This is a genomic window from bacterium (assembly GCA_026416715.1).
Classification (GTDB): domain Bacteria; phylum UBP4; class UBA4092; order JAOAEQ01; family JAOAEQ01; genus JAOAEQ01.
The window spans coordinates 1-57,671 of sequence record JAOAEQ010000020.1 but is presented as its reverse complement, the minus strand read 5'-3'; the positions used below and the strand labels follow the sequence as shown (position 1 = coordinate 57,671).

The following is a 57,671-nucleotide window of genomic DNA, read 5'->3' as shown; positions in this document are numbered from 1 at the left end:
AATGATTATGACTGAAGAAGCTATACCACGAATCTATGAAATGGAACATTGGGGTTGTCCATTTTCTCGAACTGTTGATGGGAAAATTGCGCAACGACCATTTGGTGGCGCGGGATTTCCTCGAACCTGTTATTGTGCGGATAAAACCGGACACGTTTTATTACACACATTATATGAACAAACTATTCGTCACGAAATTCCGGTTTATGAAGAATATATGGTAATCGCCTTAGTAGTAGAAGATAATACTTGTCAAGGAATTATAACCCTAGATTTACGCTCGGGCAAAATCGAACCAATGATGGCGGAAGCGATAATTTTTGGAACCGGAGGTGCTGGGAGAGTATACCGGAACACAACCAATGCGTATATTAGTACGGGGTTAGGTATGGCGATACCCTATTGGGCAGGAATCCCGCTAAAAGATATGGAATTTGTCCAATATCACCCAACAACATTATACGGGACAAATATTTTGATTACTGAAGGTGCACGCGGTGAAGGTGGTTATCTATTAAACAATCGCGGTGAACGATTCATGGAAAAATATGCGCGCGATGCAATGGAATTAGCGCCACGCGATATCGTTGCTCGAGCTATCCAAACAGAAATTGATGAAGGACGCGGGTTCGAAAAAGCTTATGTCCATCTCGATTTGCGGCATCTTGGTCAGGAAAAAATTATGGAACGGTTACCTGGGATATGGGATATCGCGGTTCATTTTGCCGGTGTTGACCCGATTAAAAAACCTATTCCGGTTCAACCTGGTCAACATTATACGATGGGCGGAATTGATTGTAATGCTGACGGTGAAACTCGAGTTGCTGGATTCTTTGCAGCAGGTGAGTGTGCATGTGTTAGCGTTCACGGCGCGAATCGGTTAGGTGGTAATTCTCTACTCGAAACTATTGTTTTCGGAGCGCGCGCCGGTAACGCTGCGGTTAACTATGTTACAAATAAAAAAGCGAATCGTAAAGGAAAAGATATCCTGCTCCTGAAAGCAAAAGAGCAAGAAAAAAAACTCAATGATTTCTTCCAGGTCAATGGAACTGAAAGAACCGCTGCAATTAAAGACGAACTTGCATTTACTATGGTTGAGAAAGTTGGAATTTTCCGAACGGAAGCTGAAATGAAAGATGCAGAGCAAAAAATAAAAGAACTGAAGGAACGATTTAAAAAAGCGCAAATTGCTGAGTTCGGGTTACGGTTCAATTTTGACTTAGTCTGGCATCTAGAGTTGGAGGGAAACCTAGCAGTCGCTGAAGCTATAGTAGCTGGCGCGCTTGCTAGAACCGAAAGTCGCGGGTCGCATTTTCGTCGCGATTTTCCGAAACGAGATGATACGAACTGGTTGAAACATACGATTGCTGAATATACCCTTGAAGGACCAAAACTAAGTTACCGACCGGTGACGTTAGGCATATTCGAGCTTGTAGAAAGGAAATATTAATATTACAGAAGACACAGATTTCTAAATCCGATTACATCGAGTCAAATAAAAATAAATTTGTGTAATTTGGATTTATATATCTGTGTATTCAATGTTCATTTTAGTTATGATTACTTTCAAAATATTTCGATATGACCCAACGAAAGATAAAACTCCGCATTTTGATTCCTTTGAAGTGAATACAAAACCCGGCATGACAGTTCTAGAAGGATTGTATTTTATTCGTGAGTATCGTGATGGTTCATTAGCATTTCGTTCCTCTTGTCGAGCAGCGGTATGTGGTTCTTGTGCCATGCATATCAATGGGCAATATCGGCTCGCCTGTGAAACGCAAATTGCCGCATTAAAAGCACAAACGGTTACGATTCGTCCCCTAGCCCATCTCCGTGTATTAAAAGATTTAATTGTTGATATGGAACCGTTCTGGCAAAAACTCCATCTCATTAAACCGTATCTAATGCCCGGGACACCTGCACCAGTCCAAGAACGACCGCAAACACCGCAAGACCAAGAGAAATTGATGGGAATAATCGATTGCATCCTTTGCGGGTCCTGTTATTCTTCTTGCACGGTAACGTTAACCGATCCAAACTATATCGGACCCGCCGCATTCTTGAAAGCAAATCGATTTTTGATTGACTCACGCGATAATGCGGTCTCTGAACGATTACGGTTAGTTGATGGTGAACATGGCGTATGGCGATGTCATACTATATTCAACTGTCAGAAAGTTTGTCCGAAAGATTGTGACCCTACCGGAAGTATTGCGAATCTAAAACGGCACTTGATCGCTAAAAAAACCGGAATAACCATGACTTAAACTGTTTAAACCAAACCGCAGATTAATATCATTGCGCTTCAAGAGATACACGCTGCAATCACTACCTACTCTAAAACTCGGTTCGCTCAAAACCACCATCATATTTGATCAACGGTTCAATTGAATCGGGTTCGATAAATCAAATCGTTACATTATAAATATTACGTATCAGGAAACAATTCTTTCTAAACTGACAAAAGCCTAATTAAGAGATAGTTCATTGCGGTTTAGATGCCTTCTACGATAAAATATAATTTTACAGTTCATATTAGGGAAAAATCAGTGACTTTGCTTATAATCTCAGGAGATAACATGTGTAATAAACATCGATTATTGTCACTTATAATAATATTAATAATATCCATTTCCCCAGTTTGTTTTGCAGAAAAAAGCAGTGAAATATTAAAAAATATTCAGGATAGATTTGATACACTTTCTACATTGAAAGTTTCAATTTCTCAAACGAATATTGAATTTACTTCAATGTCAACAACAACGTATATCGGAACGCTCTTTTACCAAACTCCGGATAAATTGCGAATCCATTATACTAAACCTACCGAGCAAATTATAGTTTACGATGGAAAATATTTATGGATATACACTGCAGAATTAAAACAGGTTACCAAGCAAAATTTGCAATCTGTTTCTCTACCGATTCATTTACTTCCTTTTATCGGAGCTAAGAATATTGACCGAAATGAATTCCGCAAAACCTATTCAATTCAATTGATGAAATCTGAACTTCTTTCTTCTATTACCACTTATCGAATTAAATTTAAACCGAAAAACAATGTAGATAAAAAACCGGAATTGATATTTTGGTTTAACCGAATAACCTATCTGCCGGTTAAAACAAAAATTATAGACCCGTCAAACGTTAATATAACTTTAACTTTTTCTGAATTTGAACCAAATATTGAGTTCACAACAAATTTATTTGCATTATCAATTCCGCCAGATTGCGAATTGACTGATTTAACTTCTCTGAATAGATGAAAAAAACAAAACATGAGCGTAGTAACAATCATCGCATTACGTTTAGCATAATCAGTCTCGGTTGCCCAAAGAATTTAGTTGATAGTGAAATTGTAATCGGAACGATGCAGTATGCTGGTTATCGGATGGTATCCGACATAGAAAAAGCCGATATTCTATTAGTTAACACTTGCGCGTTTATTCAACCGGCTATAGATGAATCATTTCAGACCATCCGCGATCTGGTTAAATTGAAGCAGACTCAAAGGAACAAAAAATTATTCATACTCGGTTGTCTTCCGCAACGAGAACAAGAAACGATTTTAACTAAATTTCCTGAAATTGACGGATTAGTTGGGGTTGGTGAATTTTATCAAATTGTTAACTTAATTAAACACGCAGAACGAACAAAACCCATCATTGCTATTGCACAACCAACCTTCATTTATACCCATACGACTCCACGCCAACTCGCTACTCAACCGCATACTGCTTACGTTAAAATTGCTGAAGGATGTAATCATTACTGTTCATTCTGCACCATTCCGCGGATTCGCGGTCGCTTTCGCAGTCGCCCGATCGAATCTATTGTTGCTGAAGTAACCCAGCTAACTCGGTCTGGAGTTAAAGAGATTAATCTTATCGCACAAGATATTACCGCATACGGGAGCGATCTGTATAACGGCTATGCTTTAGTATTACTCCTAAATAAACTCGTTAAAATACCTGAACTACGCTGGTTGCGACTCCTGTATACAAATCCAGCAAATTTTTCTGACGAATTAATTGAAGTCATTGCACGGGAAGATAAAATATGTAAATATATAGATATGCCTATTCAACATATTGATGATACAATTTTAAAACAAATGAATCGTAATACATCAAGTCAACAGATTAAAACGTTATTAGCGAAATTGCGTAACCGGATACCTAATATAACGATTCGCACCTCACTCCTAGTCGGATTTCCTGGAGAGTCCGACCGACAATTCCAACGGTTAGTCAAATTTATTCAAGAACAGAAATTCGACCGATTAGGGGTTTTTCCATATAGCCGAGAAAAACAAACTACAGCATATTATCTTAAACCTCAGCTTCCGAAAAATGTTAAACAGCGTCGGGCAGAAATTATTATGCAAATACAGTATCCGATAGTTCTTCAGAAAAACCAGATGCTACTTGGAAAAGAAATGACAATTCTGCTTGATACTGAATATGATGTAAAAGAGCGAATTTATATCGGAAGAAGTGAATTTCACGCACCGGATATCGACGGTGTAATCTATGTATGGAATAAAAGTAAACGAAAAATACTTCCAGGAGATATTATATCAGCTAAAATAGTCGATATGAACGATTATGATTTAATTGCTGAATGCTAATGAACGTTGCAGGATTTTGATTAAACAACTTAAAAATAATGCGATGCTTTAAATATCAATCTTCTATTCTTAAACTCTATTATGAATCTTGCAAATAAACTTACATTTAGTCGAATTATTGCTATTCCGTTTGTTATGGGTGCGATATTATTTGAAAATGCAACAAACGGATACACTATCCATAGTCAAATTCTTATCGTAACGAGCAAATATGTAGCATTATTGATTTTTATCGCCGCTACGCTCACTGATTTATATGATGGACGCATCGCCCGAAAACGGAAAATTATAACGCCATTCGGTAGTTTTTTTGACCCAATCGCTGATAAGCTTTTAATTAGCACTGTATTTATTTGCTTTGTCGAATTACGAATCATGCCCGCATGGATGGTTGTAATCATCATCGGGCGCGAGTTTATTATCACCGGACTACGCATCCTTGGCGCGAAAAAAGGCGAAGTTATCCCTGCAGGTCCATTAGGTAAATATAAAACGGTTTCGCAAATGGCAACTGCAATAGTTATTCTCTTATATTTGGCAATTAAAGATACAATGCGGATATACGGAACTTGGAATGACCAGGTGGATGTATGGATTTATGGTGCGATATATCTTCTAATGGTATGGACGGTTTTAGCAACGGTAATCTCCGGCGTAAGTTATATTAAGCGGCACCGACATTTAATTCGTGAGGTGGTCGAATAGGCGTGCAGAAGGTTATCCCGATATTTATTGCAACTGGTTTTTGTAGCGGATATAGTCCGGTTATTCCCGGCACAGTAGGAACGATAGTTGGAGTTATAATATATCTTCTATTTCGAAACTTTACTTGGTGGCAATACGGCATTACGCTCATTGCTTGTATTGCGCTAGCCATTTGGTCTGCGACAATCGCAGAACAGCAGTTTCACCAAAAAGATTGCCCAAAAATTGTAATTGATGAAATAATTGGGTATTTAATTGCTATGTTTCTTAACCCTTTTAGGGTAAAATATATAGTAATAAGTTTCGTTATATTTCGGATCATTGATATCATTAAACCATATCCGGGTCGACAAAGTCAAAAGTTATCCGGTGGACTTGGGATTGTTGCGGATGATGTTATTGCCGGAATCTATACAAACGTATTACTTCAAATAATGTGGAGATTTAACGTTATTTAAATCTTATAACAAAACCACCAATTTAACTGGAGTGAATGTTATGAAACGAATTATATTCAGTTTCGCAGTATCCATTGTAATTGGAGTCGTTGGTTGCATTCAATTGAGTTTTGCCGATATTATTATCTTGAAAAACGGACGGCGAATCACCGGGAATATCATCGGCGAAAGTCCAACCACGTTAACCGTGAAAACCGTGGTTGGCACCACTACCATTAATCGCAATTTAGTTGCTGAGATCCAACAAGAAGACCAAGAAGTAAATCATATTCGTAACGGGGATTATTATATGGATAAAGGTGATTATGCCGCTGCAACGACCGAATATACAGCTGCACTACGTCTCAATCCTAATCTGGTAGAAGTTCAAAATAAATTGAATGAAGCTTTAGCGAAATTAACGCAAACCAATATTCAACGGTTAGCCCCAATGTTTGCTGAAGGTGACCGATTGTTAACAAAAGGATTCTATGACGATGCAATAAAATCATTCCGTGAAGTTGCTCGAACTCATCCAGAACCTGAGTATATTACAGAAGCGAACCGTAAAATTGAAGAAACTTGTAAAGCGTTAATAGCTAAAGGCGATGAGTATGTTGTTTTAAAAAATTATAATAATGCATTAGAACTATATGCGAAAGTCACAATGTATAATACTGGCGAGTTAGCAAATCAAAGTATCGCAAAAATCAAGGAACTGGTAACGAGTTTATTTGCTGAAGGAGATGCTTATCTAGAAGCACAGGATTTTGCTAAAGCAGCGCAAAAATATCAGCAGGTTGATGCTAGTTATCCTGGGCCTAATATAGATAATCTGGTTAAAGAGAAAACGAAACAACTTGCGGTTCAGCTTCGGTATAAACCACAGGCTGGTGAACGATGGAAATACAAGATGACCCTGAAAACGGTTATGAAAATTCCGCAGGGAACTATGCCAACAGTTAATCAAGAATTCGACCTTTCTGGGACCCTACGGAATAGAATTGAAAAGGTCGAAGGTGATGAATTTGATATGATTTCATCTGTTGATGGCTTGCAGCTGACTATGAATGTTGCTGGGATGAAACAAAATGTACCAATTCCAGATATGCAAAGGAAATCGTTCAGTTCAAGAATATCAAATCTCGGCAAACCAGTCAGAATAGTTGATCTAAGCAGCATTTCTGGCGAAGGAATTATGGGCACGGAATCAATGTTCATTGGAGTTGGCTCCGGTTATCTATCCACCTTACCCTTAGATACGGTTCGGGTAGGAGAAAAATGGTTGGATCCAATTAATCAACAGATTAATCTCGGTTCCCTAGGAAAGATGAATGTGAACGGACGTATTCGCTATACACTAGTTGGATTTGAAGAGATAGGGAAATATGCTTGCGCTAAAATTGAAAGTAAATATGAAGATATACAATTGACCTTTAATGGTACGGTTAAACCAAGACCAGACCAACCAGCGCAACAGACTAAAATAACCGCAACAATGAATGGAACCGGTACCATATATTTTGCTTATAAAGAAGGGAAAATGGTTCGAACTTCAGACAGTATGAATTTAGAGTTTAATATTGCTACTTTTTCCGGTGGCGGAGTTACTCCCCAGCCAATGGGTCCGACCCTTGAAGCGGGACCTATGGGTCGCGGACCGGTTGGGCCCGAAGGTATGCCACCAGAATTAGGTGGGCAACCACCTATGCGGGGACCTGAGGCAGGCCCTGCACCGGGTCCAATGATCGAACCTCAAACTGGAGGTACACCTAGTCCGCTTCAGCAAACAGGTCAAATGAAATTTACGGGAACTATATATAGAGATTTAATGTTAACGGAATAACCACAAAAACCTAATTTTAAGTGGGAAATCTATGATTTGCAGAACAACTGTATCCAGTTATTGTGCATATTGATCAAACAATTTCCCCCATTCACTAGCGAGAATTTTTTTCACTCGACGTTTTCCGATAAATGGATACCAATAGACATCGTGATATAACCGGGAAGCGCAATATGACCACGGAACAAGTGGACTCCGTAATAATATATGCTCAAACGGTTTCAAACAACCGTAATAAATTGCTTTTTGGCCGCGACTGGCAAAGGTATCCCCAGTTTTAAATTGAAAATTAATTTCTGAAATATCTTCGCCGACTATTTCCATTTCTTTCACATCAGCGGTTCCCAATCCTTTTTCAGCTGCCAACCGCAGATATTTGATAGATAACGGATCAAATCCCATCATTTTCGCTGCTACCGCATCAATTGCTACCTGGTCCGCTGAAGCAAGTAGATAGTTTTTGATATGTGGAATCATGGCACGAGGACCTGGTCCTGACCCGGCAATTGTCCCATCCATCACCGCAAATAAACCCGGATGTATTTCTTGTTGGATTACCAACAAATCGACTAACGTTTCGTGGATAACACTATGCGTCCAATGTCGATTATCGTGAAGTAAACCGCCAAATGCATTTTTCATTGCTCCGGTTGTGGTAGTAAACACATGGGTTTTCATCGTCGGTAGATGAACGGCATTTTTCCCAATAAACATTTTTGGGATAGTTATTCCTTTTTTAAAAACCCTATCTAGCACTAACATCGGCGTTTTCGGTTCATAGGTAATCCATTCGATATGCGGTTCATAGAGATAAACAAATTCAAGTTGGTGTTTCTTTAAGACTGAAACTAGATGATTTTTTACCGCACCGATTTTGGGATCAACAACTACGGTTCGATTCTGCGCTGGGATTAAGCCACTATATCCAGCATTTCGCAAAGTTTGAATAACCCCGTCGAATTGCCACGGTGTGGTTGAACAGGCAGGATAATAATGATGCCAGGAAATATTGATTTTTAAGATCGTCTCATTTTCTTTTGGTAAAAATTTCTCAAATTCAGCTAACTGCATTACTCGCTGGATATCTGTGATAACCGTTTCTGGCGAAGTTTTAACCACTGCTACTTTTGCTTTCTTCATAACCTAAACTCTACAAAACGCTTTTTCTAAAAATACATTAAAGATTATTCTTGTTTTCTTAAATATAACTTGCTTTTTAGATAATTATACCCTAAAATTAGTTGGTTTCAAATAGAAATACTTTTGAAGAAAAATAAGCCTATGAACATCATATATTTTATTTGCGGATTTCTTGTTGGGGTTGGATTAGTTCTCCTAATTAATTGGATACGGAAAAAAGATGCACAGACTATTGCACAAGCATTGGTTGCCCAAACCGAAACTCAAAAGATGCAGGATGTTGAAGGATTATTGAATCGTATTAAAGATTCGTTTGGGGCAATTTCACTCGATATATTATCGAAAAATACCGAAGCATTTTTGAAGCTCGCAAATGAAACGTTATCAAAACAAACTCAAATTGGTGAAAAAGAACTCGAAGGGAAACAGAAACTCATTGACCAAACATTACAATCAATGAAATCGGATTTATTAAAACTGCAAGATTTGGTTACCCAGTTCGAAAAAGACCGAGAACAAAAGTTCGGTGCGTTAGCCACACAATTACAATTAACCGCAGAACAAACCCGCAGACTATACGAAGTAACCGGTCAACTCCAATCAGCATTAGCGAGTTCTAAAGTTCGTGGACAATGGGGAGAACGAATGGCGGAAGATGTTCTTCGTCTAGCAGGGTTTATTGAGGGAATAAATTATTTCAAACAACAAAAGCTTGAAACTGGAACCACTCGACCGGATTATACGTTTTTCTTGCCGCAGGGATTGAAATTAAATATGGATGTCAAGTTTCCGTTGGATAACTTTATCCAGTATATGAACGCTACAACTGATGCTGAGAAGGAAGCATATAAAAAACAGTTCTTAAAAGATGTTCGGTCTCGAATTAAAGCAGTAACTACTCGAGATTATATTAATCCTGAAGAACATACCGTAGATTATGTTCTAGTATTTATACCCAACGAACAAGTCTATGGATTTATTCATGCTGAAGACACAACTTTACTTGATGATGCGTTGAAAAATAAGGTTATTCTCTGTTCGCCAATAACGCTGTATGCGATTTTAGCGGTGATCCGACAAGCAGTAGATAATTTTAATTTAGAAGAAACTGCAACGCATATCCTATCACTTCTCGGAACCTTTTATAAAGAATGGCATGCATTTTTGAATACGTTAGAAAAAATGGGAAAACGCATTGAAGATGCTCAAAAAGAATATACTGCGTTAATCACTACTCGAAAAAATAAACTGGATAAAGCGCTCGCCAAAATAGAGGAACTACGAGTACAAAAACAATTACCGATACCCGAAATTATTGATACCCAACTCATTGAACAGGAGAAAGTATATGAAGAAAAATAGTCATGGTTTTACCTTAATTGAACTTTTGATTGTTGTAGCGATTATTGCGATTCTTGCTGCGATCGCGATTCCGAATTTTTTAGCAGCGCAAACTCGCGCAAAAGTATCTCGAGTGAAAGGAGAGTTACGAACAATTTCAACTGCTATTGAATCATACTATGTGGATAATAATAGCTATTTGCAGGACTGGCGGGCTAATCCTGGTGATTATCAAGTTAGTATCCATACCGAACTAACTACACCAGTATCCTACTTAAGTTCAGTTTCATTTCGAGACCCGTTTAGCGGATATGCAACTTGGAACGGTATGCCGATAAACTATAAGGTATTCAATTATAAGAAACTCGGCGGACCAGCAGTATCTCCCGGTGGATATTGGAACTGGGCGGATTTAGTGCCAAGTTGCATTGACCATAATGCATATTGCATCGAAAGTCTGGGTCCTGACCAGAAATATCAAGCGGTTGAATGGTATGATTACCGTCCTGATGATGACGCTAACCAAATCTGGCGGATTTACGACCCGACAAATGGAACAATTAGTGTCGGGGATATCTGCCGATTAGGTGGTAGTTCTTTCCACGCAACACCCTAGATTTTGCAGAAAGTAATGTCCAAACCCTAATTCAATTCTTGTAAAAGAATGTCACCCCAACAATAGCAAGAACATGGTCTATCTTCCATGTTTTTACCGATATAATCATTTGGATTTATTAAAGTTACATATATAATTTACAACTTCTACATTAAGCATAACAATTCCGCACTTATATCTGGAGTTGAACCCGAATTGAACCGATCAATTCGGGTTTTTCTCCGTATCGTCATACAATTCATGGTTAAGTCAACGACTAAATCTATTCTCGATATTTATGAGATTTCTTTTAAATATATTATCCCGCTGTCCGAGTTCAAAATCTATATAATATTCACACCCGAACGCAACGATTGTAACTAATAAAACAAAAGTACTACCTTTGCACAAAAGTGGTCTTTGCTAAATCTTTACTTATGGGACAACTATCTGCGGTCGGATTCCATTTAATATATCATCAGTTACCATAATTTTATACTACCTCTGAGGATTCGAGTACAGAACTATATTGTTCTTCAAATAACCGTGCATAATATCCATCCTGATTTATCAGTTCATAATGGGTTCCTTTTTCAATAATCTTACCATCATCAAGAACAATGATTATATCTGCATTCATAACCGACGACAACCGATGCGCAACAATAAAACAGGTTCGGTCAGCCATAAGTTTATCGAGAGTCTTCTGAATTTTCGATTCCGTTTCTGCATCTAATGAGCTGGTACAATCATCTAGCAGTAGAATATATGGATTGGTTAATAATGCGCGGGCTAATGCCAATCGTTGTTTCTGTCCTCCAGATAAAGTGATACCCCGTTCTCCGATTTCCGTCTCATATTTTTTTGGCAGCCCTTCGATAAACTCATGGAGTTCAGCAGCTTTTGCTGCAGCGATAATTTCTGTATCTGTCGCATCCATTCTCCCATATCTGATATTAGAACTAATCGTTCCGGAAAACAAAAAACTTTCCTGCGGAACGAAACCAATTAAACGCCGTAAATTGGATATTTTTATATCCCGAATATCATACCCATCTATGAGAATAGCACCTTTCGTTACATCATACAAACGGAGCAGTAAACTCAACAAAGTGCTTTTCCCGCTTCCGCTCGGACCAACGATGCCGACCACGGTACCAACTGGGATATCCAAATCGATATTTTTCAAAATTGGATTATCATCAAACCGATAGGTAAATGATACTTGTTTGAATTGAATGCGGTTTTTGACTGCGGATAATTCAATGGAGTTTGGTTTATCCAAAATCAATATCGGTTCATCAAAGACCTCAAATATCCGATTGATACTCACCATAACCCATTGGATAACTGTATTAATTTGTGTTAACCGAACAATTGGCCCGTAGAGATAGATAATCGATGATTGGAACGCAATAAAGCTCCCTAAGGTTAATTGTCCACTCCGAATTAGTAAGCCACCGTAACCGATGATTATTATTGTTCCGACCCCGCTAATAATTCCAGCTATCGAACTTAACGAAGTATTAAGCATGGTATTGCGAAGATTAAATTTTAAATAATCCTTAATTTTCTGGTCGAACCGACGAATTTCGAATTCTTCCTGCGCAAATGATTTAACTAATCGAACAGCACTAAGCCGTTCACCTAATAATCCATACATCTCAGATACTTTCTCGCGAATCTTACGACTTATTTCTCGAATATGTTTAACAAAAAAGTTATAGTTGAATACATAGAACGGTAATACCGTCATCGCCATCAAAGCTAACTGCCAGTTAAACCAAAACATAACCCCGATAACCGCAATCACCATTATAACATCGGTAAACATCGTGATAAATCCACCGGTTACTAAATGCTGTACCGTAGCAACATCATTCATAACCCGTGCCATAATTTTTCCCGTTAACCGCTGATCGAAATAACTCATCTGGAGTTGACCGAGTTTTTCGTGTAATCGACGTCGAAGATGGAATACCACCCGTTGCCCGAGAAATGAAATAATGTATTGCAACGCAAAAGAAATAAGTCCTCGAGATAAATGGATACTGATAAACCCGAGCAGAACAATTAAAAGCAATTTGTCATCCTGATGCGGGATAACCTGGTCAACCAGCATTTTAGTTAAAAACAGCATCGGTAACCAAAGAAACGTCACCAATGCCATCAACACCGATGCCTGCAGTATCATAACCCAGTATGGTTTGATGAACTCTTGTAATAACCTCACAAAATTTTTCATAAAATCTCACCTTATCTCTCCCATCCGACGACTGATTGACTTCTTCGCTTTATCTATTTACCTGCAGTAGCTATCTTAAACGGTATCGTAAACTGGCGTTTATATAACGTTGCATAAAACCCATTTGGTTTCTTAACTAATTCTTGATGGCTTCCTATTTCGACGATTTTCCCCTTATCCATAACAACGATAATATCGGATCTAATAATCGTTGATAATCGGTGCGCTATAATAAAGCAGGTTTTTCCGCGCATAACGTTAGACAACGCTTTTTGAATTAAAGCTTCTGATTCAGAATCCAGCGAGGATGTAGCTTCATCCAAAATGAGAATTGCTGGTTCTCCAACCACTGCCCGTGCAATCGATAGCCGTTGTTTCTCACCTACTGACAATTTTATTCCCTCTTCACCGAGTTTTGTTTCATATTTTTCCGGTAACTTAGAGATAAACTCATGGATTTCAGCAACTTGCGCTGCTTTTACAACCTGTTCATCCGATGCTTCCGGTTCACCATATCGAATATTTTCTTTGATTGTTTCATTATACAACGCTGGATCCTGTAACACCACACCAATCTGGTTCCTTAATGAAGCTAAGGTAATATCTCGGATATCATAACCATCAATAGTAATTCTTCCTGCGGTAACATCGTAAAAACGCAGCAAGAGACTAGTTAATGTAGTTTTTCCACAACCAGTATGACCAACTAAGGCAACTATTGTTCCAGGTGCGATGTCGAGATTGATATCATCTAATACCTTTTGGCCGGGGAGATATTCGAATGAAACATGCTCAAAGGTGACTCGTCCTCTGATTTTCGGTAATGTTATGGCATCTTTTTTTTCTTTAACCTCTGGAGCAGTATCAAAAATTTCGAAGATACGTTGGAGCGATATTCCTGCTTGCTGAATAGTATTAGCAATTTCAGTTAATCGCGCAGTTGGGCTATATAGGTAAGCTGCCCATGCGGAAAATGCCATCATTTCGCCAACGGTCATCTGCTGATGTAACACATTCCATGCACCAAAACATAAAGTTACCGCACTCCCTACCCCACTAATAATTCCTCCGATACTTGAGAACGTCATCCCGAGAAACGCTGCATGCATATTCATATCTAAAGCCTCACGACTATCAGCAACAAATTCTCGAGTTTCGAATTTCTCTTTGGAAAAAGTCTTAACAACCTGCATTCCAGAAATCCGCTCTTCTAAATCCGACATAATCTGATCCATTTTTTCACGAACAGCTCGATGCGCTGCACGACGGCGTCGTTTAAAGAATCGAAAGTTAGCCGCATAGAATGGAAGGAAAGCAAATACTGTTAATGTCATCATCCAATTCATTTTGAATAGGATTACCACCACAAATATCAGCGTAAATAAATCGGTAATAACGCTAATCGTTGCACCGGTCATCACATTCTGCACCATGGTAACATCATCCATCATACGGGAAATAATCGCACCGGTATTCATACGGTCATAGAAACTTAAGGAAAGCTGTTGTAACGTTTTATACAATTGTAGGCGAATATCATAAATCACCCGCTGACCGATATAGGTTATAGTATATGAATTATAATACGAGCAAAATCCTTGAATAATAAATATTCCGAACATAACTAAACAAAGAGGAATAAGCCAATCCCAATGCTGTTTTCCGATGATGTCGTCAATAAAGAACTGTAACAGTTTCGGCATTAAGAGATTTAATGCGGTTAACAAAAAGGTCAGAAAAATCGCTAAAATGATTTTTTTCCAATATGGCTTAAGAAAACGGATAAACCGTAGGGCAAGATAGTTTGTCATAAGTGAACTTTACACAATGCAGATCCAACTATTCGATTCATTCGCAATAAATAACTATATCATAAAACGCTTAATGGATTGTGATAGTTATAATCAAGGTTACTTTTATCTCTTTAGAATTTATTTCTAGTGTATAATAGGCTTTTGAAATAGGGTTGGTTTGACGTGTTGAATTTTACATTAATCAATCTTCACCAAGGTAAGCATATTTAACTTGCGGATTTTGTAAAAGGTTAGACCCGGTATCGTTAAGCACGACGTTCCCGGTTTCAAGGACATACCCGCGATGTGCGGTCTGTAGTGCCATTAACGCATTTTGTTCGACTAACAGGATAGTAGTTCCATGGCGATTAATCTCTTGAATTATCCGGAAGATAATTTCAACGAATTTCGGCGCTAATCCGAGCGATGGCTCATCTAAAAGTAATAATTTCGGCTGTGCCATTAATGCTCGAGCAATTGCTAACATCTGTTGTTCTCCACCCGATAAGGTTCCACCTAATTGATATCGTCGTTCTTTTAATATCGGGAACAACGTAAATATTTTTTCAAGGTTGTGCACAATTTCAGTTTTATTTACTCGGGTAAATGCGCCCATTAGCAAATTCTCTAATACCGTTAATCGCGAAAAAATGCGTCTCCCTTCAGGAACATGACAAATGCCAAGTTTAACTATTTCATCCGGTGATTTACGACTAATCTCTGTTCTTCCAAACCAGATAGAACCCGCACTCGGTCTTATCAACCCGGAAATAGTTTTTAATGTAGTCGATTTTCCAGCGCCATTCGCACCAATTAACGCAACAACCTCTGTTTCAGCGATCCTGATATCTATCCCTTTAAGTGCACTGATATTTCCGTATTTAACCTCCAAGCCTTTTAGCTCTAACATACCAATACAGATTATATAAAATATATTTAATATTAACCTGATTTCCCAAGATAAGCTTCAATAACCCTTGGGTCTTTTCTAACCTGCTCCGGGGTACCTTCAGATATCTTAATACCATAATCAAGCACTGCAACCCGATCGGAAATATTCATCACCACTTTCATATCATGTTCGATTAATAAAATAGTTATTCCCTGTTCTCTGATTTTTAACAATAATTGCATTAAAGACGCGGTTTCTTGGGGATTCATACCAGCAGCAGGTTCATCTAATAGTAGCAATTTCGGTTGAGTCGCTAACGCGCGTGCAATTTCAAGCCGGCGTTGGTCTCCGTAGGGCAAACTATTAGCTAATAGATTTGTTCGGTCAGCTAAGCCGACAAAACCTAATAATTGATAAGATTGGGCTATAGTTTCTTCTTCTTCCTTTTTCATACTTGGGAGCTGGAAAAGAATATGAAAAAATCCTGATTTCGTCCGACAATATCGAGCCACCATAACATTCTCTAATACGGTCATATTCGCAAACAATCGGATGTTCTGAAATGTTCTACCGATTCCATACCGTGTGATTTCATACGGTTGTTTTTTGAATAAATTATATTTCTTGCCATCAAAGTACATTTTTCCTGATGTCGGTTGATATAAACCAGTTAAACAGTTGAAAAAAGTTGTCTTCCCAGCACCATTCGGGCCGATGAGACTAACAATTTCACCGTGGTTGACAACTAAATCGACTTTCTCAACCGCAGCTAATCCACCAAAATATTTGGTCAACCCTTCGATTTCAAGTAATGCCATATATATAAAATAAGTCTGAATTTCGAATATCGAAATCCGAAATCATTAAATTCAATCTATATAATTTATTTCTTTTCTATCTCTGATAAGACTTCATCTTCAGCTAGTTTAATTTTCTCTTCAGTAGGATGAAGTTCGAGATACCGGCGTTTACTACCAAACAATCCTTGAGGCCGAAAAAGCATCAAAAGAATCATCGCTAGACCAAATAATAACATCCGATAACTTTCAAATCCGCGTAAACGGAGTAGTTCAGGTAATATCGCTAAAATAATTGCGCCAACAATCGCACCAGGAATACTTCCTAATCCACCAAGAACTACCATGCTGACTACAATTACGGATTCCATAAAAGTAAAACTTTCTGGGGAAATAAATCCTTGACGCGAGGCAAAAACACATCCAACTAATCCAGCAAATGTCGCTCCGAGTGAAAATGCTAGCCATTTCAACCTAGTCACCGGAATTCCCATAGTTGCTGCTGCCACCTCATCTTCTCGAATCGCTACCCAAGCTCGACCAATGCGGGATTGGTCAAGGCGTCTTACAATAAAAACGGTTAGTAAAATCAATGTTAAAATTAAATAATAAAAAAATACCTCAGAACTAAATATGATCGGGAAAAAATGAACAGTACGAATTAAAATTGGAGGAGCTAGATTATCCATCCCGCGTGGTCCATTCGTTACTGATTCCCAATTGTTCAGAATAATCCGAACGATTTCACCAAACCCTAGGGTTACTATCGCTAAATAATCGCCTCGAACCCGCAAACTAGGTATGCCGAGTAATAATCCAAAAACAGCGGTAATAATTCCGGCAATAGGTAATGCAACCCAGAAGGAAAGTGTAAAAAAAGTATTTAAAATCGCATAGGTATATGCGCCGATTCCAAAAAAAGCGATATATCCTAAATTCAATAACCCGGTAAACCCGAGAACAATATTTAAACCTAACGCAAGCATAACATAACATCCAACATCAAATAAAATATGGATAATATATAAATTCTGATACCACGCGTTACTTATCGCTAATGGGAAAATAAACACCACTAAATAAATTATCCAAATTTGGATTGCTCTACTCTTCATATATGGTATTTTTTTGTATTCTCCAAGTTTTTCCTGTTCTCTTTGCGAAAATCAATGTCCTTAGGTTTCCACTCTTCGGGGTTTACGACTTTTCCCCAAACAAACCTGAAGGTTTAAAGATTAATACAATTACTAATATTCCAAACGCAAAGGCATCTTTATATGCGCTCGAGATATATCCGGCACCAAAACTTTCTAATACCCCCAGTAATATGCCACCAAACATTGCGCCAGGTATATTTCCGATACCACCGAGAACGGCAGCGGTAAACGCTTTAACCCCTGCAATATATCCCATATCATATTTGACTACTCCATAATACATCCCAACCATAACGCCAGCAGCCGCACCTAATGCTGACCCGATAAAAAATGTTGTCGCAATAACTCGATTGATATTGATTCCCATCAGCGCTGCAGCATCACGGTCTTGTGCGGTTGCACGCATCGCTATTCCAAGCTTAGTTTTTTTGATAAATAACTCTAATCCTACCATCAAAAGAATACAGAAAATTATAATAAATATCTGAAGATAACTAATCCGAGCATTGTTCAACATAATTGCTCCTTCCGGAAAAATCGACGGAAATATTTTATTTTCTGACCCAAAAATCAGCATCGCTGCGTTCTGAAGCACGAGTGAAACCCCAACTGCAGTAATTAACGGCGCTAATCGCGGTGCATTTCGTAGTGGACGATATGCCAGACGTTCTATCGTTATACCTAACCCTGCACAAAATAACATTGAAACGATAAAAATTATTGGAAGGAGATATATCGCATTACCTGAAGCTATTAGTGTTGGACCAAATACTGAGACTACGAAAACACCAATATATCCTCCAATCATATAAATTTCACCGTGAGCGAAATTTATTAACTGAAGGATTCCATAGACCATAGTATAGCCCAAAGCAATGAGTGCATATATTGCTCCCAAAGTTAATCCATTTATAAGCTGTTGGATAAACATAATGTGAAAATAATCCTGATAGAATCCTATTGCTTAAATCATAATTTTACTCATAACAATACTTTGTATCGTTTACTTTTCTTTTAACATTAAGCTTGAGTGAATAAGTTCAACCAGTTCTTCTGGAGCTTTTGTGCTCGTGTCAATAACCAAATCCGCTTTCGCATAATATGGTATTCGTTCGTGCAACAACTCTTTAATGCGCTGTAACGGATCAGCAACTTGTAATAATGGTCGAGTCGTATCAGACTGTATTCGTTTATAAATTACCTCCGCAGGCGCAGTTAACCAGAGAATGATACCATTTGATTTCATTACCGTAACATTTTGTTCACGGAGAACAATCCCACCGCCTGTCGCAATAACTTGTTGGTTTTTTTGCATTATTTCTCTAATAACCGCCGATTCAACATCGCGAAAATAAGGTTCGCCAAATTTTGCAAATATTGTCGTGATAGACATTTGAAGTCTCTCTTCTATTACAGCATCCGTATCAATATAACTCCAGTTTAATTTTACGGCTAAAAGCTTCCCAATCGTGGTCTTCCCGGTTCCCATAAATCCGGTAAGGATAATATTATTTGGTTTTTCCATAATCTGATCGAATTAATTTTTTATATTTGTAACATACACCGTTTTGCAAAACCTGATTGAAATGATTTGAAATGATTGATTTTAACCTCTATTGTTAACTGCACCACCAATAGATCCTCATAACACCATATTTACTATATTATCTATACATAAGAGGTTATACCGTAAACTTTGCACAGCATTTCAATACTCAAAATTAATAAAGAATTATAGTGAAAAACGCTTGAACTCGTCTATATATTTTAGAAAATACTAGGGGTTTGATTAACGTCTTTATTCAGCAGAAAATGCGGAAAGTTCAACGGAAATTGGATAAGGTTCAATAGGAGTTGTACTATAAGCTGCATAACCATTTTGTGCCATGAGAACATAAACCGTTTGGGTATCAGGGTCATAAGCCAATCCACCAGAATCGTTTAGGTTGGTAATTGTTTCTTCTAACGGCGCAATAGCTGTTGTCATAGGTTTTCCATTAAATCCTAAAGTATAAATTAACGCACCAGTTGAATTAACGGTTGCACCATTATATGTTGTTACCGGTCCATAGGGATTGCAAGCGAATCCAATTAACCAATTCCGTTCCGAAACATAGCGTAAATCAGAAATCCCACTATTGTAAAATCCATTGTTATCGAATGCTGCATCATTATACCAATTCGTTCCGGATTTAAAATATCGGCGTAGACCCGAAGTGAGCCCTTTGGTATACACTCTATCACTAGTTTCTATTGCAAGTCCATATAATCCGTTAGAACCCACGTTAATTCCAGTTGGAGCAGCGGTTTCTAATAACTTGAACGTAGAACCATTCGATGTTGTGAATATATGAAACCAACCAGAAGAAATACCACTCGTAATATAAATTCTGGTTTGGGTTCCGGAACCGTAAACATTAATAACCCGTCCCGCTGGTGCTGATAATGAAGTTTGGCAAGCGAGATAACAACGAGCCGATTCATTTGCCCAGCGATATATTCGGAATGCAGATTGGTCGTAGTTACAAGCATAAATCACCCCGGTTGTATCAACATCAATTGCCATTAGATTTCGAATACCGGTCCCTATTCCATCATTATCTAATCTACCGATATCAGAACCGTCACGTGCACTAACAATATGGATCGTCGTATTTAAAAAATCAGTAATGAGTAAATGTTTAGTCATCGGATTTAATGCCATATCTCGATAATAATCTGAAGTGGGTATGAACCAACTCGGTGGATATCCGGTCCACCCTTCAACAGAATTGGTTAAATGCCTTTTCCACTTTACTGGTAATTTATGGATAGCCCGCGGTACTGGAATAAGTTGGACTGGCAAGCGATGAAATGGGTCAATTGCGCGGTCAATTACTACCGCAAGAATTTCGCGAGTCACCCCACTGTTTGGCAAATAGGTTGTTCCATCTGCCCAACCACGAGTATATCCACGTTCTTTAAAAACCTGAACAGCAGTAAATGCACTATGGGTACTGGAAACATCCGTAAAATACGGGATCCAGCTGGTTGGATTTCCGTATCCGGTTTGCTCCCATATAAACAATGCGAGTTCAGCTCGGGTTAAGGTATCGGTTGAAATAATATTTATATAATTTGAAGTAATACTATCGAATCCTAACGCTATTGAAACTGCTTGACCAGCATTAAATTTCGTTTGGATTTTTGTCGGATAGAAATAAGAATATTTTATCCAGCTTTCGGTACTATCTGTAGCCATAAAAACGCCCGATAATGAAGTCCGATTAATTGCTTGAAATGACCAACGAGAATCTTCAACATCGCTATATGGGAAAAGAGCAGCTCGTGCATCGAGTAAAACCTGTTGTAATTGACGAATATTTACCCGCCTCGGTTGAATGGCAGACAAGCAGGATATAGCAGCTGCAGCTCCTGCTGCTTGTCCAGTCAGGATAACTATTGGTTGGAGTCGAGTTGCACCGTTAACGATATGCGTTACTCCGATGTTCTTTTCTGCGGCCATAAATCCATCCATTTGTTTAGGAAGCAAACTCCCATAAGGAATTGTTAAGGTTTGATTCTTCGGATAATTTTCGCCCTGTATCCGAAACGGATTGTTTGTATCTGGATGGAATTTTTTATGATGATGGTCAATTGAATAATTACCTACTGCCACACTGGTCTTATATAGATCACCGGATGGTGTACCATATCGATCCGTCACATCCGGAAGTCGATACGTTACTGCACTAACCATTCTACGACACTCGCGAATATAAGGATAAAATGGTAAGTGGTCAGCTGTTGGATATTCCGTGGTATCCAAACCGATCGTTTTGGCACCATAAACATTTTGAATATAATACAGAAAACCTAACGTTTCATTCTTCGCGGAATCAAGTGCTATTAAACGTTGTGTCGGGGACATTTCTATTAAGTTTCCTTCCCAATCATTGCCGTGGATTGGCCAGTTAATCATAAATTTCCGATTCTGCAATTTTCCATAACTCATCATATAATTAAAATTATAAACCGTATGTAAATGGATCGTTATATCGCTTGTTGTTTCGAGAATACTTCCATCATATTTGCTAGCATCATATCCAGGCGGCTTAGGGATTAAAACTGTATCTGGTGCGTAATTTTTGAATATCGCACAATATGTTATATCCTGTACCAAGTCATCTGCAGTTGTCGGAGCCGCATATTCACCGGTATCAGATTGCGCTTCTCGGCCAATTTTATATTCCACACCGGCAAGTGGTAAAATATCGCCGTACTCAGTTGCATCAATGGTTACATGAGCATAAATAGTTATGGTATCATTGGTGTGCGTCTGAATCACTGCACCTAAAACAGTATTGGAACTTACCAACACTTGAACACAGGTGGAATTAAATAAAGTTGTTATTCGAGAAGTAGTCGAAACCAATTGCTGCCATGCGATATTTCCCACTTTCGGTTCAAAAGCAAAATCGGTAACCCAGCATCCAGTGTTTGTACTCGCAACACTTCCATAATAATTAGCGATGGTAGTACATACTTCTCTGAATAAACCTGTACGCAGTGTACCATTATTTCCATCAAAACAACTTACTCCAGCAGAACTCATCATTCCACCAAGCCAAGGAGTATTTTCGACTAATATAACACTTACTCCTAACCGAGCTGCTTGGATTGAAGCTGCAACTCCGCCGCAACCACCACCAATTACAAGTACATCAGTAGTGATGATACTACTTGCAGCAAATACTATAGACTGACTACATAGAACAAGAGTTAGGATCAATAAGAAAAATTTTCTAAACATTATTACCGCCTATTTTGGATAATTGAATTTTCCTGTTTTCGCAGCTATAACATCCTAATATTCAATCTTTTTAAGGAAATCGGCGCATTGTTCAGGATAAGTTATATTGATATAAATTCCGGTTCCGATTTCAAATCCTGCTGGTGTAGTAAGTTTTAGAATAATGACCATATACCAATGATAATACTTTGCATCTTCATCGCCGACTGGAGCAGAGCGAATGATAAAATTATAATCTGGATTATCTAATCCGAAATAAATTCTAGCTAAAATATCTTTAACGCATCGGGAAAAATCAGCTGTTTCAGATGCTGTAATATACGCAAATGACGCCCGATGTTGTTTCGGCATAATCCGGACTTCAAATGGTGTGCGGGATGCAAAGGGACAATATGCAACGAAATGTTCTGTCTCAAAAATAATCCTATCTTTCAATTGGATTTCTTCTGCGAGCATATCGCAATAGATACAGCGACTGTGTGTATCATGATACCGTACTGCTTGCTCAATCGGATTTCGCACATGTGGTGGAATTATTGGAGTCGCAATAAGTTGCGAATGCGGATGTTCTAATGAAGTCCCAGCTTTAATTCCATGATTCCGAAATAGATTGATAAATCCAATTCGGTCTTCTCGAGCAACGGATAAACTCCGCTCTTTATATGCCTGAATAACATCCTGAACCCCAGCGATATCCATCGTTGCTAACGTAACATTATGGTTGGGCGTTTCAATAATCACTTCTGCTATTCCATACCCGGACATTTTTAGAAACCGACCGACTCTTTCCGGCTTAAACTCTATTCCTTTTTGTACCGCCGCAAATTTATTCGGGACCACTCGAACTGACCAGTTTCCGTTTCGTTCTATGGTTAACGTTGCTGGCGGTGTTTTCGATTCATTTCCTGGGCAGAATGGGCAATCGGTTTTGTAAGGCGGTAATTGCGGTTTCCCCTCAATCTTCTTTTGAAAGTCTTCTGGACGTTTCGCTCGTTCTGTAGCGATAATCACCCATTCATTTGTTGCCATATTTTGTCTGAATTCCGGCATACGTATTTCATCTCCTCTCTAAGAATATTTCTCAATGTAAATCATAGCAAAGAAATCGGGGTTTTTCCATTTTATTTTATTACATTGGTGCAATAATGGATTATTGGATTATTCTATCTTGGTCTATTTGGTGTTGATTTGGAGTATATGGTTTCTTCTAAGCACAAGCAAAAATCATGAATGTTACTTTAAGGATCGTTCAATTAACATCTACCATCAATGAATTAATCCACATCAGCCGGACTTCTGGAAATATTTACCAATGATTATACGTTATGGAATTGCAATTGCCTTCTTGTTGCCCTAGCTATTCTTCGATTCCTATTTCTTTTTGAACCAAAAAGTGTTAAAATATAAGCTTACATAATTGGTTGCTAATCAATACTATCATTATCTAACTTCGGTATGCAAAAAGCGATTAAAATTATCATAATTATCTTCATATTTAGTTTAGCGTTTTTTATCAATTTCCTACTGTTAACCGATAAGGATAGTACCATCATCCAGAAAGTTATAGCCGCCCAGCTTTATCTCTTAGTTATTTTTGGTGCAGCATATTTTTGGGGAGTGACCGGAGCGTTAATTGTTCTCATTGGTGCGGTAGTTAGCCACGGTATCTTACTCTATAAAGAACCTGGCGTTTTAGTTATCCGGCAAGAACCCTGGAACCACCTTTTCCCTGTTGGGTTACTATTGTTTAACGCTATGCTTATCACCGCAATAACAAAATTAATTACTTTGCAAATCCAGGCTAAGTCTGATGTTGCTTTACAACGCCAACTTCAGGAAGACCGTGAACAACTCCGGAAATTAACGCAGACCTGTGAAAACCTAAAAAAAGATTTGTTGCATACTTCATCGTTAATCATTACTGTAGCTAATTTTGCGAAAAAAGTTAATTTAGCGGAATTAGCTGTACCGGAACATGATGAAACAACAAAAGGGAACAAACGGGTATCAGCTATTGTTAATGTCACGATAGAATCGCTAGCTAAATCGCCGAACACCAAGTATTGTGCGGTCTATCTATTTAATCCCCATCTAAATTTACTTGAACGAAAAGGAAGCGCCGGGACTCCGCTCCATGAAGAACCACCTGATAAAATCCCGTTAGGTGAAGGGTTGCTTGGCCGTGTAGCTGAAACTAGACAGACTATGCGATATGAATGGTCATCGAAAGATAGTTGGCAAACTGCCGGTGGTAAAACCTGGTTAACGGAAGTAACGTTTGCGATACCGATTCTATATCAGAATCAGCTGCATGGTGCAATTTATCTAGAAAAAAGCGGAGTCGAATTTCAAGATGAACGGCTTATCTCTGAAACCATAGCTGGGTTTGTCGGGTTAGCATTAGAGAATTCTGCCGTGTTTGGACGTAGTGAACAAATGGCAATTACTGACGGATTAACTAAATTATTTAACCATAATTATTTTATGCTCCGTTTAAATGAGTTTTTCCAAGCAGCGAGACGATATAACAATGCGTTATCAGTAATTATGATTGATATAGACCATTTTAAAGTTTATAATGATACCAATGGTCATCCATTAGGCGATATAGTATTAGAAGAAGTAGCGTATTTAATTAAAAGTAACACCCGCGAAACTGATTTAGCTGCTCGGTATGGCGGAGAAGAATTTGGATTAATTTTACAACAGACGGATTTATCCGGCGCTTGTGTTGTCGCAGAGAAAATCCGAGCGGCAGTAGAATCGCATCGGTTCCATAACGAAGAAAAACAGCCGAACGGAAATTTAACTATTAGTGTAGGTGTTGCAACTTTGACCGAACATACTTCATCTGCTGAACAACTTTTGAAAGATGCTGACGAACAACTCTATATGGCAAAACACTCCGGCCGAAATAAAGTTTGTGCGCAAAGTATCGGATAAGTCAACCGAGTATTAACAACTGACAAGTACCCAAGACTTCAGAGTTAACTTCGTTTTAGTATCAGGTACTTTTTATGAATTCTCACTCTGAAAAACCCATCATTATCCAAAGTGACCGGACGATTTTACTTGAAGTAGATAATCCGCAATATGAACTCGCTCGCGATGAACTAATTCGGTTTGCGGAGCTGGTTAAAAGTCCGGAACATATTCATACATATCGGTTAACACCTCTATCTCTATGGAATGCAGCGGCTGCCGGATATACTGCCAACCAGATTCTCGAACGACTTGCTCAATATAGTCGGTATGAAATCCCAGCAAACGTTGCTCGGGATATCATTGAATTTTCGGAACGTTACGGTAAACTTAAACTAATGAATGTTAATGGTCAACTTGCAATATGTTCAGCTGACCCATATTTAATTCAAGAAATCTGGCATCAAAAATCCGTTCAACCTTTTGTTACAAAATTACTCGATAAAAATACTATTCTCACCAAACCGCAGTTTCGTGGACATATCAAACAGGCGTTAATCAAACTCGGATTTCCGGTAGAGGATTTAGCTGGGTATATCACCGGAGATCCACTTAAAATAAGCTTAAAAAAAACAACGCAAACTGGAAAACCTTTTACCTTACGACACTATCAACAAGAAGCGGTTGATATTTTTTATGCGAATGGCTCGGTGGCTGGTGGTAGTGGTGTAATCGTGTTACCGTGTGGTGCTGGGAAAACTATTGTTGGACTCGGAATAATTGCCAAACTTCAATGCGCAACATTAATTTTAGCAACGAATGTTGTTGCAGTTCGCCAATGGTTAACAGAAATTTTAGATAAAACCGATATATCGCCAGATTTAATCGGTGAATATTCTGGTGAAATTAAAGAAATTAAACCGATAACCGTTGCTACTTATCAGATTTTGATCTACCGGCCGAATACCGCAAGTGATTTCCCGCATTTTAGTCTATTTAACAAAAAAAATTGGGGCTTAATTATTTATGATGAAGTGCATTTATTACCAGCACCGGTTTTTCGCATCACAGCAGAAATTCAAGCGCGACGTAGATTAGGATTAACCGCAACCTTGGTTCGGGAAGATGGCAAAGAAGACGACGTTTTCAGTTTAATCGGTCCGAAACGATATGACGTCCCCTGGAAAGAATTAGAGAAACAGGGTTGGATTGCTACCGCTGAATGTCATGAAATCCGATTAAATCTGCCAGAACATCTTCGGCTAGAGTATGCGATAGCGGATTCGCGAACGAAATTTCGCATTGCCTCAGAAAATCCGATGAAAGAACCACTGGTCAAGAAGTTGGTTGCGCGCCATAACAATGACCAGATTTTAATTATTGGTCAATATATTCAACAATTAGAACATTTTGCAAAAGAACTCAATGCGCCAATTATAACTGGTCAAACACCGAATGATGAACGAGAAAAACTTTATGCTGAGTTCAGAGCGGGAACGATTAAGTTATTAGTTGTATCGAAAGTAGCGAATTTTGCAATTGATTTACCGGATGCAAATGTCGCTATACAAATTTCCGGTACCTTCGGTTCTCGTCAGGAAGAAGCACAACGGCTCGGTCGTATTCTTCGACCGAAATTAGATGGTACTATCGCACATTTTTATTCAATTATCACTCGCGATACCAAAGAACAGGATTATGCAGCTAATCGTCAATTATTTTTAACTGAGCAAGGATATAAGTATACAATTTTAGACGCAAATGAAATAGAATAACCTATTTAATCACCGAATATTGAAAAAACAATACTTTAATTATTTTGGGAATATATCGAAACGACTTTGTTAATTAGTTATGAATCTCATTGATTGCCTGACGGTAGCGCCGATAGAATTTTTACAGTCAATTGCATCGTATCTCGGTGCAACGGTAAAATTCAACTCGAAATCAGATTTAATTCGGCAAATATCCATTCGATTACGGAATCCGAAGATTCTCGCTGAACTCATCGCTGGATTTAATGCAGAAACAAAACTAGCGCTCCGGTTAATGGTTTATCTCGGAGGCATCGCTGGATTACCAGTTCAACAATTACATCAGAGACTACTCGAACGAGTTCAAACGAATCTATTAACCCCAGAACAAATCATTCAACCTTTAATAGCTCATGGACTCGTTTATACCGGTTCAACAAAATCGCAGCATATCCCACGATATTTGATTCCTCAAGATATCCGGATAATATTAATCCCGATTTTAACCGCCGATATACAATCGCATTTAATCGCGGTTCCACAAAATGAAATTTACGGAGTGCAATTAGTTCAAACGTGGTCGATACTGCGCGATACGTTCAGTTTTCTTTCGTATGTAAGACGAACCCCGCCGGTATTGTCCAAGGAAACGCGCTTGTTTAAAAAGACTATTCAGGAAATCGAACGGCTGTTTGAAGTTAACGATAAACTTCCTTATCCTAAAGACGATTACCCAACTCGATTGAAATTAATTCTAAATTTCTGTCGGAGCGCGCAGTTCATCATCTCGGATAATCTAACCTGGCAAGTTAATGAACAATCGATATCTCATTGGTTTAGCTTAACAAAACTCGAGCAGTTAAAATCACTATATTTTTCTTGGATTAAGAATCACTTTTCAACCTTACCAGAATCAAGTGTCATTTTATCTATTCTCGCCGGATTGCCGGTATCAACTTGGATATCGATATCTTCTCTATTTGAGGTCGCGCGATTAATAATGCCAGATCAGCAATGGGAAAAATCTTATCGTGCAGAAATCAACTCGTATCTATTTCCTGGATTATTTCATCTTGGGTTCATTGCCTTGGGAAAACATAAAATATCCAACGAATCGCTCCTTGCGCTCACTGAGCTCGGTAAACATCTCCTTCTACCTGAAGGGAAACTGCCGATATGCGAACATAAACCCACGCTAATTTTACAGCCGAACTTTGAAATACTCCTTGATTCGAATTGTCCTTTGCAGATTCGGTGGGAAATAGAATTATTTGCTGACCCGATTAAAGTTGACCGGTATATAACTTTGCGATTAAATAAACGGAGTGTACACCGAGCACTCGAAGCGGAATATACCATAAAAAAGATTTTACGAATTCTACAATCACTTTCAGAAAAACCGCTACCCCAAAATGTAGTGTATACTCTTGAAGAATGGGAAAAACAATATGGAAAAATTTATTTCGCTGAGGTATTCCTGCTTCGTTGCGATAATGAACTTTTAGCGAAAGAAATCCAATCCTCAGTGAAATTTAAACCATATATACTTGGTGTAGTTTCACCAAAAGATTTAATTATTAATAGAAAACAATATCAGAAATTGGTTCAGCTGCTAAAAGAGGAAGGATATCTACCGAAAGCAAAAATTCAAAAATTTTAACTACCGATATGAATGGAAAAACGGAAAAAAATTAATAACTAAAAACTGTTGATGTTTCCTCCGGCATTCTTTCGTCCATTCATACTTCCGTTATCCTGCGGCGAGTATTGCCTGGTGTAAATCCAACTGCCCGTCATAAATCGCTTTACCAACGATGGCTCCGATAAGATTTGGACAGCCGAGTTGTTTGAGATTTTGAATATCATTAATAGTAGCAATCCCGCCGGATGCAATAACTGATATTCCAACATTACACGCAATATGTTTTATTGCAGCTAAATTTGGACCTTCCAGCATACCATCTTTACTAATATCCGTATAAATTATGGTTTTAACCCCGCTGTTTTCCATTCGTTTCGCTAAATCCAGTGCCGGTATATCGGTTTTCTCAAGCCATCCTTTAATCATCACACGACCGTGCCGCGCATCAATTCCAACCGCAATTTTCTCACCAAATCGATTACATGCTTCTTCCACCATTGCCGCATAAGAATACGCTATTGTCCCTAACACGACGCGCTGAATTCCTAACGATAATACTTGTTTAATACTAGCTAAATCGCGGATCCCGCCTCCGAGTTCAACCGGAATAGTTACAGCGTTAACAATGCGAACAACGGTATCTAAATTTTTCAAAGAACCGGTTTTGGCGCCATCTAAATCGACAATATGCAACCATTTCGCCCCAGCGGATTCCCATCGTTTCGCAACCGATACCGGGTCATCGGAATACACGGTTTTCCGGGAATATTCCCCTTGTTGCAATCGGACGCATTGTCCCTCGAGGATATCTATCGCAGGAATAATTTGCATTGGTTACAATGATTTAAGCGGTTTGAAGTTGATGGCAATTAGCTACCTACAACATATCTATTTGAACCCGCATAAATCCGCAGGTATCATCGTTTATTTAAGTGTAGCGAAATTCGCGAGAATTTGCAACCCGATTTTCTGGCTTTTTTCCGGATGAAATTGGGTCGCAAAAATGTTATCTTTCCAAATCATGGACGTAAATGCTATCCCATACTCTGTGGTGGTTGCGATAACTGTATTGTCCTCCGGAATAACATAATAGGAATGCACAAAATAGACATATGCATTATCCGGGACACCCTGCAATAAGGGATTATTGGGTTTCGTTTGTTTAATTTGATTCCAACCGATTTGCGGTACTTTGACCGAATCTGGGAATCGATCAACCCGACCAGGAATAAGATTTAATCCTTGATATCGTCCGCCTTCACTACTCTCGGTAAATAGAAGTTGTAGACCTAAACAAATTCCAAGCAACGGTTTCCCAGTTTGGATTGATTGCATGAGCGGCTCGATAAACCCCGTTTGGTTCAATCCATACATCGCATCTTTAAATGCACCAACTCCAGGAAGCACGATATGCGAAACATTGTTCAACTTATTCGCATCAGAAATAATCTCTGCAGAAAACCCGAGTTTTAGAAACGCTTTCTGCACACTCTGCAAATTACCCATACCATAGTCTATAATTGCTATCATACATACCAAACCCCTACGTTTTACAGTTTATGACTCCGAACTTCGGACTTTGGATTGAGAATTGATTTCATCGTTTCGATTTTATTTTCCTTGTTTAAATAATCTAAAGTAAAGATAATTACGCCGGAAGATGGCTCCGCTAACCCTGCTGTTAATACCTTACTAAATTCCATATTATCTATTGTTTCAGGAATACTACACGCTTGTACTATCGGAACTACCGGTCGATTCGTTAAATCAGCTAAATATTTAGTGATATCGGTTATCCAACCGATTTCGTGCCCGCACATTTTATGATATACCATAGGCGAAAAGATATCGATCTCTTTTGCTAACGCGCGGTAATCCTGTGCGATATATTCAATAATTGCATAGTTGAAATCAACCTCCTGTTCTCGCCAGGGAACACCGAACATTCCCACTACGATTTGCGGGTTTTCCTGCTTAATTACCTTTCGTGCTTGCTGAACGAAACTGGTTATCTGTTGACATCGCCATTTATTCCATTCATCTTTTTTAACGGTCACCAACCATTTTGCCGTATCAACTACGGAAGTTAAATGATTCGGAATTCGAATCCCTGTTTCTTTCTGAAATTTGTTTAAACATACCCGACAAAAACAAGTTCGGTCGAACCGCGGCTGTTTCACTTCCCAATGACACGGATATCGAATAAAATCCAACCAGATACCATCAACCTGATAATTCCTACACAACGTTCTTATCTGGTTCAACTTTTCTTCTCGCAACCAATCTTGATTCGGACATACTCCGGCATACCATTGGTCTTTTTCTAGCGGAATCCCTTTATCAGTAATCGGTCTTGACTCTGGATGTGATTTCCAATATTTTTCTCCGGCGAAAATCGCTATTTCTGCATAAACCGAAATTCTTTGTTTATGCAATGCGGCAACTAACTCCTGATTTTCATATCCGCCAAAAACTGCGGTTATCCCCCAAGATTTTAATTGGTCGGCGACTTGTTCCGGTGTTAACCCTAGAAATTGACTTAAATCAGATTTTAATCCATAAATGGCTTTCATTGGCAACAGCATTTCCCCAAAACCCCTACCCGACATAAAAATTAGCCCAAAAAAGATTAACCATATTATTATAAAATACATCGGGTTACTTTTATTAATTTTTGTTGATTTTGCATGGTTACTATGCATTTAATGAGAACGAATTTGTACTGGCGTAACTACGAACGAGATAATATCTCGTTCGTAGACACTCCACTATTAAATCACAAATACAGGGTTTTTAATTTTCAACCCAAGCAACTTGAATCGCAACATAACTATATATTCATTTATATATTGATTAATAGCTAATTACGGTAACTAATGGAATATGGTCAGATGTAGTTGATGGGATAGTAAACGATTTAATAACCTTAACTTCTTTAGGCACAAAAATATAATCTATTCGTTCAAAAAGATTTCGCGCCGAAAACGTTAACGCTGGATTCCCGACTGATGCCGCAGAATCAATATATCCTGCTGCGAGTATAGGTTTAATAACATCAAATTCTTCTTGATAGGTTCCATCGCGTTTCGCTTTATCCGGGTCGTAATTCATATCTCCCAGCAGAATTTTGATACTGTTCGTTCTATCCTGTTGCATAATTTTCATAATCATTTGAATCTGGTTTACTCGGTCAAGAGCGCTATTATGCTGTAGATGCGTAACATAAATCGAAAATAGCTGTTTTCCGATTTTAATCCGTGCATTTAAACACGCTCGATTCTCATATCCTAGTTGGTTTGGCAAATCGAAATTCCGCACCTGTTTGATCGGATATCGGCTTAGCATCGCATTTCCATATTCTCCATGCGGATTCCCGTTTGTTGTTGTTCGTTTCGCGTTCCCCCATTCGATATATCCGGCGCTACTTCCGATAGCGAGCGGATCAGCATCTATCGTTGAACCGAACGCATAATAGTATCCGGTAAATCCAGCCAATTCTTTGGCTAGATTCAAATAATTAGTTCTTGAATTTGTCGGGGAGCCGAACTGATTATCTACCTCCTGTAGAGCAACGATATCCGGAGTTGCAGATAGAATCGTTTCCGCTACTTTCTTAACATCTTCTCGCGTCGGAATATATTCACCGAACCGATAACCATCTGGAACGCAGATATGAATGTTATAACTCATCAAAGTTAACTGCTTCATGTTCTTCTCCTCGTTCGCAAATGATGAATTTGGTAGGAAATTCAACCCTGATACTACTGATATCATAAACATCGTCGTGGATTTCATATGCTTTTGAAACCCTGCATCTATACGGGGTATATTTTGGAAAGTAGAGTTTTATTTAAGATTAGCTACACTATACTCATAATAGCTTGGGGCATCGAATCCACCAAGTCTAGAATACGCCGAAAATTGTCGCAGCCATTGATAATCCCGTTTCGTTTCCTTCCGGGAACCCATATCCGCATGCGTTTGAATTATAATCGGATATTTCGCTCGGTTCCGAATTCGGGAAACGTACGCGTTTGCATACGCTAAAATAAAATCCGGTTTTAAATCCGGTTGCGTCCAGTCCTGCCAAGCATCTTGTATGGTTATCGCATCCGGTTGAACAACATCAATAATCTTTTCCAAATCCTGCGCTTGATATTCTCGAACCGCATCAAGTTTAATTCGACAATCGGATAAATACATCCCGAACGTTTTAATCCCCGGTCGAGCTTGTTTTGCCGTATCAAACAACTTTTTTGAAAATGCAGTGATGGTATCTATCCGAAACTCAATCCATTGTTCATAAAGGTTCCTATTGTCTGGTTTTGTAAAATAATATTTATTCTTTTCATCGAACATATCGCGCGGATTTACTCCGGTAAATCTCCTGAATTCTTTCACACAACTATCGCATAAACAAGCATAACCGCCTTTCGCTGGATTATCTTCATACGGTCCGCCCCAGACTTCAAACCACGGTTCCGCTAATTGAATCCCGTCATATGGAACCCGACGAAGTGTTCGTTCAATTCGAGCGCACATAAACTTAACAAATTCCGAATGATTCGGACACAAATATACCCGCCAATCATATTTACTCCCACCACTTAATAGCCGTTGTCGCCATTCTGGATGTTGTTCATATGCAGCGAAATCAGTGGTTGGGAATATCTGAAGAACACATCCCAGTCCTTCCTGATGGAATGCAGTAACAATTTCCAGCTGAGTAGCAATCGGGATATCGGTAACGATAACTAGCCGAACCGCAGTAAATCCAAATGATTTGATGTCTTTCGCCCATTCATGCCAAGACTTAGGTTTATAAAATTCGAATAACGGGTCGATACTAATCGTTGGTCCGAATATTCCTAATGAATCAGTAAACCCGAGCTTTTTTATGATTACAGGACTATATACTTGATCTGGCTTAATAATTCGGATTGATTTCAAGTCAGAAGTATCTAGATGTTTATTCTTTACATTCCCTATCAGCTTAAATGCAGTAAATGGTATTATGACTGATTTCTGCGGTTCTAAATCTGTTTTTTGATATTCCCAGATTTCGTTATCGAAATCAACAAGCTGTATTGTTTCAGGTTGATCCATCTCTAGATATATGGCTCTATATCCGCTCGCATCAAGGTTTATCGGATATTCTCGCGTAACTACATTAACCGCTTTCCAATGATATATATTTTGATTTGTTGCAACAACTAAAATATTATTCGATTGACCCATAGTAGTAACTTCTGATATAAAAAGTAATAAAATTACTATAATACTAAATGTTTTTTGCATTAGAGAATTATTTTCTTTAATCCATCGAAACCAAAATAGAATCCAAATCCGATAAGTATTATCCCGCAAATACCTATCATTACACGGTATGCTATGTCATTCATAATTTTCTTTCCCGCCGCAACCGCTGTTGATACTGCGGTATACCAGGCAAAATCGGATGCTATATGACCGAAAAAGAAAAATATCAAACCAAGCATCCCAATGTCCCATGCTTTCAGGATTAATGCTAATCCGATACTCGCCCACCAAATGAACCAATATGGATTTGCGAGACTTGTGATAATTCCGTCAATAATTGACCGGGAAGTATTCTTCGGTTGACTGATCGAAAAAGACAACGTAAGCGATTTCACGTTTCGAATCATTCCAAATCCCATCCAGAGTAGAATTGCGCCGCCGAAAATTCCGATAACTGCAGTAACACTTTTAATAAGCAATAATTTTCCTAATCCAAAGCCAACTGCTAAAACTAACGCGGATTCTAAAATCGCATGACCGAGAACGACTAACGGTCCAGCAATAACTCCCTGTTTCGCAGCGTGACTTATCGTTACGGTAAACATCGGACCTGGCATCATCGCTCCGGACAACCCAATGATAAAAGAACCAAAAAATATCAAGAGTAAATCAGACATACTCTCAAAAACTCCAAAACCTAAATCTAAATTCTATATTTCTCGCAAAAACAACCACTTTTATACAAAAATCATAGTTATATTTTATGGTTGGTTGGAGTTAATTATTGTTAGCTAACTTGCCAGAACGTCTTTAATTTATAATAGTTTTTCTAGTAAGGAAGGGTGTGCGGATGGGATTACCACTGAACTGACTAATAACCCTTGATCTTTCGCATACTGGGAACCAGCTTCAACCGCTGCTCGAACTTCAGCAACCGTCCCGGCTAAGCAGACAAACGATTTCCCGCCAAGTCCGCGCGCGAGTCGGACTTCAATCAATTTTACATTTGCGGCTTTCGCCGCTAAATCTGCTGCAGCAACGGAAGCGGCTATTGAAAATGTTTCAATAATCCCAACCGACTGGATCTCATTTAGGTTAATATCAGTACTTGCGGTTAATGCCGGAAATATATCCGGATGAACATTGGCAATAACTAATTCATCAACTAACTCTTCCCGACCAAGCGCAGCTCCAGCACGAACCGCTGATTCTACCGCCGCCACTTCTCCGCTCACGACAGCAATATATTTCCCAGGACATAATGTTCCTGCAATAATCAAATCTACCGGAGCGGTTTTAACCATCGCATCAGCAGATTCGATTCCTTTCGCAATACTTCTAAACTCTAATAACCCGATAGATTTATGCATAAAATCTAAATAAAAGACGTTAGGTTTAACTATGAATTGTACCATAGATATCAACTAAAGATAAATATATTTTTGCCTAATTCAAAATCAATCAAACATTAGCCTGAAAAGAATTTTTAACTCTAAATGGTTACCAACCGTGTGCTCAGCACCGTTGGAAATTAGTATTGCACAATTCCTTCTTGTTAATATCCGTTGATTCAGATGATTGATACTAACCTAGATATTTATGACTGGATTGTGATAGATAACCGTAGACCGTTAGTCCCGAATGGCATGATATTTCTTCTCCGCCCTAACGCCGCTGTGGTCTATCTTTAGGTTAATCTCCTTCGTCCCCACGAAATCTATCGTGAATTTCATTAAATCTAATCAATCTATCACTAAACACTTGACGAATGACTGACTTTTGAGTAAGATAAAGTGTTATATTTTATCGACAAATTCATTTTTTAGGAGAAATTTTTTATGCGATTTCATTTAATGCTAAACATTTCCGCTCGTAACTTATCAAGACTACGGCTGTTACGTACGATTTCAATAACATTGTTCGGCTGCGTTATCTTTGCTATTTTGGGTTTTCCAGCATTCCAATTCGAATCGAATTTCGGTAGAAATATGAACGGTGCTCAGTTTGTTACGGTCGCACCTGATGGAAAAGTTTGGGTTGCCGCATATTCCGACCATGAAATACGAATATATATGCCCGATGGACAAGAAGCGAGCTTTTCACCAATCAATTCTGGACTCGACCATTTAGGTAATGCGGTTAAACTCGAAAATCCATCCGGAATTGCCATTGATAAACAAGGAATAATTTATATTTCTGACGATGCAATGATCAGCCCGAAACGAATTTATAAATATAATGCCTTCGGAACAGCATTACCAGGGATAACCTTAAAATATTCACTCGGCGATATAGCTATATCCGATTCCGGACATATTTTTATCGCTGAAAAAACCGGTAACGCATTTCATGTTCTAGATGCTGATGGAAACGAACTAGAAGGGAGTCCAGTTACTATCGTTGGTAGTCGGTCAATGTTTCGCGGTATCACGGTTACTCCAGACGGCGCAACGGTCTATATTACCGCTGAAAACCCCGGGGAAGTATTAAAATTCGCTGGCAAAATTTCGGGTAATCGCGTTCAATATCAACTTGTTGGAACAGTGGCTTCAAATTTATCTCGACCGGGAGCTGTTGAGCTGGATAAAGAAGGGAGAATTTATATCGCAGAAACCGGCGCTGATCGAATTAAAGTTTTCTCATCAACTGGTATTTTTGAAACGGATATTGTCGGCGGTACTCCCGGATTTCGTTCTCCGCGTGGGATAGCTATTACTCCTGACGGAACAACATTATACATCGCGCAGTTCACTAATGCTCCTCTCCAGAAATGGTCTACGGGCATTACTGCAACTTCATCTGCGGCACCGGTAACATATCGGGTGCAAATTGCCGCATTTTCTTCCGAAAGTAAAGCGAATGGAATAAAATCGCAATTAGCTTCGCTAGGTTATAGTGGAATTAATATTGTGTTTGATGGACAGTATTATCGCGTTCAGGTCGGTAATTTCAATACGATTGACGATGCGGTTAATCTAGCGAATGATATTAATGCTCGGCTCGTTTCACCGGATTTTAGTGGATGCTGGATTATGGATAGTAACCTAAAAGCAATTAAATCAGTCCCGATAACTGGGGTTACCGCAGCTCAACCGCCAGGAACACCTATTGGTGTTGGGAATTACTGGATTCAGATAGGTGCGTATCGAGTTGAATCAAATGCGCAAGCGGTTAAGAAAGCAATCGAGAAACTCGGATTTACTAATGTCGTTATTAATCAGGAACAGAATTATCAGAAAGTACGTCTTGGTCCTTTTCCGAGTATAACGACAGCGCAACGGATTGTTGCCGCGTTGAAAGATCCGCAACGTGGATTGGTGTTCCCGGGATTAACCGGTGATTTCTGGATTTTCGCTGGTGGTGCTGGTGGCGCACCACCGCCAGCGGTAACCAAAATCGTATACCGAGTATTCATTGCATCGTTTCCTGACCAGAAAGAAGCGTTATTACAAAAAGCAAAACTTGAAGCGAAAGGATTTTGGCCTGTTTTTGTTGAAGCTGAAGAACCACTATATAACCTGCTCATAGGTGCATTTAATTCAGAAACAGAAGCTGCTGGATTAATCCCAAAATTGAAAGCTGAAGGATATACTGATTTACGGATAGTTCGTGCCGGTGAAGTTCGACCGCAGATAGCATTAACTCCTGAGCAAGAAGAACAAAAGAAACGGGAACTTACCGCAATTGCAGACCGTGCAGAAGAGTTATTTGCAAAAAAACAATATGACCAAGCGATTCTCCAATTAGAACGATTGTTGCAACTTCAGGCGGATAATACGAAAGCAATTCAGCGATTGCAAGAAGCGCACGAAAAATTAAGCGAAGAATCACGGTTGGTGCTCGAAGAACAGAAACGACGAATTGCTGAAGAAGAAGCGAAACGAAAAGAGGTAGATGCATTAAATGCAAAAGCGATGAATTTATGGGAGCAAGCCAATTATTTAGCAGCAGTCGAAACTTGGAATCAGGTTTTAAGAATTGATCCCCGTGATCCACGCGCGACACTCTACATCGCTTTAGCGAAAGAACGTCTAGCACCATTACCGGATACTAAAAAAGAAGAATTGAAAGCTAAAGCGGATAAAACTGCAGAATTGGATAAAAAATATAAAGAAGCGCGTAACCTTTACGCATCCGGTGCTGCGCAGAGTGATATTGATATCATTAATCAAGCGATTGAACAATGGCAACAAATTTTACGCGAAGATCCAAACCATATCGAAGCAAAAGAAGCTATTGCAAACGCGGAATTAAAAATAAAAGAAATCGAACAGGCAAAAAAGAGCAAACTCTGGAATTGGATTATATATATAGGTGCGGGTATTTTAATAATAGCTGGCTTAATTTTTATTGTTCCAACAATAATGAAAAGTATACTATCCCGGGAACGGAAACCGAAACCAGTTAAAGTTAAAGCGGCAGTAGTCTCGGAATCTGCTCCTGAACCAGCCAAAGTGACACCAGCGCCGACAAAACCCACTGTTGCGGAAAAGAAGAAAGGATTTTCGTTATTTGGCGGAAAGAAGAAACGAGAACTGGAAGCGAAATTAGCTGCAGAACGAGAAGCTAAAGAACGTGAAGAACGAGAAAAAGCAGCTGCTAAACAGCAGGAATATGAAAAGTGGTACCAGAAAGGACTGGATGAACTGGAGCAAGGAAAATTTGAAGATGCAATCGCCTCATTTTTACAAGCAAGCCAGATTGATCCGAACAACCCTGACCCGAAACGGAAAGCAGAGTTCGCTCGCAAATCGCTGAAAACTCAACAGGAAGCGGAAAAAGAACGGCAAAAGAAAACACCTCCAGCACCCGAACCTACTTCGACAGCTCCACCACCACCTACTCCACCACCGACACCTACTCCTGTACCACCGACAGAACCGGTTGTAGCACCATCGGAAGTCACCGCTCCGATTACTTCGGTTAGTGCACCAACGGCTCCTGGCGTAATTTTCGAACAAGATTTTGATAGCGAATCATCTGGTATGCGACCCGCTGGGTGGAACGGCGAGTTTGCTTATGCAACGATTCAGGTACAAAACTCAGTTCGTGCAAATGATACTGGAAACGCATTAAAATTTGAAAAGAAGGAAGGAAGCGGGTCAACGCATTATCGCTGTCGGTTCCCGAATGCGACCGGGAAATTTACCATTGAATTCGATTTATGTTGTGAAAAGAAAAATAAATATTTTTTAGGTGTATATCTTGAAGCGGACGAAGACTTCCGGAAAGCAGTACATACGGTTATCCATACTCCGGAAGATGGAACCCAAGCTAGTTTGCGGCTCCAAGGCGAATCAGTGCCGTATCAGTTAGGGAAATGGGTTCATATTAAGTATGAGGTTGATTTAACCAATGCGGTAGTTAATGGATATGTAGATGGAAATAAGGTAGTTACTGCAGCTCGGGTTCCAGGAACTCCAGAGGCATTAAACACGATTTCGATTCGTGATAATCCTGCTACAGTAGCGGTATTATATTTGGATAACATAAAAATTTCTAGTTAACCATAATATTCTCTAATTCGGTGCATAGTAGAAAGCATGAAATATATAGTATTAGTATTACGCACTTTATACTTTGTACCGGCAAAAGTCTATGGCTGTTATCCCGCAAGAAGTTATTGATAAAGTAAATAACAAATTAACGGCTGAATTGGTTATCGAGAAGATCGGGGTTAATCTTGCCACATGCAATATTGAAGGACAGACGATAAAATGTTTTTGTCCGATTCATAAAGAAAGTATATTTCGTTCTCTCAGTATTTATAAAGACCAGTTGCGATTTAAATGTGCGTATACACTCTGTCCAGGAAATAAAGGTGGAACGCTGCTCGATTTATACTGCTTTTCAACAAAACAACCGTTAGCGACCGCTATACTTTTCTGGGCAAAAGAGTTGAAAATAGAAGGACAACTTCCCGCAACGGATGAACTTATTGCTGATGCGATCGCGAGAGCAGAGTCATTAGTCAGTGCAGGTAAACGGGAAACAGCGATTCAAGAATTTCAAGCATTACTTGATTTTGCGCCGACAAACTGGTCGTTATGGCAGCGGATTCTTGATCTATATAAAGAAACCGGGCTGATTGACATTGCGGTTGAACGAGCGTTTTATGCGGCAAAATTAGCCGATGAGAAAAAGAACCGAAAACAAGCGATGGTTTTCCTTACGCAGTTAATCGAATGGAACCCAACCCACCTGCTCGGGAACGAATTACTCGCTGAACTTTATCTCGATGAAAAACAAACGGAAAAAGCAACCGAGTTGTGGAAAAAAATTCTTCCGGTATACATTGAGCAGAAAGAATATCAATCGGCACTCCAAATCATTGAGAAATTAATTGATTTATATCCGGATCTAACGGAATATAAGCTCCAGGGAGCAGAATTATATGCCCAGGTTGGGCAGACTGACCAAGCAATTCACGTGTTAGAAAAACTGCTTACCCAATATCAATATCAAGCGAATTTTGAGGAAACCATTAAGGTTCTAACTCGGTTAACGGAATTAGCGCCGACCGAGATTAAGTGGCAGAAACAGTTGGCTGAAGCTTATATAGCGACTGACCAAACCCAAAAAGCGGTTGGCATATTACAGCAATTAGCTGACCGGTTTGCAAAACAGAATAAAATTGCTGAAGCATTGCAGGTATTAAACCAAGCGTTTCTTGCTGACCCAGAAAATTTATCGCTCGTCGAACAGCGTATCGAATTGCTACTTGCAACCAACCAAATTCACGATGCTGCTCCGCTAATGGAATATCTTGCAGAACAATATCTGCAGAAAAATGAACTGGATAAAGTTGCAGGAATATATCAGCGACAAATTGCATTGGTCCCGCAAGATACTGACCTGCGATATAAACTGATTGATGTCTATATCAAACTTGGGAAAAAAGAGTTGGCATTTGAACAGTATCAGCAATTAGTTAATCTCTATCTTGCTGAGAATGAACCAACTTCTGCTGTAGAGATTTATCAAGCGATGTTAAAATTATCGCCTGATGATATTGCTATCCATACCGCACTAGCGGAATTATATCAGAAGTTGGAAAAGTATAAAGAAGCAATTCAGGAATATCTAGAAATGGGAACACTGCTAGAAGCAAAACGCGAGTTTAATCAAGCGATTGAAAAATACAATCAGATTATTGCGATTGATTCGGATCATATTGGCGTCCGTGAAAAACTGATTACCATATATACGCAACTCAAACAACCGGATAAAATTCGCGAGATGAAACTCGCACTCGCACAAATATATCAGAAGAAAAATGAAATAGCAAAAGCGATTGCATTAGCGCAGGAGATTTTAGCGGACGAACCCAAACATATTCCAACCTTAAGTTTACTATTAGAATGTTATCAGAGCCAGAATAAACTGACGGAAGTAGCCGCCATCTACGATAAGTTAGCCCAAGCGTATGTTGATATTAAAGATATCAATAAAGCAGCGAATATGTATCGTCGGGAGTTAGAAATCACCCCGAATAAACCGGAGGTTCTTTTGAGTTTAGCAGAGTTGCTCACGGAATTACGCGCAATATCTGAAGCGAAAAAAATCTATACGCAATTAGGCGGCATTTTCGAACAAAAACGGGATTTCAAACGCGCAATTGAAACCTACGAATACATCCTTAAACTTGACCCGAACGACTTAACGACTGCAGAGACCTTAGTTAAACTGGAAGCTACCCATGCTGGTAACTATCCAACCTTGATGCCAGTGAAACAACGCGTAAGTCATATGCTCCAATTAGCCAAAATATATCTGCAGAAGAACCTTTTCTCAGAAGCAGAAGCCCTTGCTGAACAGATAGTAAGCCTAGCCCCAGATGAAGAATCGGTTTATCGTCTGCTTGCAGATACCTACCAGAAAACCGGCAGGAAAGATACCGCCCTGCAAATCCTACTAAAATTAGTTGATGTTTTACTTGCTCAGAAGAAGTTGGATTCTGCGATAGATGAATTACAGCATATTCTCCAGATTGAGCCGAATCATTTAGAAACGCGGAAAAAATTGGTTGCTGCATATCTGAATACGAAAAATTACCAGGAAGCGGGGAACCACTTGCACATTATCGCAGAACAATATCGTTCAGCACAAGACTTACCCAATGCTATTGCAGCTTATGAACAACAATTGAAACTATTTCCCGAAAATACCGAAATCATTACTAATCTCGCTCAATTATATACAGAAACCCAGCAGATTAATTCTGCAATCAATTTATATACGCAACTCGCGAATATTTACACTAAACAAGGGGAAACTGAAAAAATTGGTGAGATTTTGCGAACCATTGTTTCCCTTGATCCAGAAAACCCAGAACGGCGTGAGAAACTCGGTCAGTTTTATCTGAAATCGGGAATGATTCATGAAGCGTTACTTGAATACGATGCACTTGCGACGTTATTTGCGCAACAGAATAAGTTTGATGATGCAATTCGGATTTTTTTAACGATGCTGAATATTGACCCGAATAATCTGCAAATTCGAGTAGTAATTGCGGAAATGTATGAACGGCGGGGAGCGTATTCAGAAGCAATCGCACAATATATGGCAATCGCGCAGGCATATCTGCAATCAGGAGATACCGATAAATCGATTGCGATATATCAGCGCGCGATTGCGCTAGACCCGGAAAACACCATGCTGTTGGAAACAGTAGCGAATCTGCATAAAACCACGAAAAAGAAATCGAGTGCTATAGAAATTTATCAGAAACTCGCAAAAACCTATTTTGAAAAAGATAAAATTAATAAGGCGAAAGAAATTTATGAAACCATTCTCGAGCTTGAACCAGAAAATGTAGAAAGTCATTCAAATTTAATAAAAATCGCTTTAATGCAAGGACGGAAATCGGATGCGGTTAAATATTCACAAGCGCTAGGTACGATTTTCTATAAACGGAAAGCGATTCCGGAAGCGATTACCGCATATCAGGAAGCGATAAAGTTCGACCCGGAAAATGTTGCACTCCGGAAAGAGTTTATTGATTTATTGTTAAATACGAAAAAAAATACTGAAGCGGTAGCACAATATCAGGAACTGGCGAAACTCTATGCACAACAAGGCAAGCCAACTGATGCGGTCAACGCGTATCGAGCAGCGATAAAACTCGATCCAGAAAATGTTGCACTCTACCTAGGACTAATCGATACACATCTGCAAGAAGGTTTAGAATTAGAGCTAGTCGATGATTATCTTGCGATCGCAGACCTGTACGTTAAAAAAGGTGAAACACAAACCGCAAAAGAATATTACGAAAAAGTCCTGCAACTTGAACCGAATAACCGCACTGCAACCAAACAACTGCGCAAATTAGGGTAATCAAAACAATTCATTGCTATCATGTCACTAAACGTACAAAAGAGATCAAGCTCACGAATTCGGATTTGTTGAATTTCCTCCTAACTATTTCAATTTCAGCAGGATAAACACTGAACTTAAACTAATCAGCCCACCAAAGAAAAATGGATAGCTATACGAAATGGAGAATAACCATCCTGCTAAAAGGGGTCCAACCACCCAGCCGAGCTGATTAATTGCCATAACTTTGCTTGTATCTAATGCACGAGTTTCCGTTCGGGAGTTTTGTTGGATGAGCGCATAATAAGCCGGAGCCCAGATACCCCCGCCAACTAAATCGTGGATGAACCAGACCCCGACTGCAGTCCATAAATAAGGTGCTGGAATTAAAGCAGTCGCAGAAATCGAGATACTTTGAATTGCGAGAAACCAGATATAAATCCATTTAAGATTTTTGGTAAGAAATTTACTTACAAAAATCATCGGCAGAGCAAGAACCACCCGGTGTAACGCAAGTATAACCGCAACAATTTGCGGGCTCGCATCGAATTTCTTCGCGAAAAATAGTGGCATAACGAAACAATGACTAGCGCTGGTTCCAATTCCACAGATGAACCCGGCAACCGCAATGATTTTCAATTCGCGCGGGAGATTGAAAAAATCATACATACGCGGATGCGGTGGAATGAATGATTCCATAAATTCGACTTTTTCTGGCTCGTGGAACCGCAATACGAATATCAGAAATGCGATAACCAGCAATCCACCAGCTATAACCAAAGACCCGCGATATCCTGTAAATAAAAGAAACCCAGCAACCAGAATTGTTCCAAGCCCTTCAGTGAAATATTCCATCCCGCGGGTTTTCCCTATCCAGTCAGTGAACCGTTTTTTATCGTGTTCATAGACTAGAACGGATTGCAGCGATTCTTTGATCATCACTGAAGTTTCCCGCACAGTTTTTAAGAAAGATTGGATAGCGACATTTGCGGTTAGCGGAGTAATCAGGTTTGCAAACGCGTTTCCGCATAATGCAAGGGCATAATATATTTTCCGACCGGAAATATCAGATAAATGTCCTATGTATATGCGCACGAAAAATATCCCTAACGCGGCAATAGCGAAAATTATACCCATATTTTGAAATGAGATATTTTGCTCGTGAAGATAATAGGGTAACGCTAGGTCATAGATACCCGTCGCTAACCCAAAAAGAATTGAAACAATCAATATAATTTGAAGATTCGGATTCATAGATTTGAGTATATATTATATCATTTATAGTTCTACCTTGCGGGCGAGGGAACTTCAGCTAGGTTAACGAAGAGTTCCTTTAGTTATACGTCCGGAAGGGTATCCCAGCAAAATCTCTTTGACACTCTGAGATTAAGCGCAATTGTTTCATCTTGTATTGAGTCATTAAAAGGTAAATTTATATTTTTAGTTGATATTATCGGAATGAATAAAAACCAAATCGGACTAGCGAATGTGTGAAAGAACGTGAGCAAAACCAGTGAAACGATTAAATTTCTAGACCTAACCTACTTGAGTAAAATAAGTCGGGGTTTGATTTTATCAAACCCCGATTCTCATTTTATCTATCAGGTAAGGTTACCTCGTTCACAATTTGACCTACAAAATTAATTACTCTTTTTCGTTAACGCCTAGACTGGCGGTATTATCCTGCATATCGAAAATAATGAACAAAGTATGGGTATCCGTTTCTGCCATAATTGACCCACTTTGACCGGAATTTATCGTTTGTTGTACATCCCATCCTTTATCAGTCAAATCCTGTTTGTATTTTCCAAAGCGTCTGCGGAGACATTCTCGAGAAGGACATTCCAACCTTTTTTATTTTTCATTTCGCTTTTAGTAACAACTTTCACTTTCCCGTAAGTGAATTCCGGCACATCAGACGGGATATCCGCAGGCCATTGTGCGGCTTTTCCGACTTCAATTTGACCGTCTTTCAATTCGATTTTTCCGCCGCTACCTTGTTTATCAACTAGTGTATGCATATCAGTTATTCCAGCTTCTTTGTTAACTTTATACGCTAGAAAGAATCTTATACCAAAAATCGCTACTGCGATAAAAAAGAATGCCGCCACTACGGCAACAACGATGATAATAATGGTTTTCTTTTGCATTCGGAGTCATCACCTCTTTTTTTAGATTTTCATTTGGTAATTTGTATATATAATACTATACACCACGAATACCTGAAAAATCGTATCGATTCGGAGTATGATAAACTTATCAGCGGATAGCAACGAAATATTGTTTGGAGTTTGACCTTGTAAAAGCAATTACCAACGTCGCATCTGGATTCGAAGCAACTGCTTCGTTAGATAGAGGGTCGATAAATCGAGTTCCTATTTCTTAGCTAATCGTGGGGTTAACAATGATTGAGTTGGTTCTTCATGTTGGTATAGGAAAACATAAATATTATCGCTATCGGTTTTCCCCGTGAAGATTACCGGCGGACCAAAATGTTGTTCAATCCAATCGAAATATTGCGGTGTCCGATATTCATAATAGCGATAATATGCGGTGATAAACCAGACTCGAGAATGTTTGGCACAGAGCCGTTGCAGTTCTTTAACCGTATTACATTTTTCAACTAACTGGATTTGTTTTGATTCTGCTTCCGGTGGAACATAATACAACACACACCATTTCGCATTATACGGTCCGACCACAATAATATCGTTATTTTCTGCGTGTGAAGCTAGATATTCAACTGCGCCACGCCAGTTCTGTTTCTCGGTTCGATAATAATCTGCAATTGGTTTTACAACCACTAGTGCAAACAATAACATGATGAACCCGGTTACGGGAAGGTAACTCTTTGATTTTCCACGAAACAACTTTCTGGTAATTCTCTCACTTGTTATACCAATTCCATAAGCAATTCCCAGAAGATATAATGGCATAATAAAACTGATATACCGAGGAAAAAATAATACTTTTGCTGGCGGAGAAAAAAGGATAATGAGTGGAATGATAAACCATAATATTAGTACCATTGCATATTTCGGATTCCGGTCAAATGCTGCAAATATTCCGATGAGATAAAAAAGGAGATAGAGATACGCTCCATAGGAGACCACCCCATATTTTTCTAGCAAATCTTCAAAAAAGCTCTGGCCAAACCAAACCCGAAATGGATATAAGGTGTTGGCGATTTCCTTTTCCGTCGGTGATACTTTAAAAGTATATTTATACGGTAACGGGGCATGGATATTTTTAGCGATAAAATCGATGAGAACCGGTAACCAAGGGAGATACAATACCATAATGACAATTAAACAAAACATTAGCGCCCCTATTTTTTTCCACAAAAACGGTTTCTGTTGTTTGTTACTTATTTTTTGTACGATAATAAATATTACCGCAATAACAAGTTCGGCGATTAATGCCCAGAATGCAAAATATGTAGTATAAATATTGAGCGCTGTAACTACAATAAACCCCAGCCAATATAGCCACGTTTTCTTTTCTTTTTCTATTGCAAGTAATAGTAGAAATAAACTGCTGATCGAAAAGAAGATGAACATCGGATACATTCTGCCATCCTGTGAATGATGTAAGAAAAACGGAGAAATGGTTAATAGTATTGCTGCGATTATTCCGGTTGACTTATTGAACCATTTGTACCCGATGAAATAAAGTAACGGAATACTAGCGGTACCGAAAACCGCGGATGGTAACCGTAACGCAAATTCACCGCGTCCGAAAACAAGAAATAAAAAATGAGCTAAATAATCGCGTAACGGTGGCGTAACATCATCTACCCGAATTGCAAATATGCGGTCAATCGGTCGGCTTGATACCAACGTAGCGATAATTTCATCTACCCAAAAACTTTTCTCGGATAACGCATAAAATCGCATACCCGCAGCAATAACCGTTATCAAACAAATGAGCCAATGTTCGAATAAAAACTTCTTTATTTCAAATTTAATATGTATCATTTGCGTTCGCTTACTGTAAACATTTAATTTTCTACGGGCTAGAACCTACTACGGTTTATTGCCCTTGCGGATATCTAGCTAAATCTAGCTGGTTAACCTCTGCCTAAAGTCAGATAAATTATAGACCAAGCATCCAATTTTTTAGGTCTATTATCTGGTCGCGAAGTTGCGCTGCTTTTTCGAAATCAAGCTCTTTCGCTGCTTGTTTCATTTTTCGTTCTAATTCCGAGATAAACCGAAATATCTCTTGGTCAGACTTAAATTCGCTCGGTAGAACGGTCTCTTTCAATCGTTGCGTTTTTTCAATTGATTTTTCAACGAGCGAATCCTGGACTCGCCGCAGTATCGTCTTGGGTACAATATTATGTTTTTGATTATATGCCAGCTGAATCTGCCGACGCCGGTTAGTTTCTTCTATCGCTTTTCGCATTGATTCGGTTAATCGATCTGCATAAAATATCGCTTGCGCTCGTTCATTTCGCGCTGCACGACCTATGGTTTGAATTAGCGATCGGTGCGAACGAAGATAACCTTCTTTATCCGCATCAAGTATCGCTACTAACGATACTTCCGGTAAATCAAGTCCTTCCCTTAATAGATTCACTCCTACCAGAACATCAAATTCACCTAATCGAAGCCCGCGTAGAATTTCAACTCGTTCTAATGTTTCGATGACCGAATGTAAGTATCGTACCCGAATTCCAAGTTCCGCTAAGTATTCGGTTAAATCTTCTGCCATCCGTTTGGTTAATGTAGTCACTAAAACCCGTTCTTTCCGTTCAATGCGGAGTCGGATTTCTTCCAGCAAATCGTCTATTTGTCCCTGCACAGGTTTCAATTTTACTTCCGGATCAAGCAACCCCGTCGGGCGAACGATTTGTTCTGCAATGTGTCCTTCCGAAACCTTCAATTCCCAATCGCCCGGCGTCGCGGAAACAAAAATAAACTGGTTTACCCGCGCGTGGAACTCATCAAAAGTTAACGGCCGGTTATCATACGCCGATGGCAATCGGAACCCATATTCAACTAAATTAGTTTTGCGCGACCGGTCACCCGCATACATCCCATGAATTTGCGGTATCGTAACATGCGATTCATCGATAACCACCAAACCATCTTCCGGTAAATAATCAACTAACGTTTCTGGCGGTGACCCTGCTGGTCGACCTGACAAATGCCGGGAATAATTCTCGATACCGTTACAATATCCTAATTCGAGTATTAACTCAATATCATAGTTAGTTCGCTGTTCTAAGCGTTGCGCTTCAACTAATTTATTTAGACGTTGAAAATAGGCTATGCGTTCCTTTAATTCTGCTTGAATATCTTTAATTGCACGTTGCAGTTGGGTATATGGAGTTACCCAATGTTTCGCGGGGAAAACGGCTACTTGCGTTAATTCATTAAGCATAATTCCCCGTAATGGGTCGATTTCTACAATCCTATCTATTTCATCACCGAAAAATTCTATCCGAAATGCAGTATCCATATCTGCAGGAAAGATTTCGATGATATCTCCCCGAACTCGAAACTTCCCGCGCGTTAACTCGGTTTCATTTCGCTCATAGAGTATATCTACCAACTTTTTAAGCACAGCATCACGGTCAATGCGCATTCCTCGTTTCAGATATACTACCATTCCTTGATATACCTCTGGTGAACCTAATCCATAGATACAAGAGACGCTAGCAACAATAATACAATCGCGCCGGGTCAATAGCGAAACGGTCGCTCGATGTCGTAGTTTATCTATTTCATCGTTAATTGAAGCGTCTTTTTCAATATAGGTATCCGTATGCGGAAGATATGCTTCCGGCTGATAATAATCATAATAGCTGACGAAATATTCTACGGCGTTCTCGGGAAAGAATTCTTTAAACTCGGCATATAGTTGAGCGGCAAGCGTCTTATTGTGAGCAATAACCAAGGTAGGCTTATTTACCTGAGCAATAACATTAGCAATCGTAAAAGTCTTTCCAGAACCGGTTACGCCCAGTAAGGTCTGGTATCGGTTATTTTGGTTAATCCATCGGGTTAGTTGTTCAATGGCACGAGGTTGGTCACCAGTCGGTTGGAAATCAGTCTTCAGCTTAAACAAAGACATAGTATTATTATACCAAAATTTCTGATTAAGCTGACGTAGGGTTTCCAATTGATAATTTTATGCTGGTGTTGGTTGATGCGACGGTTTCATTTCTTGGGTTTGCGGAACAAACGAATTAATCCATCGAACAAGAACACCTTTCTGTCCGTTTTGAGAAATGATTAACTTCCCATGAAACGTTTTATGGAATTGTTTTCCGATTTGGATAGCTAGACTAGGATGGCTGGTTTTAATCAGAATCGGATTTTGTTTCGGATTAACCAATAATATTCGCGAATAAAAATTTGTAGACCGAATCCGTTTTTCAACTTCGTGCAGTAATTGCATAGAAGCTTTTTCGTTCTGTTTGAAAAATTTCGCATCTAATAAAACGACACTGTTTCCGACTTCTTTCGTTTCCTTAGCGCAGGTCGGACAGAGGGTATAAGTAACCCGTTTCCGTAAATTCTTTGTCGGAATCCATTTATTATTGATTAAGGTCGCTTTACATTTCTTACAGACTTTCATTATCTCCTCCTAACCTAAAACCAACCTTACTCTTATATATAGGTTATCACGATATGCAAATACTGTCTACAAAAAAGTAATATTACCTAATCAAAAATGGAAAATTATCATACCATAAACGCTATTTTCGAAACAATATCCACATGAGGAAAGTTAAAATAACACTGATTACAATACAACTAGTTATCGGAAAGTAGAAAGTAAAATTCTTTTTCTGGATATAAATATCACCGGGAAGTTTGCCGATATGGAACCATTTTCCAATCGGAATTTTCTCTGAAAAATATACTAGAATCCCAATAATGACTAAACCAATACCGGTCAGAATCAGCAGTTTTGCTACAAGATGCGCTGACATAATTCCCTTACGAAAATAATTCTAACGGTTGGTTGGGTTTAACTTTCAGATGCTGTTTTGCTAACTGGGTAACAACTCTTCCTTTTGGTGTCCGATTCAAAAATCCAATTTGGATTAAAAAAGGTTCATAGATATCTTCAATCGTTTCAGTGTCTTCACCTAGGGCTACACCCAACGTATTTATCCCAACCGGTCCTCCGTTAAATTTCTCGATTATCGTCATGAGAAATTGCCGATCCATAACATCAAGACCGAGCTCGTCGATATCAAAAAAGTGCAATGCTTGACTAGCGGTTTCTTTGGTTATTTTTCCATCTGCTTTGACTTCGGCATAATCCCGAACCCGACGTAGTAACCGATTCGCTATCCGTGGTGTATTGCGTGAACGTTTAGCGATTTCTTCTGCTCCAGCGGTATCAATTGGAATATTCAGGATTCGCGCTGACCGCTGGACTATCTGAAACATATCAGCCACGGTATAAAAATCAAGTCGGCTGATTATGCCGAACCGACCACGTAATGGCGCAGTTAACATCCCAGCTCGAGTCGTTGCGCCAACCAATGTAAACCGCGGGATATCAAGTTTAATTGCTTTCGCATGCGGCCCTTCTCCGATAACAATATCAATTTTATATTCTTCTAATGCGGGATAGAGACATTCTTCAATCGTTCGATTCAACCGATGGATTTCGTCAATAAACAGCACATCTCCTTCCTGTAAATCAGTTAAAATCGCCGCTAAATCATCTTTCCGTTCGATAATCGGTCCGGACGTTGCTCGAATATTGACCCCTAACTCATGCGCAATAATATGCGCTAATGTAGTTTTTCCTAATCCGGGCGGACCATGCAGTAAAACGTGGTCTAACGCTTCTCTTCTTCCTTTAGCAGCAGAAATGAACACCTCAAGATTATCTTTTATCTTCTGTTGTCCGATAAATTCCGACAACCGCTGCGGACGTAACGTCTGGTCAAGTTTCCGCTCTTCCTCATCAAGTATTCTCGAATTGATTAATGGATTAACGGTCATAATATTTCAAATGGTAGATTACAGATAGCGGTTAACCGCTATTTCTATCCATTTCGATGTTTTAGCCCTTCTTTAATCAACGCCTCGACCGTAGCCGTAGTCCCGATGATTTTATATGCTTTTTCAATAGCATTTTTCGCTACCGCAGGTTTGCACCCAAGCGCGATTAGCGCTTCAATTGCATCTTCGATAATCGCAGATAATCCCGCTTTTTGCGTTTCCGCTGGCGGTTGTAGTTTGTTTAATACGGTTCCGATTTTCTCTTTCAACTCAAGAATCAACCGTTGTGCAGTTTTAGGTCCTACTCCCTGAATATCAGTTAAGGTAGCCAAATCCTCATGAACTATTGCATAGCAAAAATCATACACCGGTAAACTGGATAGTATCCCTAACGCTGATTTTGGACCGATATTATTGATTCCGATTAATACTTCGAATAACTGTTTTTCCGGTTCGGTAGCGAATCCATATAATGTAATCGCATCTTCCCGAACGGTCATTACGGTATAGAGTTTAACCGTTTCGCCTATTGCTGGGAGTGCGTCGTAAGTAAACAACGGGATATGAACTAGGTATCCGATTCCGTTAACTTCGATGATAACTTGCGTCGGTGATTTTGCGCTAATTTTTCCGGTTAATGAACCAATCATTGGTTTAGAATAAATACGAACTATTGTATGTTTCGAATTAATCGGTCAAATGTATATGCATGCGCATGACAAATAGCTACCGCTAACGCATCTGCGGCATCGTCTGGTTTCGGAATCTGGGGTAAGCGAAGCAGGACTTTAACCATCTTTTGAATCTGGTCTTTACTTGCTCGGCCATAGCCAACCACCGCAAGTTTGACCTGGAGCGGAGTGTATTCTCGCACTTCCAAATTATGTTGCACCGCAGTCAAAAGAACCACTCCGCGCACTTCTCCAATTTGAACTGCAGTTTTAACATTTTTACTAAAAAATAATTCTTCTACCACTACAACTTCAGGGCTATATTTACCTAATATATCCGTCAGCTCTCGATATATCTGTTCAATCCGTTGTGGTAATGAAAGTTGCGTCGTGGTTCGGATACAGCCGAACTCAACCAACTGGAGTTGATTATTCTTTTGCAGGTCAATAACACCAAACCCTAACGTAGCTAAACCCGGGTCTATCCCTAAAATACGCATGGGGTATTATGCATATTCCTCTCTACAAGGTGATACAGTGACTAATAGTATTTTTACGCTGCGATTCGCTGCATTACTTCTTCAGAAATATCGAAATTCGCATACACATTCTGGACATCATCGTGGTCTTCTAATGCTTCCATTAATTTCAGCATCTGTTCCGCTTCTTTATCTTCTAACCGAACAGTACTTTGCGGGATCATCGTTAATTTCGCTGACGTAAATGGAATATTCGCTTTTTGCAAAGCAGCTTTAACCTTTTCAAAATCCTGTAGTGAAGTAATCACTTCAAAAACATTATTCTCAGATTTTACATCTTCAACGCCGGCATCAAGCGTTGCCGCTAAAATATCATCTTCAGTTACGCCCGGAGCTTCAATAACAATCAATCCTTTTTTATGGAATAGCCAGCTTACACAACCGACTGCTCCTAAACTTGAGTTATGTCGCGTGAATATACTACGAATTTCTGACGCAGTCCGATTCTTATTATCAGTCTGACATTCCACTAACACTGCTACGCCACCAGGTCCATATCCTTCATAAGTTACTTCTTCATAATTTACGCCTTCAAGTTCACCAGTCCCTTTTTTAATTGCACGAATGATATTATCTTGCGGCATATTTGCGGCGCGGGCTGATTCTATTGCGGTTCGTAATCGCGGATTCGCGTTCGGGTCACCGCCACCCATTCGCGCCGCTATAGTAATTTCGCGAATTAGCTTCGTAAATATCCGACCACGGCGTGCATCTAACAGACTTTTTTTATGGCGAATCGTTGCCCACTTCGAATGGCCTGACATAATCGACCCTCCTTCTTAATAAGGTGCTATCGGATAAAAAAGTTACTTTTTAAAGCAATATATTATAAATTAAAACAAGTGGATTCGGGTAGGTGCAGCTTATTCTAGTATGGTTGAACCTTAGATTCGGTATAAATCGTTTTCCTTTTTCTATAGTTTTTCAATCTTTTGGACTGCGAAAGTTTGTTTTCGCTTTGTGGTTCCGAAGCTAGTTTCGCAATCATATTCGCAATCATATTCAATACTATTAATATTATGCAAGGCAAATTGCATTAAATCATAGCGGGAACAACAAGCTAGCGCACGCCGACGGAGTTAGTGTTATACTTTTAAAATATCCCCTAATGAATGTATGTCAACATTCTTCCTTTTAATCTTATCATACATCAGATGACACCAAGGACAAACGGTAATTATACAATCAACATTAGCGCAAACATATCTTTCTATTTGTCGGGATGCGATTTCTTTTGCTACCGCAGGAAACAAGAATCCATTAATACCCGCCTGCCCGCAACAGGTTATCGCATGGTTCAGTTCAACATAATTCTTTACTGATTCAGTAAACAAAGTATTGATATTCGGAACAAATGCTACCCCACGATGTAAATAACACGCCGGTTGATATCCTACCCGATTCTTTTTAGTTATGTTCGAATTTAAATTACCACCAGATATTGCGACCACTTCTGCGATATGGCAAATATTAAACGGAATCCGTCTCGCTATTCTACTCCATTGATTCCGAATCATTACCACGCAATGCGGACAACCGGTGATAATCGTTCGAACGCTATACGATTTAAATATCGCAATATTCTTTTCAATTTTATCTTTCGCAGAACGAATCGCACCGAATGATATCGCTGGCATCCCGCAACATTCTTGCTCTTTCGGAATAATAACTTCATACCGATTCGCTACTAACCAGGCAACATTTTTTTCTGCGGTCTCCGGATATCCTATATCCATTAGACAGCCTACGAAATACCCGACCCGTTCTTTCGCATTTTTCTTCCCTACTCGTTCAGGAATAGAAGTTAAAAATGCTGTTCTTTGTTGTATTCGACCAAACTGATTCGCAAGATATTCTTTCCAAACTTCTGATGTCGACGAATACGGGATTTCTCTCATTTCGAATTTCTTACCTCTGGTCACTGGAATTTGCTCTCTCGCCCAAGTAAACACTTCATTAAGCGCAATATTACTCGGACAAACTTCTTCACACGCTCGACAGGATAAACAGCGATATACATGCGTAACGTATTTATCGGTTATTGCGAGGTTCCCAGTATGTACCGTTTTGATGAGTTCAAGTAACCCGCGGGCAGTATCACATTCATTTGCGGTTATCCAATATGTCGGACATACCGCTAAACATTTCCCGCATTGGTTACACTTATTGATTTCAGCTAGTATTTTCCCGAAAACTTTCAAGTTCATAGACTTTTACTTGCTTATTTATAGAATATCTTCCCTGGATTCAAAATATTATTTGGGTCGAATAACTTCTTGATTTCTTTCATCAAACGCAATTCCGCTGGCGGTATTTCCCAACTGAGATAAGCGGATTTAGTATTCCCGATACCATGTTCACCGGATAAGGTTCCCCCGAGTTTGAGTACAACTTTAAAAATCTCTTCTACCGCTTTATGCCCACGCGCAATTTCTTGTGTATCATCGGGATTAACCATAACATTGACATGGATATTCCCATCGCCAGCATGACCATAGTTAACAATCGGAACCCGATATTTCTTCTCGATTTGTTGAATAGCGATAAATAACCGCGCTAATTCACTTCGTGGCACGCAAATATCTTCATTAATTTTCTTACCTGCAATTCGGGTTATCGCTGGCGAAACTGCCCGACGTAGCTCCCATAACCGTTCGCGTTCTTCAGCATTTTTAGCGACGCGAATCGTAAGCGCATTATGCTTTTTACAAATACATACTATCTGACGGATAACTTGCTCAATCTGTTCTGGGAGCCCGTCTTCTTCAATGAACAGAATCGCACCAGCTTGTTTCGGCAGTCCGGTAGGTTTATATGCTTCAATACATTCGATGGTTCTCTGATCCATCAACTCTAACGTTGATGGGATAACCGATTGCGCTACAATATCAGAAACCGTTTCCGCAGCGTTAGTTATCTGCGGGAAAACCGCATACATTGTTTTACGTGCAGGCACTTTCGCAATCAACCGCAAAACCGCTTTGGTAATAATCGCTAGTGTCCCTTCCGAACCGACCAGCAATCGAGTTACATCGTAGCCGCTAACACTTTTAACCGTTTTTGCGCCGGTATGGATGATTTCACCAGTCGGCAGAACCGCTTCAAGCTGGAGAACATAATCTCGGGTTACTCCATATCGGCACGCACGTAACCCGCCAGCATTTTCAGCGATATTCCCGCCGATAGTCGAGAAATCAGCACTAGCAGGGTCAGGTGGATAAAATAACCCTTGAGATTCAACGAATTTTTGTAATTCCGCTACGAAAACGCCTGATTCGACTGTTACCGTATGATTAGCTTTATCGAGTTCTAAAATGCGATTTAACCGCGTTAAAACAAGCGCTATACCCTTTTTAATTGGAACCGAACCGCCGGTTAACCCGCTACCAGCCCCACGGGGATATACCGGAATCCGAAATCGGGTAGCTAATTTCATTATTCGACTGATTTCATTAGGGTTAGCTGGTTTAACCACATAATCTGGTTGAACTCGTTGGCCAGTAGCGTCATACGCATAGCAGATTCGGTCTTCTAAATCCGCAGTTGCATATTTTTCCCCAACAATACCTTGTAATTTATATAGTATATCCTGCTTATACATTTTGACTTTATAATGGATTAATTGGTAGCAATAGTGGAGTATAGTGAGAATTGAACGGTTCAATTCTCACTATACTCCCTAGTTATATACCGAAAAATGCTGTTCTTTGACGAAAATAGAGATAAAAAAATCTATGCGACTCAACGAAATTATCTCGAGTCGCATAGATATTGTACCGCTAAATTCTATATTCTGCCTACTATTTTTGCTTGTATTCTATGAAACTTCACTAAATACCAGAGATAGTTATTCTGGGCTAATGCCCGATATAAGTTTTGAGTTATGAACTCCCTATCTTAAAGATAGAGGTTAATTAACCATAATACATTGAATGTCCCGAGTTTCAACTCAGGAAGTTTAACTGGAAGAGATAAATTATTGTTTCCTGCAAGGTTCCTTGCTTTTAGTTTTTTGCTTCTCGTTTCTAGCTTTAGTTTCTCTTATGCAGGTTTACTCCCGCTAGATAATAGAGAACCACCGCCAGCGGATTCCGCAGGTTTTTTCTGCGGTTCAGCCGCTGGTTCTTCTGACTTGCCCATCGAACAATGCCCTTCAAAAACGACACCTTCAGCGATAATCAATCGTGGCGTTTTAATATCACCGAACATTTTCCCTTGCGACTGGATTTCAAGCCGGTCTTTAGCGATAACGTTCCCGACAACTTTCCCGCTAATTTTAACTTCACCAGCGGTAATATTCGCTTTAATTGCAGCTTGTGCACCTATGGTAACCGTATCTTTAACTACGATATCGCCTTCAAAATCGCCATCGATTTGAACCGATGATTCCGATTTAAGTGTTCCTTTAAAACTCGATCCCTGCGCAATAATCGTTATATTTTTTTCTGCCATAGGACTATACTCCTTTTGCATTGATGAAGTTGTTACTCCTGCTGAATTAGATTTTGGAATAGAACTTGTTGATGTAGGTTGTTGTGCTGGTGAAGATGCTGCTGGTTTATCTCGACCCAGAAACATTAGAACCTCCTCTGTAATAATTTTACATATTCACTTAGCAATGTTCAATGTTCAAATAACTCATTTTATTTAAATGTCTCGATATACGAAATTACTGTTTATGATACTACCTGACGCTATCTTTTGTCAAATCAATACAATAAAAAATTTTGTAGAGATAGAGTTTTCTTTTCTAATAACCAGCTTTTACGCAATTTTAGGATTTGGAAGTTAAAGAAACCATCAAAGATGTATGCATAAGCCATTTCACTTAACTAAAGCCAAGATGCTATATCATTTCAGGAACAGGTTCAGCGAACGAAAACCGATTCATAAAACAAACTTACCATTGTTCAGTTTGATTATTCGCAAATAAACATAAAAAGTATCACCGGCTGGTAACCCAGCCGGTATTCTTCTCCTAGCGCCTCACAGGAAGCGACTTTTGGAGAAGTACTGTTGGTTATCAATCGGTATCAAGGAGCGCAGTTTTTTTACAGGCTACCAGCCTGAGGTACTTCACTGCTTATCCGGCGATTATACATTTCCTTCGATGATAGCGATTTCTTCCGGGGTTAACTCGTAGAGTTGATATACCACTTTATCTATCTGCCGTTCCAGCTCGTGTACTTTGGCTTGTTTTTCTCCGGATTGGTTAAATAA

The 57,671-nt window shown here is 39.2% G+C and carries 44 protein-coding genes and 1 pseudogene (1 of these 45 running past the window's edge); 14 read left to right on the top strand and 31 right to left on the bottom strand.

The annotated features are described in order from the left end of the window. The 7 genes from N3A72_09240 to N3A72_09210 all read left to right on the top strand — a co-directional run. A protein-coding gene (locus tag N3A72_09240; GenBank protein MCX7919768.1) for an FAD-binding protein crosses the window boundary here: on the top strand, positions 1-1,450 show its 3' portion. The gene continues 251 nt to the left of window position 1, outside the view; 1,450 of the gene's 1,701 nt are visible here — the last part of the coding sequence; its start codon lies beyond the left edge, outside the window; the stop codon is at positions 1,448-1,450. A 91-nt stretch (positions 1,451-1,541) separates the two neighbouring features. Then, entirely contained in the window at positions 1,542-2,270 is a 729-nt protein-coding gene (locus N3A72_09235) for a succinate dehydrogenase iron-sulfur subunit (protein MCX7919767.1), read from the top strand. Between the two features lie 312 nt (positions 2,271-2,582). Further along, positions 2,583-3,269 (top strand): outer membrane lipoprotein carrier protein LolA, encoded by a 687-nt coding sequence (locus N3A72_09230; GenBank protein ID MCX7919766.1) that lies wholly within the window; start codon positions 2,583-2,585, stop codon positions 3,267-3,269. After that, complete coding sequence (gene rimO, locus N3A72_09225) at positions 3,266-4,633, top strand: 30S ribosomal protein S12 methylthiotransferase RimO (GenBank protein ID MCX7919765.1); 1,368 nt, start codon at positions 3,266-3,268, stop codon at positions 4,631-4,633. The genes N3A72_09230 and rimO overlap by 4 nt, the downstream gene beginning before the upstream one ends. Before the next feature lie 81 nt (positions 4,634-4,714). Further along, positions 4,715-5,338, top strand: a complete 624-nt coding sequence (gene pgsA, locus N3A72_09220) for a CDP-diacylglycerol--glycerol-3-phosphate 3-phosphatidyltransferase (protein MCX7919764.1) — start codon at positions 4,715-4,717, stop codon at positions 5,336-5,338. 2 nt (positions 5,339-5,340) lie between these two features. Next, positions 5,341-5,796, top strand: a complete 456-nt coding sequence (locus tag N3A72_09215; protein MCX7919763.1) for a phosphatidylglycerophosphatase A — start codon at positions 5,341-5,343, stop codon at positions 5,794-5,796. A gap of 40 nt (positions 5,797-5,836) precedes the next feature. Then, on the top strand, positions 5,837-7,621 hold the full coding sequence (locus tag N3A72_09210; GenBank protein ID MCX7919762.1) for a tetratricopeptide repeat protein: 1,785 nt from the start codon (positions 5,837-5,839) through the stop codon (positions 7,619-7,621). Positions 7,622-7,678: 57 nt separating this feature from the next. On the opposite strand, the gene N3A72_09205 is transcribed toward N3A72_09210, so the two are convergent. Next, complete coding sequence (locus N3A72_09205) at positions 7,679-8,761, bottom strand: DUF362 domain-containing protein (protein MCX7919761.1); 1,083 nt, start codon at positions 8,759-8,761, stop codon at positions 7,679-7,681. Between the two features lie 141 nt (positions 8,762-8,902). Here N3A72_09205 and N3A72_09200 point away from each other — a divergent pair, with 141 nt between their 5' ends. Then, on the top strand, positions 8,903-10,123 hold the full coding sequence (locus tag N3A72_09200) for a DNA recombination protein RmuC (GenBank protein MCX7919760.1): 1,221 nt from the start codon (positions 8,903-8,905) through the stop codon (positions 10,121-10,123). After that, a pseudogene (locus tag N3A72_09195) lies at positions 10,110-10,202 on the top strand (prepilin-type N-terminal cleavage/methylation domain-containing protein). The gene N3A72_09200 and the pseudogene N3A72_09195 overlap by 14 nt, the downstream one beginning before the upstream one ends. Before the next feature lie 988 nt (positions 10,203-11,190). Here N3A72_09195 and N3A72_09190 read toward each other — a convergent pair. From N3A72_09190 to galT, 9 genes are all read right to left on the bottom strand, one after another. Next, entirely contained in the window at positions 11,191-12,942 is a 1,752-nt protein-coding gene (locus tag N3A72_09190) for an ABC transporter ATP-binding protein/permease (GenBank protein ID MCX7919759.1), read from the bottom strand. A 53-nt stretch (positions 12,943-12,995) separates the two neighbouring features. After that, a complete protein-coding gene (locus N3A72_09185) occupies positions 12,996-14,753 on the bottom strand; it encodes an ABC transporter ATP-binding protein/permease (protein MCX7919758.1) in 1,758 nt (585 codons plus the stop codon). 184 nt (positions 14,754-14,937) lie between these two features. After that, positions 14,938-15,645 (bottom strand): ABC transporter ATP-binding protein, encoded by a 708-nt coding sequence (locus tag N3A72_09180; GenBank protein ID MCX7919757.1) that lies wholly within the window; start codon positions 15,643-15,645, stop codon positions 14,938-14,940. A 32-nt stretch (positions 15,646-15,677) separates the two neighbouring features. Beyond that, positions 15,678-16,451 carry an ABC transporter ATP-binding protein gene (locus N3A72_09175; GenBank protein MCX7919756.1) on the bottom strand — a complete coding sequence of 258 codons (774 nt, stop codon included), beginning with the start codon at positions 16,449-16,451 and terminating at the stop codon, positions 15,678-15,680. A gap of 59 nt (positions 16,452-16,510) precedes the next feature. After that, on the bottom strand, positions 16,511-17,539 hold the full coding sequence (locus N3A72_09170) for a branched-chain amino acid ABC transporter permease (GenBank protein MCX7919755.1): 1,029 nt from the start codon (positions 17,537-17,539) through the stop codon (positions 16,511-16,513). An 82-nt stretch (positions 17,540-17,621) separates the two neighbouring features. Continuing rightward, a complete protein-coding gene (locus N3A72_09165) occupies positions 17,622-18,512 on the bottom strand; it encodes a branched-chain amino acid ABC transporter permease (protein ID MCX7919754.1) in 891 nt (296 codons plus the stop codon). Between the two features lie 72 nt (positions 18,513-18,584). Next, positions 18,585-19,106 carry a shikimate kinase gene (locus N3A72_09160; protein MCX7919753.1) on the bottom strand — a complete coding sequence of 174 codons (522 nt, stop codon included), beginning with the start codon at positions 19,104-19,106 and terminating at the stop codon, positions 18,585-18,587. 273 nt (positions 19,107-19,379) lie between these two features. Then, a complete protein-coding gene (locus N3A72_09155; protein ID MCX7919752.1) occupies positions 19,380-22,373 on the bottom strand; it encodes an FAD-dependent oxidoreductase in 2,994 nt (997 codons plus the stop codon). Positions 22,374-22,427: 54 nt separating this feature from the next. Continuing rightward, positions 22,428-23,423: a galactose-1-phosphate uridylyltransferase gene (gene galT / locus N3A72_09150; protein ID MCX7919751.1), complete on the bottom strand. Its 996-nt coding sequence runs from the start codon at positions 23,421-23,423 to the stop codon at positions 22,428-22,430. A 405-nt stretch (positions 23,424-23,828) separates the two neighbouring features. Here galT and N3A72_09145 point away from each other — a divergent pair, with 405 nt between their 5' ends. The 3 genes from N3A72_09145 (at position 23,829) to N3A72_09135 (ending at position 28,709) form a co-directional block, all read left to right on the top strand. Beyond that, positions 23,829-25,316, top strand: coding sequence for a sensor domain-containing diguanylate cyclase (locus tag N3A72_09145; GenBank protein MCX7919750.1), 1,488 nt, complete (start codon positions 23,829-23,831; stop codon positions 25,314-25,316). Between the two features lie 74 nt (positions 25,317-25,390). Further along, positions 25,391-27,070 carry a DEAD/DEAH box helicase gene (locus N3A72_09140; GenBank protein ID MCX7919749.1) on the top strand — a complete coding sequence of 560 codons (1,680 nt, stop codon included), beginning with the start codon at positions 25,391-25,393 and terminating at the stop codon, positions 27,068-27,070. A gap of 79 nt (positions 27,071-27,149) precedes the next feature. After that, complete coding sequence (locus N3A72_09135) at positions 27,150-28,709, top strand: helicase-associated domain-containing protein (protein ID MCX7919748.1); 1,560 nt, start codon at positions 27,150-27,152, stop codon at positions 28,707-28,709. Between the two features lie 90 nt (positions 28,710-28,799). Here the strand turns inward: N3A72_09135 and hisA are convergent, their stop codons facing one another. The 7 genes from hisA to N3A72_09100 form a co-directional block, all read right to left on the bottom strand. Beyond that, the gene (hisA, locus tag N3A72_09130) at positions 28,800-29,522 is read right to left on the bottom strand and encodes a 1-(5-phosphoribosyl)-5-[(5-phosphoribosylamino)methylideneamino]imidazole-4-carboxamide isomerase (protein ID MCX7919747.1); all 723 of its coding nucleotides are present in this window, start codon (positions 29,520-29,522) and stop codon (positions 28,800-28,802) included. Positions 29,523-29,615: 93 nt separating this feature from the next. Further along, a complete protein-coding gene (hisH, locus tag N3A72_09125) occupies positions 29,616-30,221 on the bottom strand; it encodes an imidazole glycerol phosphate synthase subunit HisH (protein MCX7919746.1) in 606 nt (201 codons plus the stop codon). Positions 30,222-30,241: 20 nt separating this feature from the next. Next, positions 30,242-31,300 (bottom strand): hypothetical protein, encoded by a 1,059-nt coding sequence (locus N3A72_09120; GenBank protein MCX7919745.1) that lies wholly within the window; start codon positions 31,298-31,300, stop codon positions 30,242-30,244. A gap of 244 nt (positions 31,301-31,544) precedes the next feature. Continuing rightward, positions 31,545-32,399, bottom strand: coding sequence for an endonuclease/exonuclease/phosphatase family protein (locus tag N3A72_09115; protein MCX7919744.1), 855 nt, complete (start codon positions 32,397-32,399; stop codon positions 31,545-31,547). A 138-nt stretch (positions 32,400-32,537) separates the two neighbouring features. Beyond that, a complete protein-coding gene (locus N3A72_09110) occupies positions 32,538-33,929 on the bottom strand; it encodes a hypothetical protein (protein MCX7919743.1) in 1,392 nt (463 codons plus the stop codon). A gap of 59 nt (positions 33,930-33,988) precedes the next feature. Beyond that, a complete protein-coding gene (locus N3A72_09105; GenBank protein MCX7919742.1) occupies positions 33,989-34,627 on the bottom strand; it encodes a LysE family translocator in 639 nt (212 codons plus the stop codon). A 138-nt stretch (positions 34,628-34,765) separates the two neighbouring features. Continuing rightward, a complete protein-coding gene (locus N3A72_09100) occupies positions 34,766-35,320 on the bottom strand; it encodes a BMC domain-containing protein (GenBank protein ID MCX7919741.1) in 555 nt (184 codons plus the stop codon). Between the two features lie 468 nt (positions 35,321-35,788). Between N3A72_09100 and N3A72_09095 the strand changes: the two genes are divergently transcribed. Together N3A72_09095 and N3A72_09090 are read left to right on the top strand one after the other, a co-directional pair. Further along, positions 35,789-39,457: an SPOR domain-containing protein gene (locus N3A72_09095; GenBank protein ID MCX7919740.1), complete on the top strand. Its 3,669-nt coding sequence runs from the start codon at positions 35,789-35,791 to the stop codon at positions 39,455-39,457. Between the two features lie 91 nt (positions 39,458-39,548). Next, positions 39,549-43,286: a tetratricopeptide repeat protein gene (locus N3A72_09090; protein ID MCX7919739.1), complete on the top strand. Its 3,738-nt coding sequence runs from the start codon at positions 39,549-39,551 to the stop codon at positions 43,284-43,286. Between the two features lie 84 nt (positions 43,287-43,370). Here the strand turns inward: N3A72_09090 and N3A72_09085 are convergent, their stop codons facing one another. The 14 genes from N3A72_09085 to N3A72_09020 all read right to left on the bottom strand — a co-directional run bounded on the left by N3A72_09085 (position 43,371) and on the right by N3A72_09020 (position 57,029). Next, positions 43,371-44,519 carry an MFS transporter gene (locus tag N3A72_09085; protein MCX7919738.1) on the bottom strand — a complete coding sequence of 383 codons (1,149 nt, stop codon included), beginning with the start codon at positions 44,517-44,519 and terminating at the stop codon, positions 43,371-43,373. Positions 44,520-44,909: 390 nt separating this feature from the next. Beyond that, positions 44,910-45,056 carry a hypothetical protein gene (locus N3A72_09080; protein ID MCX7919737.1) on the bottom strand — a complete coding sequence of 49 codons (147 nt, stop codon included), beginning with the start codon at positions 45,054-45,056 and terminating at the stop codon, positions 44,910-44,912. After that, complete coding sequence (locus N3A72_09075; protein MCX7919736.1) at positions 45,053-45,415, bottom strand: hypothetical protein; 363 nt, start codon at positions 45,413-45,415, stop codon at positions 45,053-45,055. Before N3A72_09075 ends, N3A72_09080 begins: the two co-directional genes overlap by 4 nt. Before the next feature lie 225 nt (positions 45,416-45,640). Next, positions 45,641-47,242, bottom strand: coding sequence for a glycosyltransferase family 39 protein (locus tag N3A72_09070; protein ID MCX7919735.1), 1,602 nt, complete (start codon positions 47,240-47,242; stop codon positions 45,641-45,643). Between the two features lie 118 nt (positions 47,243-47,360). Next, complete coding sequence (gene uvrB / locus N3A72_09065; protein MCX7919734.1) at positions 47,361-49,346, bottom strand: excinuclease ABC subunit UvrB; 1,986 nt, start codon at positions 49,344-49,346, stop codon at positions 47,361-47,363. A 57-nt stretch (positions 49,347-49,403) separates the two neighbouring features. Continuing rightward, entirely contained in the window at positions 49,404-49,853 is a 450-nt protein-coding gene (locus N3A72_09060) for a hypothetical protein (GenBank protein MCX7919733.1), read from the bottom strand. 121 nt (positions 49,854-49,974) lie between these two features. Further along, the gene (locus tag N3A72_09055; GenBank protein MCX7919732.1) at positions 49,975-50,211 is read right to left on the bottom strand and encodes a DUF2905 domain-containing protein; all 237 of its coding nucleotides are present in this window, start codon (positions 50,209-50,211) and stop codon (positions 49,975-49,977) included. A gap of 7 nt (positions 50,212-50,218) precedes the next feature. Beyond that, positions 50,219-51,241, bottom strand: coding sequence for a Holliday junction branch migration DNA helicase RuvB (gene ruvB, locus N3A72_09050; protein MCX7919731.1), 1,023 nt, complete (start codon positions 51,239-51,241; stop codon positions 50,219-50,221). Positions 51,242-51,285: 44 nt separating this feature from the next. Beyond that, positions 51,286-51,891: a Holliday junction branch migration protein RuvA gene (ruvA, locus tag N3A72_09045; GenBank protein MCX7919730.1), complete on the bottom strand. Its 606-nt coding sequence runs from the start codon at positions 51,889-51,891 to the stop codon at positions 51,286-51,288. Positions 51,892-51,911: 20 nt separating this feature from the next. Then, complete coding sequence (ruvC, locus tag N3A72_09040) at positions 51,912-52,412, bottom strand: crossover junction endodeoxyribonuclease RuvC (protein ID MCX7919729.1); 501 nt, start codon at positions 52,410-52,412, stop codon at positions 51,912-51,914. A gap of 53 nt (positions 52,413-52,465) precedes the next feature. Beyond that, on the bottom strand, positions 52,466-53,215 hold the full coding sequence (locus N3A72_09035; GenBank protein ID MCX7919728.1) for a YebC/PmpR family DNA-binding transcriptional regulator: 750 nt from the start codon (positions 53,213-53,215) through the stop codon (positions 52,466-52,468). Between the two features lie 321 nt (positions 53,216-53,536). Continuing rightward, complete coding sequence (locus N3A72_09030) at positions 53,537-54,658, bottom strand: (Fe-S)-binding protein (protein MCX7919727.1); 1,122 nt, start codon at positions 54,656-54,658, stop codon at positions 53,537-53,539. 14 nt (positions 54,659-54,672) lie between these two features. After that, positions 54,673-56,052, bottom strand: a complete 1,380-nt coding sequence (locus N3A72_09025; protein MCX7919726.1) for an FAD-binding protein — start codon at positions 56,050-56,052, stop codon at positions 54,673-54,675. A gap of 440 nt (positions 56,053-56,492) precedes the next feature. Beyond that, positions 56,493-57,029, bottom strand: coding sequence for a polymer-forming cytoskeletal protein (locus tag N3A72_09020; protein ID MCX7919725.1), 537 nt, complete (start codon positions 57,027-57,029; stop codon positions 56,493-56,495). Between the last annotated feature and the right edge of the window lie 642 nt (positions 57,030-57,671).

Bases quoted from the DNA above. Each gene is read 5' to 3' on its own strand.
- N3A72_09235 (MCX7919767.1), top strand. From the start codon at position 1,542: ATGTTCATTTTAGTTATGATTACTTTCAAAATATTTCGATATGACCCA.
- N3A72_09230 (MCX7919766.1), top strand. From the start codon at position 2,583: ATGTGTAATAAACATCGATTATTGTCACTTATAATAATATTAATAATA.
- rimO (MCX7919765.1), top strand. From the start codon at position 3,266: ATGAAAAAAACAAAACATGAGCGTAGTAACAATCATCGCATTACGTTT.
- pgsA (MCX7919764.1), top strand. From the start codon at position 4,715: ATGAATCTTGCAAATAAACTTACATTTAGTCGAATTATTGCTATTCCG.
- N3A72_09210 (MCX7919762.1), top strand. From the start codon at position 5,837: ATGAAACGAATTATATTCAGTTTCGCAGTATCCATTGTAATTGGAGTC.
- N3A72_09205 (MCX7919761.1), bottom strand. From the start codon at position 8,761: ATGAAGAAAGCAAAAGTAGCAGTGGTTAAAACTTCGCCAGAAACGGTT.
- N3A72_09200 (MCX7919760.1), top strand. From the start codon at position 8,903: ATGAACATCATATATTTTATTTGCGGATTTCTTGTTGGGGTTGGATTA.
- N3A72_09190 (MCX7919759.1), bottom strand. From the start codon at position 12,942: ATGAAAAATTTTGTGAGGTTATTACAAGAGTTCATCAAACCATACTGG.
- N3A72_09185 (MCX7919758.1), bottom strand. From the start codon at position 14,753: ATGACAAACTATCTTGCCCTACGGTTTATCCGTTTTCTTAAGCCATAT.
- N3A72_09180 (MCX7919757.1), bottom strand. From the start codon at position 15,645: ATGTTAGAGCTAAAAGGCTTGGAGGTTAAATACGGAAATATCAGTGCA.
- N3A72_09170 (MCX7919755.1), bottom strand. From the start codon at position 17,539: ATGAAGAGTAGAGCAATCCAAATTTGGATAATTTATTTAGTGGTGTTT.
- N3A72_09165 (MCX7919754.1), bottom strand. From the start codon at position 18,512: ATGTTTATCCAACAGCTTATAAATGGATTAACTTTGGGAGCAATATAT.
- N3A72_09160 (MCX7919753.1), bottom strand. From the start codon at position 19,106: ATGGAAAAACCAAATAATATTATCCTTACCGGATTTATGGGAACCGGG.
- N3A72_09155 (MCX7919752.1), bottom strand. From the start codon at position 22,373: ATGTTTAGAAAATTTTTCTTATTGATCCTAACTCTTGTTCTATGTAGT.
- galT (MCX7919751.1), bottom strand. From the start codon at position 23,423: ATGCCGGAATTCAGACAAAATATGGCAACAAATGAATGGGTGATTATC.
- N3A72_09145 (MCX7919750.1), top strand. From the start codon at position 23,829: ATGCAAAAAGCGATTAAAATTATCATAATTATCTTCATATTTAGTTTA.
- N3A72_09140 (MCX7919749.1), top strand. From the start codon at position 25,391: ATGAATTCTCACTCTGAAAAACCCATCATTATCCAAAGTGACCGGACG.
- N3A72_09135 (MCX7919748.1), top strand. From the start codon at position 27,150: ATGAATCTCATTGATTGCCTGACGGTAGCGCCGATAGAATTTTTACAG.
- hisA (MCX7919747.1), bottom strand. From the start codon at position 29,522: ATGCAAATTATTCCTGCGATAGATATCCTCGAGGGACAATGCGTCCGA.
- hisH (MCX7919746.1), bottom strand. From the start codon at position 30,221: ATGATAGCAATTATAGACTATGGTATGGGTAATTTGCAGAGTGTGCAG.
- N3A72_09120 (MCX7919745.1), bottom strand. From the start codon at position 31,300: ATGTCGGGTAGGGGTTTTGGGGAAATGCTGTTGCCAATGAAAGCCATT.
- N3A72_09115 (MCX7919744.1), bottom strand. From the start codon at position 32,399: ATGAAGCAGTTAACTTTGATGAGTTATAACATTCATATCTGCGTTCCA.
- N3A72_09110 (MCX7919743.1), bottom strand. From the start codon at position 33,929: ATGGGTCAATCGAATAATATTTTAGTTGTTGCAACAAATCAAAATATA.
- N3A72_09105 (MCX7919742.1), bottom strand. From the start codon at position 34,627: ATGTCTGATTTACTCTTGATATTTTTTGGTTCTTTTATCATTGGGTTG.
- N3A72_09100 (MCX7919741.1), bottom strand. From the start codon at position 35,320: ATGCATAAATCTATCGGGTTATTAGAGTTTAGAAGTATTGCGAAAGGA.
- N3A72_09095 (MCX7919740.1), top strand. From the start codon at position 35,789: ATGCGATTTCATTTAATGCTAAACATTTCCGCTCGTAACTTATCAAGA.
- N3A72_09090 (MCX7919739.1), top strand. From the start codon at position 39,549: ATGGCTGTTATCCCGCAAGAAGTTATTGATAAAGTAAATAACAAATTA.
- N3A72_09085 (MCX7919738.1), bottom strand. From the start codon at position 44,519: ATGAATCCGAATCTTCAAATTATATTGATTGTTTCAATTCTTTTTGGG.
- N3A72_09075 (MCX7919736.1), bottom strand. From the start codon at position 45,415: ATGCAAAAGAAAACCATTATTATCATCGTTGTTGCCGTAGTGGCGGCA.
- N3A72_09070 (MCX7919735.1), bottom strand. From the start codon at position 47,242: ATGATACATATTAAATTTGAAATAAAGAAGTTTTTATTCGAACATTGG.
- uvrB (MCX7919734.1), bottom strand. From the start codon at position 49,346: ATGTCTTTGTTTAAGCTGAAGACTGATTTCCAACCGACTGGTGACCAA.
- N3A72_09060 (MCX7919733.1), bottom strand. From the start codon at position 49,853: ATGAAAGTCTGTAAGAAATGTAAAGCGACCTTAATCAATAATAAATGG.
- N3A72_09055 (MCX7919732.1), bottom strand. From the start codon at position 50,211: ATGTCAGCGCATCTTGTAGCAAAACTGCTGATTCTGACCGGTATTGGT.
- ruvB (MCX7919731.1), bottom strand. From the start codon at position 51,241: ATGACCGTTAATCCATTAATCAATTCGAGAATACTTGATGAGGAAGAG.
- ruvA (MCX7919730.1), bottom strand. From the start codon at position 51,891: ATGATTGGTTCATTAACCGGAAAAATTAGCGCAAAATCACCGACGCAA.
- ruvC (MCX7919729.1), bottom strand. From the start codon at position 52,412: ATGCGTATTTTAGGGATAGACCCGGGTTTAGCTACGTTAGGGTTTGGT.
- N3A72_09035 (MCX7919728.1), bottom strand. From the start codon at position 53,215: ATGTCAGGCCATTCGAAGTGGGCAACGATTCGCCATAAAAAAAGTCTG.
- N3A72_09030 (MCX7919727.1), bottom strand. From the start codon at position 54,658: ATGAACTTGAAAGTTTTCGGGAAAATACTAGCTGAAATCAATAAGTGT.
- N3A72_09025 (MCX7919726.1), bottom strand. From the start codon at position 56,052: ATGTATAAGCAGGATATACTATATAAATTACAAGGTATTGTTGGGGAA.
- N3A72_09020 (MCX7919725.1), bottom strand. From the start codon at position 57,029: ATGTTTCTGGGTCGAGATAAACCAGCAGCATCTTCACCAGCACAACAA.